The organism is Actinomadura luteofluorescens, assembly GCF_013409365.1.
Taxonomy (GTDB): Bacteria; Actinomycetota; Actinomycetes; order Streptosporangiales; family Streptosporangiaceae; genus Spirillospora; species Spirillospora luteofluorescens.
The window spans coordinates 2,385,345-2,441,716 of the sequence record NZ_JACCBA010000001.1; the positions used below are offsets into that span (position 1 = coordinate 2,385,345).

Genomic DNA, 56,372 nt, shown 5'->3' on the forward strand with positions numbered 1-56,372 from the left:
GCGGGCGCACAGCGCCTCGGTGTAGGCCGGGGTGAACAGGTCGGTCAGGCGGCGGCGGAGGGCGCGGTGGGCGCCGCCCTCCATGTTGAGCAGGACGGACGGCCCGAGCACGGGCGTCCACAGCTCGCCGGGCGAGCCGGGGCCGTCCTTGCGGAACGTCACGCCGTCCATGAGGATCTCGCGGGCCAGGGCGGCGTCGTTCACGACCACCCCGACCCCGGGCACGCGCACGATCGGCCCGCGCCGCGCGACCCCGCGCAGGAGCGGGTAGGCGACCGGGTGCGCGGCCAGGTAGAGCCGCCTCTCCCAGTTCATCGGATGTCCCCCGCGTTCATCGGATGTCCCCTGCGCTCATCGGATGTCCACGACGGCGGGGCGGTAGCGGTGGTCGGCGTACCAGCCGAGCGTCCTGACGAGGCCGAACGCGCGGAGCCTGCGCACGGACCCGTACACGACGACGTCCTCGCGCAGCGCGTAGGCGTCGGTCACGTAGCGGACGCGGTTGACCAGCGCGCGGTCCTCGTGGACGTCCTCGATGCGGGTGCGGGGGAAGCCGCCCGCCCGCTCGTACAGGTCGGCCGTGATCGCGAGGTTGCAGCCCGGCATCATCACGTACGGGCCGAGGTAGAGCGGGTCCTGGTTGCCGGGACGGAACCGCCCGAACAGGGCGGCGAGGTCGATGACGGCGGGCAGCAGGCGGCGCTCCCAGAGCCTCAGGGGGAACTCGTCGGTGCGCGGCAGCAGCGGCCCGGACACCATCTCCAGCCCCTCGCCGAACGCCCGCCGCACCGCCGCGACCCAGCCGCGGTGGGGCAGGCAGTCGGCGTCGGTGCGGGCGACGTGCGTGGCCCCCGCGCCGATCGCGTGCCGGACGCCGGTGTCGGCGGCGGCGCCGGTCCCCTTCTCCGGCTCGTGGACGATCCGGACGTCGAACGCCGCGGCGCCCGCGGCGAACTCCTTGACGGCGGTGGCGGTCCCGTCCGTGCTGCCGTTGTCGACCACGACGAGGGTGAAGCCGGTGTCGGTCTGCTCGGCGAGGCGGCGCAGCGTCGCGCCGATCGAGCGCTCCTCGTTGTAGGCGGGGACGACGATCCACAGGCTCATCGGGTCCGCGGGGTTCGCAGGCTTCGCAGGGTTCGCAGGGTTCATCGTCACAGCTCCGCGAACATGACGCCGAGGCTGACGCCGCCGGCGAGCCCGATCAGCGCGATCCGGTCGCCGGGCCCGCAGCGGCCCTCGGCGAGCGCGGTGGCGATCTGCAGCGGGAGGCTCGCGGACGCGACATTGCCGTGGTCGGGCAGCGTGACGACGAGCCGGTCGGGCGGGATGCCGAGGATCGCGCGCAGCGTCTCCAGGTAGGGCAGCGTCACCTGGTGGACGCCGACGACCGCGAAGTCGTCCCAGGTCAGCCCGGTCTTGGCGAGCGCGGTGGTGAAGATCTCAGGGCCGGTCGCCAGGAAGGCGTCCTTCAGCCGCCGGCCGTCCCCGCTGAAGTAGGTGAACTCGGGGTCGCGCGGGTGCATCGAACCGCCGCCCGGGAGCGTCCCGACCCGCCAGGCGCTGGAGACGGCGGCGAAGTCGCGGTAGAAGATCCCGCCGTCCGGGGCGGCCTCCACGAGCATCGCGGCGCCGCCGTCGGAGAGGGTGTAGCCGGCGAACGCGTCCACGAACTGGGCGCGGTCGCGCACCTTCCAGCGGACGGCGCGGGACGGGCTCTCGCCCGTGCAGACCAGGACGCGCTCGTGCTGCCCGGTGCGGATCAGCGCGTCCGCCATCTGGAGCCCGTTGAGGAAGCCGTTGCAGGCGTTCTTGACGTCGAAGACCGGGCAGGTCGCGCCGAGCTTGGCGGCGACGATGTGCGCGGTCGCGGGCTCCACGAGGTCCTGCGACGCCGACCCGAAGACCAGCATGTCCAGGCCGGCCGGCTCGACCGCGCGCTCGGCGAGGGCGCGGCGGGCCGCGGCGACGGCGAGGTCGGACGCCTGCTCGTCGTCGCGCATCACGTGCCGGGACCGGATGCCGGTCATCCGCTCGACGATCGTGGGGTGCGGGCGGTACCCGGGGCTCTCGGCCGCGACGCGGGCCTCGACCTCGGCGCTGCTGACCGTCCGGTCCGGCAGGTGCGCGGCGACGGCGGTGATGCGGGCTCTCATGGGCTCGGGTCCCCCGGTTCCTCGTGCTCGGTGTCCGGCAAGCCTCGTCGGCCGCGGGCGCTCCCGGTCAGGGGAACCCTACGCATCCCGAGCCGGGCGTTGTACCCGGTTCGGCCTGAGTACTGCCACTTAGCCCGGTTTGAGGGATACCACGTTTCCATCCGGATTCCGGAACCGCCAGAATCGGCGGGTGACCAGCACGAAGACCGACAGGGCGGCGCGGCACGAGGCCCGCCTGCTGTGGACGGCGAACCCGGGCCTGTTCGCCCTCCTGGAGGCGGCGCGCCACACCGGCCCCATCACCCGCGTCCCGAGGCTCGGGTGGGTGGTGACCGACCCCGTCCTCGCGCGGCAGGTCCTCAACGACCACGCCGCCTTCGGCATGAACGGCGAGGGCGGCGTCGGCCACCTCTGGACGCAGCTGTTCGGGGACGAGATGGGGCGGTTCTTCGGCGGTGCGACCCACGCCGAGGTCCGCACCCGCGCCCGCGACCTGTTCACCGAGGACGCCGCCCGGGTCCTGGTGGAGCGTTCCCAGGGCCGGACCCACGCCGCGCTCGCCGCCCGCCTCGCCGCCGGGACGGGCGTCGACGTCGCCGACGCGGCCCGCGTCATGGCCGGACGCATGGTCGCCGACCTGCTGGGCCTGCCCGCGGACCGGGCCGACGCCGACTACCGCGCGCTCTTCGCCGCCGGGGAACGGCTCGCCCGGCTGGCGCTCGGCACGACCGCGTCCACCGGCCTCGACCCGGCCGTCCTCGCGCGGGCCCGCGCCGTCGTGGACGAGATCACCGCCGGAGTCCCGCGCGCCTACCGGACGGCCGGAACCGGCACCCTGCTCGGCCGCTGCCGCGAGATGGGCCTCGGCCTGCCGCTCGCCCGCGGCCTGGCGACCCTGCTGGTGATCGCCGGAACGGAGACCGGGGTGTCCGGGACCGTCCGCACCGCGGCCCTGCTGCACGACACCGGAGGGCAGCGGGCCCTGCTGGACGATCCGTCCCTCATGGACAACGCGGTACGGGAGGGGCTGCGCGTCGCGGCCCCGGCGCCGGTGATCGGGCGGCACGTCGCCCGGGACGCGGCGGTCGGCGGGCGGCGGCTCCGCGCGGGCGACCGGGTCCTGCTGCTGACCTACCGGGCGACGGGCGCCGCCGGGCCGTTCGACGTCCGGCGCGCCTACGTCCCGGAGACGCGGCAGCTGTGGTTCGGCGGCGGGCGCCACCTGTGCCTCGGCGCCGCCGTCGCGCGCGTGCAGGTGGCCCGGATGCTGGAGACGCTGCTGTCCTCCGGCCGCCCGTACCGGGTGGTCTCCCGCCGCCCGGCCCGCCGCGTCCTCGTCCCGTCGTACGCCGAGCTCCGCGTCCGGCCCGCCCGGTACCCGTGACGGCGCCGGTGACGGCGGCCCGGGCCCGCTAGACCTCGGGGATCTCGGTCGGCGGGGCGTCCTTCTCCGGGGCCTCCTTATCCGGGGCCGTCGGGGTCGGGGCGGGCGCCGGGGAGTGCGTGATCGTCGGGCCGACCGGCCGCGCGGGGCGCTCGTCGCGGGGCGCCGAGTTCCACCACCAGAGCGCGAAGGAGATCGCGAGCAGCACCAGCACGCCGCCGGCCACCTGGAGCACCGCGGTCCGGTGGGTCGGCTCGCGGCGCGGGCGGCGGCCCCCGGCCCGCCGCGCGGCGCGGCGGGATCTGCGCCGCTCGCGCCGGGACGGGGGCCGGGCGCGCTCGCGCGCGGACGGCTCGGTGAAGACGGCGCTCCTGACGAAGTCCTCGTCGAACACGGGCTCGTCGAAATCTGCGGCCATGGGACTCTCCGGCGCGGGGGGATCGTCGTGCGCCCAGGCTAGTCGACGCGGCCGGCACCCCCGCGTGCCGCGGCCCGCGCGCGATCCCTCTCACCGGGACCGGCCTTCCCCCGCAAAGTTAGAACACGTTACAGTCAAAAGTGAATCGTGTTCTAGAAGGAGACCGCATGGGTACCCCGGTGATCGTCGAGGCGGTGCGCACGCCGCTCGGCAAGCGTGGCGGCTGGCTCGCGGGCCTGAAGCCGATGGCCGTCCTCGCGCACGCCCTGAACGCCGCCGTCGAGCGCTCCGGCATCGACGCCGCCGAGGTGGAGCAGGTCTTCGCCGGCTGCGTCACGCAGGCGGGAGAGCAGGGCGGGCACGTCGGCCGCTACTCCTGGCTGTACGCGGGGCTGCCGTGGCAGGCGGGCGTCACCACCATCGACGCCCAGTGCGGCTCCTCCCAGCAGGGCGTCCACCTGGCCGCGTCCCAGATCGCCGCCGGGGTCGTGGACGTCGCGATCGGCTGCGGCGTCGAGGTGATGAGCCGCGCCCCGCTCGGCAGCAACGTCATGCCCGCCGACCCGCGGCCCGACGACTGGTCGCTCGACATGCCGAACCAGTTCGAGGCCGCCGAGCGGATCGCCGCCCGCCGCGGCATCACCCGCGCCGACCTCGACGCGTTCGGCGCCCGCTCCCAGCAGCTCGCCGCCAAGGCGTGGGCGGACGGCCGCTTCGACCGCGAGATCGCCCCGATCACCGCGCCGGTCCTGGACGCCGAGGGCGAGGTCACCGGCGAGACCCGCGAGGTCACCCGCGACCAGGGCCTGCGCGAGACGACCGCCGACGGGCTCGCCGGGCTCAGGCCGGTGCTCGGCCCCGAGGGCCTGCACACGGCGGGCACCTCGTCCCAGATCTCCGACGGCGCCGCCGCCGTCCTGCTGATGTCGGAGGACAGGGCCCGGGCCCTCGGCCTGCGCCCGCGCGCACGCATCCGCACGCAGGCCCTCGTCGGCGGCGAGCCGTACTACCACCTGGACGGGCCCGTGCAGTCGACCGAGCGCGTCCTGCGGCGCTCCGGCATGGCCATGGGCGACATCGACATCACCGAGATCAACGAGGCCTTCGCGTCGATCGTGCTGTCCTGGGCGTCGGTCCACAAGCCGGACATGGACCGGGTCAACGTCAACGGCGGCGCCATCGCCCTCGGCCACCCCGTGGGGGCCACCGGCGCCCGCCTGATCACCACCGCGCTGCACGAACTGGAGCGCCGCGACGCCGGGACCGCGCTGGTCACGATGTGCGCGGGCGGTGCCCTCTCCACCGCCACGATCCTCGAACGGATCTGACGAGGCGGGCATCCTGGAGTACAGGACAGCGCACGACCACGGGTCCCGGTCCCAGCGGCCGGGGCCCTCGAACCATGACAGGCGCGAAAGGCGGTCTCGGTGCAGCCGGAACCTGAGGACCTCGGCGGCGGGCTGTGGAGCGTCCCCGTCCCCATCCCGGACAACCCCCTGTCGTACACGCTGGTGTACGCGGTGGAGAGCCCCCGGGGCCCCGTCCTGGTCGACGCGGGCTGGCAGCACGAGGACGCGTGGACGGCCCTGCGCGACGGGCTCGGCACGTTCGGGATCGACGTCGCCGACGTGTACGGCGTGGTCGTCACGCACTTCCACCCCGACCACGCGGGCCTCGCCGGGCGCGTCCGCGAGACGTCCGGCGCCTGGATCGCCATGCACCACTCCGACGCCGCGATCGTCCGGCTGTTCAACGAGGTCGGCCAGGGCGGCCGCCGCTCGTTCGAGCTGACCGCGCTGCGCCGCGCCGGCGCGGCCGAGTCGGACCTGACCGGGCCCACCCAGCAGACCCGGGTCTCGCCGCCCGCCGTCCCGGACCGCGAGCTGTCCGACGGCGACCTGGTGGACGTCCCCGGCCGCCGGCTCCAGGCCGTGTGGACCCCCGGGCACACGCCCGGCCACATCTGCCTGCACCTGGAGGACGGCGACCGCATCTTCACCGGCGACCACGTCCTGCCGCGCATCACCCCGCACATCGGCCTCTACCCCTACGACACCCCGGACGTGGACCCGCTGAGCGACTTCCTCGGCTCGCTCGACAAGGTGTCGGCCATGACGGTGGGCGAGGTCCTGCCCGCCCACCAGCACCGCTTCCGCGGCCTCGGGGACCGCGCCCGCGAGATCATCGGCCACCACGAGGAGCGCCTCGCGGAGGTGGCGGCGCTGCTGTCCCCGAGCCCCGTCACCCTCTGGGACCTCACCGCCGGCCTCACCTGGCGCCACCCGTGGCCCGAGATGGCCCAGCAGGCCCGGCGCATGGCCGCCGCCGAGGCCGCCGCGCACCTGCGCACCCTGGAGACCCGGGGCGTCGCCCGCCGCGACGGCGACGACGACCCCCTGCGCTACGTCCTGCGCTGACGTTCCCGATCCGCCGCCCGGTGTCGTCCGTGGACGTTAGTCTGCCCGCCGACGATCTCCGAAGGGATGGCGGATGCGGGACGTGCCCGGGCCGGAAGACGACGAGATGGACGGCGCGCTGGCGCTCGCCCCCGATGATCCGGAGGGGGCGCGCCAGCGCGTCCTGCGGACCGCGGGGCAGCGGCCGGCGGCCTCACTGCCGGACTTCTTCTCGGCCGCGGCGGGGGCGTTCGCGCGGGCGGGGCACGCCGAGCAGGCCGCGTTCTACCTGGGCAGGGCCGGCGAGTTCGAGGAGGCGAACGCGCGGCTGCTCGGCCTCGCGCCCGACACGGCCCGGGCGCAGCGGGTGCTGGTGGATCTGGTCCCCCTGGGCGCGATCACCGCGTCGGCGCTGCACGGGCACCTGAAGCGGCTCGCACGGCACGACGGCGCGGCCGCCGCCCATGCGTGGGCGCGGGAGGCGGTGTGCGCGTTCTTCGACGCGGGCACCGTCCCGTATCCGAACGTCGTCGCCGACCTGCTTCCGGTGGCGCGGTCGGCCGGGGTCGACGAGGCGGACGAGACCGGCTTCGTCGCCGAGCGGCTGCTGCGTGGAGGGCTGCTGCCCCGGGCGCCGCTGCCGCTGTGGCAGTCCGTGGACGCGGCGCTGCGGCGGCTCGCCCGGGATCCCGAGCTGCTGGACCTGCTGATCGCGGCGCGGCCCGACGGCGGGCTGTACGCCGATCCCGGTCCGCGCGCCGAGCACCACCGGCACTGGCTGCTGCTGCTCGGGCTGGTCGAGGCCGGGCGGCGGCTGCCGCCGGACTGGTTCGCCGCCGCCGGCCCGCAGCCCGCGAACGAGCTGATGCGCCTGGCCGCCGACGCGGGCGACCGCCTGTTCCCCGCGCCGGGCCGGTGGTTCGACCCCGCCGCCGACCCGGTCGTCGGGCGCTCGGCACCCGACCCCCTCGCCTTCACCCGCTCGAAGGTCCAGGCTCCGCACTGGAACGGCGAGGACGACGCCCTCCCCCGGTTCCTCGCGCAGCTCGGCGAAGGCGCCCCGAACGCGCGGGAGCGGCTGGACGCCTGCGTGCGGGGGCTCGGCCACTACGACAACGTCGACTATCCGTCCCTGCTGCGAGCGCTGTGGGCGCAGGGGACGGTCCGCCGCGCTCTCTCCGAGGACGTCGCGCGGTGGCGGGAGGAGTGCGCGGCGGGCGACCTGCTCGGCCTGGAGGTCGCGCTGCCCCGCCTGGCGCCGCTGGCGGAGTGGGCGGCCGCGACCCCGGCCGCCGCAGCCCTGGCCGGGCTGGAGATCACCGATCCGGTCGACGCGCTGTGGCGCACGCTGCGGGCCGGGCTCCCCGGGGAGCTGCGGTTCCCGGCCGTCGAGGGCTCGCACGCCACCGCCGTCCTGCACGACGATCTGCTCACGGTCGGCGTCGAGGGAAAGCGTGTCGAGGTCTTCGGCCCCGACGGGCCGGTCCACCGCGCCGACCTCCCCCACGCCACGGGCACCTACCCGTGGTACGACGGCGCCGACTGCTACGTTTCGCGGCTGAACGGGAACCGCGCGGAGACCTACCGCGCGCCCGCGCCCGGCGAGCTGGAGGTGCCCGCCGACGGGCGGTGGCGATGGCCGCGCAGCCCGGCGGCGGTCGCGCTGACGTTCCCGGGCGCGACCGCGCCGACGCAGCTCACGCTCGACCGGGGGCTCCTGCGCCTGGTCGACGGTGAGGGCCGGACGACCCTCAGGATCCGGTACTCCCCGTCCCAGCCCGGCGACGCGGTCATGCCCCCGCCGGGTTTCTGGCCCCATCTGCCGGCCGCGGACCCCGAGGGCTCGGCGGCGCTGCGCGGCCTCACCCGCGACGGCGCGGCCCGCCTGGTGGACGCGGCCCTCGTCCACCGGCGGGAGCTGGACGCCGAGCTCGGCCGCGTCCTCCCGGAGATCACCGACGCGCGGCTGCTGGAGGAGGTGGCGGCGCTGGCGCTCCGGGCCGCCGCGTGCCTGCTCGGCGTGCTCCGCCTGCGGGACGCGCTCCGCCTGGCCCCGCCGGAGGGCCTCCCGGAGCGGATCCGTCCCGGCGGCGGCCTGCGGGCCGGCCGGAACGTCGCGCGGGTGCCGGCCATCCGGTATCTCGCCGAGGTCCTCGTGGAGGCCGCCGAGACCGGGCCCGCCTACGACACCCCCCATCCGCTCGGCCGCATCGACCTGCCCACCGGCGCGCGGGCCGTGTACTTCGCGTTCGGCACGCTCGGTGGCGAGGCGCTGCTGGCCGCGCTGCCGTGGCGGGCCGCGTACCAACGGGCGAAGGCCGTGGACCTCCTGGGCGCTTGGGGCGGAACCCCTTGGGGGGACGGCAGCGGCCGGTGGCGGCGGCTGTGGTTCGGCGCGCAGGCCACGCAGGACCCCGAGGGCCAGCTCTGGCGGACGCCGAACGGCGCGATGGTGATCCTGTCCTGGCAGGCCCGTCCGCACAAGGAGTCCTTCGCCGTCGAGTACTCCCCGGACGGCGTCTTCCGCGACTTCACCTTCCCCGGCTGGCGCCACCGGTATCCGCCGCGGCCGCAGGGCTGGGGCGGGGCCGACCGCATCGCGCGGTACCTGCGCCTGCTGGACGAGCGGGGCCCCGCCCCCTACGACGTGGCGGCCGTGCGGAGGCTCGCCGAGGGCACGGGGCTGCCGGTCTCCTCGGCCGCGTCCGCCGCCTACGGGTACCCGTTCACGGTCGGGCGCGAGAAGGAGCGCGACCGGCTGCCCGCGGACGTCGCCGCGCTCTACACCGATCCCGAGACGGGCGAGCGCGCGAGGAACTGGTCGTGGCAGCTCGACGAGGCGCTGCGCGAGCCCCTGATGCCCGCCGACCCGGAGGACCTGTGGGTCACCGGCCTGGACGTCGACGGAGCCGTCGCGTGGTGGGAGGCGGAGGGGCGCGAACTGGGGCTGTGAACTTTCGGCCGGGGTGCGACGCAGATCACTCTCACGGGCGGGACTCTTGATGAGACTGGAGTCTCATGTTAGAACCTGTTCTAGGTAAATGCTGGTCTCCACCCCGGCACGAAGGATCATCCATGGCACTCGCGACGTCCCCCGTCTCCGCCGCCCGGGCCTTCCGGGCCCCCGAGATCGACATCATCGATCCGGGCGTCTACGAGCGCGGGGGGATCCCGCACCGCCAGTTCCAGTGGCTGCGCGACAACGACCCCGTCCACTGGCACCAGGACCCGAACGACGGGGTGCCGGGGTTCTGGGCCATCACGCGCCACGAGGACGTGGTGTCGGTGTCGCGGCGCGCCGACCCGTACTCCTCGCACGAGCGGACGTCGATGTTCGAGGAGTTCTCCAGCGACGACATCGCCATGTACGGGCAGATGATGCTCTTCCAGGACCCGCCGGACCACACCCGGCTGCGCTCCATGGTCAACAAGGGCTTCACCCCGCGGATGATCGGGCGGCTGGAGGAGCACATCCGCAAGATCTGCAACGAGCTGATCGACGAGGCGGCGCCGCTGGGCGAGTGCGACTTTGTCGAGCGGTTCGCCGCGCCGCTGCCGCTGTACACGATCTGCGAGCTGCTCGGCGCGCCGATGGAGGACCGGGAGAAGATCTTCCACTGGTCGAACAAGCTCGTCGCGTTCAACGACCCCGAGTTCATCGGGGGCCGCGAGGAGTCGACCCTGTGCGCCGCCGAGTTCGCCGAGTGGGGCGGACAGCTCGCCGCCGCGCGCGAGTCGACGCCGCGCGACGACATCGTGACCAAGCTGCTGACGCCCGACGCCGACGGGAACCGGATCACGCTGGAGGAGTTCCAGCTCTTCGTGATCATGCTGTCGATCGCCGGGAACGAGACCACCCGGACCGCCACCGCGGGCGGCATGATCGCCTTCTTCGAGCGGCCGGACCAGTGGGCCCGGCTGCGCGAGGACCGGAGCCTGCTGCCGAAGGCGGTCGAGGAGATCGTCCGCTGGGTCAGCCCGATCAACCAGTTCCGCCGGACGGCCCTGGTCGACACCGAGATCGGCGGCAAGCAGATCAAGGCCGGCGACAAGGTCGTGATGTTCTACGGCTCCGCCAACCGCGACGAGCGCGCCTTCGAGAACCCGTTCGCCTTCGACGTGGCGCGCGACCCGAACCCGCACATCGGCTTCGGCGGCGGCGGCCCGCACTACTGCCTCGGCACCCACCTCGCCCGCATGAACCTGCGGATCATCTTCGAGACGATCCTGGAGCGCATGCCCGACATCCGGCTAGCGGGCGAGCCGCGGCGCTTGCGGTCCAACTTCGTCAACGGCTACAAGGAGATCCCGGTGAGCTTCACGCCCTCGGCCCCCCTCGGAGGTTGACGGCGCCCATCACTCCGGACGAGGAGGTTCGAGGCGATGACCACCACCCCCGACATCGAACTGGTCGACCCGGGAGCGTACGAGCACAGCGGCGTCCCGCACGGGCAGCTGGCGTGGCTGCGCGAGCACGAGCCGGTGTACCGCCACCACGGCGACCCGCAACTGGACCACCCGCCGTTCTGGGCGGTCACCCGGCACGAGGACGTCGTGCACGTCTCGCGGCACCCGGAGCTCTTCTCGTCCTGGCAGCGGCTGGCGCTGTTCCACGAGTCGCCGGAGGACCAGATCGTCCTGCAGCGGATGATGATGCTGAACCAGGACCCGCCGGAGCACTCGCGCAAGCGGAGCATCGTCAACCGGGGCTTCACCCCGCGCGCGATCGGCGCCCTGGAGCAGCACATCCGGGACATCTGCCGGCGGCTCGTGGCCGAGACCGCCGAGCGGGGACCGGACGCCGACTTCGTCCGCGACCTGGCGGCGCCGCTGCCGCTGCATGTGATCTGCGAGCTGCTCGGCGCCCCGCCCGAGGACCGGGAGAAGATCTTCCACTGGTCGAACACGCTGATCGGCGGGGACGACCCGGACTTCCAGCGCACGCCGGAGGAGGGGCAGCAGGCGGCGACGGAGCTGTACGCCTACGCCAACGAGCTGGCCGCCGACCGGCGCGAGAACCCGCGCGAGGACATCGTCACCCGGCTGCTCCAGCCGGACGCCGGCGGCGAGGTCCTGACCGGGGACGAGTTCGAGCTCTTCGTGATGCTGCTGTCGGTCGCCGGGAACGAGACGACCCGCAACGCGGCGTCCGGCGGCATGCTCGCGCTGCTGGAGCACCCGGAGCAGTGGGAGCGGATGAAGGCCGACCCGTCCCTGGCCCGGACGGCGGCCGACGAGATCGTCCGCTGGGTCACCCCGGTCAACATGTTCCGGCGCACGGCCGTCCGGGACACCGAGATCGGCGGCACGGCCGTCGCCGAGGGCGACAAGGTCGTGGTGTTCTACTCCTCGGCCAACCGCGACGAGGCGGTGTTCGCCGACCCGTACCGCTTCGACGTGGGACGGGACCCGAACCCCCACCTGGGCTTCGGCGGCGGCGGTCCGCACTTCTGCCTGGGCTCCCATCTCGCCCGGCTTGAGCTGAGTGTGCTCTTCGAAACACTCTTGGACGCCATGCCCAATATTGAACTCAACGGTAACGTTCGCAGGCTAAGGTCTAGTTTCATCAACGGCGTAAAGGAGATGCCGGTACGGGTGCGTCCGGCGTCCCTCGACTGACGGGAGTGGTGCGTGGGCAGGGGATGGCGTGGGTGAGGCAGGCGAGGCGGGCGGTCCGTTGCGGGTGGCCCTGCTCTCGTACCGCAGCAAGCCGCACTGCGGCGGGCAGGGCGTCTACCTCCGGCACCTGACCCGGGAGCTGGCCGACCTCGGGCACGCCGTCGAGGTCATCTCCGGCCAGCCGTACCCGGAGCTCGACCGCGAGGAGATCACCCTCACCAAGCTCCCGAGCCTGGACCTGTACCGGGACGAGGACCCGTTCCGCACCCCGGCCCTCGGCGAGTTCCGCGACTGGCTGGACGTCCTGGAGTTCGCGCACATGAGGACCGGCGGCTTCCCCGAGCCGCTGACCTTCAGCCTGCGCGCGCTGCGGCTGCTGCGCGAGCGCCGCCGCGACTTCGACGTCGTGCACGACAACCAGGTCCTCGGCGTCGGCAACCTCGGCATCGCCCGGCTGGGCCTGCCGCTGGTGACGAGCATTCACCACCCGATCAGCGTCGACCGGCGGATCGAGATCGAGGCCGCCCGCGGCCTCAAGCAGAAGCTCGGCAAGCGCCGCTGGTACGGGTTCGTCGGGATGCAGTCGCAGGTGTCGCGGCGGATCGGGCCCGTGCTGACGGTGTCGGAGTCCTCCAAGGTCGACATCGTCAAGGACTTCAAGGTCGACCCGCGCGACATCGAGATCCTGCCGCTCGGCGTCGACACCCGGATCTTCCACCCGCGCGGCGAGCGCGTCCCCGGCCGGATCGTGGCGATGGCCAGCGCCGACGCGCCGATCAAGGGCGTGGACGTGCTGCTGCGCGCGGTCGCCAAGGTCGCCACCGAGCGCGACGTCCACGTGATCGTGGTGAGCCGGCCGCAGAAGGACGGCCCGACCGAGCGGCTCGTGCGCGAGCTCGCGCTCGGCGAGCGGGTGCGGTTCGTCAGCGGCATCAGCGACGGCGAGCTGGGCGAGCTGCTGGCGTCCGCGGAGACCGCCGTCGTCCCGTCGCGCTACGAGGGGTTCTCGCTGCCGGCCGTGGAGCACATGGCGTCCGGGACGCCGCTGGTGGCGAGCCGCGCCGGCGCCCTGCCCGAGGTCGTGGGCGACGCCGGGATCCTGGTCGCGCCGGGTGACGTGGAGGAACTGGCCGCGACCCTGCACCGCCTGCACGACTCCGCCGAGGAGCGTGCGCGGGTGGGAGCCGCGGGCCTCGCGCGCGTCCAGGAGCGGTTCGCCTGGCCCGCCGTGGCGCAGGCCACCGTGGAGCACTACCGGGCCGCCATCACCCAGCAGAAGTACCGGCGCCTAGCCGCGCGCAAGGGCAAGTGAGGGAGCGTCCTTGGACGCCCTCTGATCGGAAGGAGCACGACCCTGCTGACCGTGGATTTCCAGCGGTTCCGCGTCTCCCCAGGAGACCGCGTCCTCGACATGGGATGCGGCGCCGGACGGCACGCCTTCGAGCTGTACCGACGGGGTGCGCACGTCGTGGCCTTCGACCAGGACGCCGGGGAGCTGTCCGGCGTGGACAAGATGTTCGGGGCGATGCGCCTCGAAGGCCAGGTGCCCGAGGACGCGACCGCCGAGACCGTGCAGGGCGACGCGCTGGACCTGCCGTTCCCCGACGACCACTTCGACGCGATCGTCGCGTCGGAGGTGCTGGAGCACATCCCCGACGACATGCGGGCGATGCGCGAGCTGCTGCGCGTCCTCAAGCCGGGCGGCAAGCTCGCGGTGACGGTGCCGAGCTGGCTGCCCGAGCGGGTCTGCTGGGCCCTGTCCGAGGACTACCACACCGCCCCCGGCGGGCACGTGCGGATCTACACCCGCGCCGAGCTGGAGGCCAAGCTGAAGTCGATCGGCTTCCGGGTCGGCGGCCACCACCACGCGCACGGGCTGCATGCCCCCTACTGGTGGATCAAGTGCGCGGTGGGGGTGGACAACGACGGCAACCCGATCGCCAAGGCCTACCACCAGATCCTCGTCTGGGACATCATGAAGCGGCCGCTCGCCACCCGGATGGCCGAGCGCGTCATGAACCCGCTGATCGGCAAGAGCGTCGTCGTCTACTTCGCCAAGCCCGCGGCGCCGGACGCGCCGGCGGCCCCGGCCAGGGAGACGGCGGATGCGGTCTGAGACCGCCCCGCCCTCGGTCCCCGGAGTCCTGACCGCAGGCGACGTCGTCGCCACGGCGCGGAGCATCGCGGCGCAGCAGGAGCCGTCCGGCGCGATCCCGTGGTTCTCACCGACGCACGGCGTCCCCGGGCACGTGGACGCCTGGAACCACGTCGAGGCGGCGATGGCGCTGTCGGTCGCCGGGCTCGGCGCCGAGGCGCGGCGGGCCTACGAGTGGCTGCTCGGCGTCCAGCGCCCGGACGGGTCGTGGCCCGCGAAGTGGGTGCTGGGCGAGGTCACCGAGCCGGGCGGGGAGTCCAACCACGCCGCCTACGTCGCGGTGGGCGTCTGGCACGAGCTGCTGACGACCGGGGACGAGGACTTCGCCCGGCGCATGTGGCCGGCGGTCCGGCGCGCGATCGACTTCACGCTGGGGCTGCAGACCGGGCGCGGCGAGATCATCTGGATCCGGCACGAGGACGGCGCGCCGTCCGACCACGCGCTGCTGACCGGCTGCTCGTCGATCTACCAGTCGCTGCGCTGCGCGGTCGCGCTGGCCGAGCGGCTCGGCGAGCACCAGCCGGATTGGGAGCTCGCCGCCGACCAGCTCGGGCATGTGGTGGCGGCGCATCCGGAGGCGTTCGCCGACAAGAGCCGCTGGTCGATGGACTGGTACTACCCGGTGCTCGGCGGCCCCGTGCGGGGCGCGGACGCGGCGCGCCGCTTCGAGGAGTCCTGGGACACCTTCGTGGTGCCGGGCCTCGGCTGCCGCTGCGTCTCGGACCAGCCGTGGGTGACGGCGGCGGAGAGCTGCGAGCTGGTGCTGGCGCTGGACGCCGCGGGCGACCGCGACCGCGCGCTGGAGCTGTTCGGCACCATCCAGCACCTCCGGCACGAGGACGGCTCGTACTGGACGGGCTGGCAGTTCGAGAACGAGCGGCACTTCCCCGGGGACCGTTCCACCTACACGGCGGCGGCGGTGATCCTCGCGGCGGACGCCCTGGCGGACGCCTCCCCCGGCTCCCGGCTCTTCAAGGAGATCGCGGGACGGCCGCTCGGGCCGTCGGAGGCGTCCGATCCCCTGGCGTGCGGCTGCGCGCTCGTCGCGGCCGCCAACCGCGCCTGACCGGGCTCCCCCGGTCAGGCGCGCCGGCTCGGGCCGGTCAGGCGGGCGTGAGCGGGTCGGCGTCGCCGACGCGTTCCAGGACGCGCAGCGAGCCCTCCGCCCGGCGCTCCTCGAAGGCGCCGCTCGCCAGCGCCCGCAGGTAGACGTCGTAGGGCGGCCGTCCGCCGTCCCGGGGGTCGGGGAAGACGTCGTGGATCACCAGGGCCCCGCCGGCGGCGACGTGCGGCGCCCAGCCCTCGTAGTCGCCCTGCGCGTGCTCCTCGCCGTGGCCGCCGTCGATGAACAGCAGCGCCAGCGGCGTCCGCCAGAACGCCGAGACGGTGCGGGACTGCCCGACGACGGCGACGACCTCGTCCTCCAGCCCGGCGGCGGCGATCGTCGCGCGGAACTTGGGCAGGGTGTCCATCCGGCCGGTGCACGGGTCGACCAGGGACGGGTCGTGGTGCTCCCAGCCCGCCTGGTTCTCCTCCGAGCCGTGGTGGTGGTCGACGGTGACGAGGACCGTTCCCGCCTGCCTGGCGGCGGCCCCCAGGTACACGGCGGACTTGCCGCAGTAGGTGCCGACCTCCAGCATGGGCCCGGTCCCGGACAGGCGGCCGCCGTACTCCAGGCCCGCCTCGTACAGCGCGAGGCCCTCGCCGTCCGGCATGAAGCCCCTGGCGCCGCGCGCGGCGCGCAGCAGCTCGGGGGGCATCGGCGTTCCCGCCGACCGTGCGTCGTCGCTGGTCGTCCCCGGTCCGGTGGACGCCTTGGTGTGGGTCATCGCTCTCCTCCGTCGGGGCACCATATCCGACATCGGTGGGATGAGACCCGAGTCTCACGCGGAGTCTTGCCGGACCAGACTGGAACGTGTTCTACTTTCGGGGTGAGCCACCCGTTTCCGAACGATATTCGGTAGGTTGACGGGTGAGTCCCCCGAACGGAGCAGAGCGATGAGAGTACGAGTCGACCCTCTGGTATGCGAGGCGAACGCCGTGTGCGTCGGGCTCGCACCCGAGGTCTTCGACCTCGACGACGATGACGAGCTGCGGATCACGCGGCCGGACGTCCCGCCCGAGGAGCAGGACCGCGTCCGCCACGCGGTGCGGTCGTGCCCGAAGGCCGCGCTGACGCTGGAGGAGTAGCCCGGCGGCTGCCCCCGGTCCCGTTCACCCACCCCAGACCCCCGGCAACAGCTCAGGCACAGTGGAGGCAGCCATGGCACGCGCCGCGGTACTGCATGCGGTCGGCGACAAGGAACTCGATCTGCGCGACGACGTCTCGACGATCGATCCGGGTCCCGACCAGGTGAAGGTCGAGATCAAGGCGACCGGGGTCTGCCACTCGGACCTGTCCACCATGACCGGCGTGCTGCCGTCCGCGATGCCGACGGTCATCGGCCACGAGGGCGCCGGGGTCGTGGCCGAGGTCGGCGACCGGGTGACCGGCGTCCGGCCGGGCGACCACGTCGTCGTCAACTGGACGCCCGACTGCGGCGAGTGCGCCGAGTGCCTGCGCGGCGAGCCGTACCTGTGCATGACCCACCTCGCGCGGTCGTTCTCGGAGCCCGGCTTCACCCTCGGCGACGGCAGCCCCGCGTTCGGCATGGCGGGCACCGGCACCTGGGCCGAGGAGATCGTGCTCCCCCGGCGCGGCGTGATCAAGATCGCCGAGGACATCCCCTTCGAGTACGCCGCCCTGCTCGGCTGCGGCATCCCCACCGGCGTCGGCGCCGTCGTCAACACCGCGAAGGTCACGCCGGGCTCCAAGGTCGCGGTGGTCGGCGCGGGAGGCGTCGGGCTCTCCGTCATCCAGGGCGCCAGGATCGCGGGCGCCTCGACCATCCTCGCGATCGACCCGAACGAGGCCAAGCACCCGATCGCCGAGCAGTTCGGCGCGACCCACACCGCCACCCTGGACGACCTCGACGCGACCAAGGGGCTGCTCACCGGCGGCGCGGGCTTCGACTACACCTTCGAGGTCGTCGGCAAGTCCGCCGCGATCACCACGGCGTGGAACGCGACCCGCCGCGGCGGCGACGTCATCGTCGTGGGCGCCGGCGCCGCCGACGACGACTGGAGCCAGACGGCGTTCGCCCTGCTGTTCGACGGCAAGAGCCTGAAGCCGTCCCTGTACGGCGGCTGCGACCTCAAGCGCGACATCCCCCTGTTCGTCGACCTCTGGCGCGCCGGGAAACTCGACATCGAAAGCCTCATCACCCGCCGGATCGGCTTCGACGACCTCAACGACGCCGTCCGAGCCCTCACCGAAGGCGAAGTAATCCGCCAAGTAGTGGTGTTCGACTGACCCCCAAGACTGCGGCGTGCCGTCCCGTAACCGCGCCCATCCGGGACGGCGCGCCGCATGTTCCCGGACGCGTATCATCCTTGTCTGTTCGGGTCGGGCGGCGAGTCGTCATGGAGCGCGGTTGGTGCACGGTCTGCGGTGGCTCCCGGTCGCGGTCACGGCGGCGCTCTCGGTCGCCCTTCTTCCGGCCTCCGCGGCGCAGGCCGCGCCCCGGGTCGTCCGGATTCACCACATTCAGGGCGCGGCGCACATCTCGCCCCTGAACGGGGCCGCGGTCGCGCAGGTTCCCGGTGTCGTGACGGCGGTGAGCACCAACGGCTTCTGGATGCAGGACCCGCGTCCCGACAGGAGCCCCGCGACGTCCGAGGGCATCTACGTCTTCACCCGGAACCGGCCGCAGGCGGCGGTCGGCGACGCGGTCCGCGTGGACGGCAGGGTCAGCGAGTTCCGGCCGGACGGCGGCGCGGCCGGCGGGCTGAGCCGGACCGAGATCGACGCCACCGCGACCAAGGTCGACGCGCACGGGACGCGGCCGCCGCACGCCGTCGTGCTCGGCGCGGGCGGGCTCAGGCCGCCGGGCGTGATCGACCACGGGCTGGGGGACGTGGAGCGCGGCGGCGCGTTCGATCCCCGCCGCGACGCCCTGGACTTCTACGAGGCCCTCGAAGGCATGCGGATCGAGCTCCGCGACGCCGTCGCGGCCGGGCCCTCCCGCGACGGCGAGCTGCCGGTGCTGCCCTCCGGGGGCGCCGGCGCCAAGCCGCGGACGGCGCGCGGCGGCATCCTGCTGCGCGACGGCGACGCCAACCCCGAGCGCGTCATCCTCGACGACGCGCTCGCCGCGCTGCCCGGCATGGACGTCGGCGACCGGCTGCCCGGCGCGAACGCCGGGGTCCTCGACTACTCCTACGGCGACTACAAGCTGCTGCTGACCGCGACGCCGCGGCGCGCCCCCGGCGGGCTCGTCCGCGAGGCGACCCGGGCGCAGCGCCCCGGCGAGCTCGCCGTCGCCACCGCCGGGCTGGACGGCCTCAGCCCCGACGCCCCCGCCGCGCGGTTCGACGCCGCGGCGCGCGACATCGTGGACGGCCTGCGCTCCCCCGACCTCGTCGCGGTGAGCGGCCTCGGCGACAACAGCGGCGCCGACGACGACGGCACCGTCGCCGACGACCAGAGCGTCGCCCAGCTGATCACGGCGATCAGCGCGGCGGGCGGCCCCGCCTACGACTGGCGCTCGGTCGACCCGCGCGACAACGCCGACGGCGGGCGCAAGGGCTCCAACGACCGGGTCGGGTTCCTGTTCCGCACCGACCGCGGGCTCGCGTTCGTCGACCGCCCGTCGCTGGCCGACCCCGTCCCCGACGACCCGCCCGCGCGGCCCGACGCGGCCGTCACGCCGGTCAGGGCCGTCCCGCGCGGCGGCGCGGCGGGGCTCACGCTGAGCCCCGGCCGGATCGCGCCGGGCGACGCCGCGTGGGCCGGCGCCCGCAAGCCGCTCGCCGCGGAGCTGACCTGGCGGGGCCGCCGCATCATCGTCGTCGCGAACCAGTGGTTCCCGCGCACGGCCGACGACCAGCCGCTGTTCGGGCGCCGCCAGCCGCCGTCCCAGCCCACCCAGTGGCGCCGGGACGCGCAGGCCCGCGTGGTCGCGGGCTTCGTGAACTCCGTCCGGAAGGTGGACGGGCGGGCGCGCGTGATCGTGGCGGGCGACCTCGGCGACCGCGGGACCTCCGCCCCGGTCCGCACCCTCGCCCAGGGCGCGGGGCTCGCCGACCTGCCCGCCGAGCTGCCCCCGGGCGACCGCTACACGGCGGTGACCGCCGGCAACGCCGAGGACCTCGACCACATCCTGCTGAGCCCGTCGCTGCGCGGGAACCGGCACGAGTTCGACGTGGTGCACCGCAGCGCGGAGTTCGCCGACCGCGCGGGCGACCGCGACCCCACGATCGTCCGCATCGCGGTGACCGGCCGGTAGCGTACGGTGACGGCCGGGTGACGGCCGACAGGGTCCCCGGATTTGGGAGATGCCAAAAGTAGCGTCATGGTTAGGTCCGGAATACCTCCGGGGTTTTTCTCCTGACCGGTGGGGCAGCGTCCGATCGGCACAACCCCCCACCGGGAGGAGACGCCTTCCATGGCGACCCGATATCGGCCGCACATCAGCCTGCTCGGCCTCATCTACCTGATCGTCGGCGTGTTCATCGCCTGGGATCGCGGCTACATCACCGAGGGCCTGGTGGAGAAGATCGTCAGCGCGCTGCTGGCCGTCTTCCTCTGGATCCTCGTCCTGCTCGGTGTGGACTTCCACATCAACTTCTGAGCCCTCGCGTCCCCCGAACCGGGCACGGGCCGTCCCTCTCCCCCGCGGAGGGACGGCCCGTGTCCTCGCCGGGGCCCGTGTCCTCGCCGACAGGTGCACGTCGCCACTCGGTCATAGACCGCAAGTGCCGCAAAGGTTACTTTCCGCTCATGACGAAAAAGGACTGCAGTTGCGGACATGGCGGCGGATGCTCGTGCGCGAAGGGCTGCTCCTGCGGCTGCAACGGCTGACCGCCCGGCACCCCGCGCTCACCCGAGGGTGCGGGCGTGCCAGAGGATCGGAGCGTCGGCGTCGGTGCCGGTCGCCAGGATCGCCGGGCCCATGGCGGTCAGGGCGGTGAGGCGCTGGTCGCCCGGACCGGTGAGGCCGGGGACGGCGAGGCGCCGCCAGTTCACGCCGTCGGATGACGTCAGGACGGCCGCGTCGTCCTTCGCCGAGGCCGCCGCGACGAAGCCGCCGGGCGTCGCCGCGACGGCGGTGGCGGCCAGGCCCGGCCCGAGGTCGCGCCGCGTCCACGTCGCACCGGCGTCGGTGGACACCAGCGCGGCCGCGCCGCCGGTGATCGCGACGAGGGTGTCGCCCTTGGCGGCGACCTGGGTGAGCGGAGCGGTGAGGCCGGGCGGAAGCTTGGCGGCGGTCCACCTGAGGCCGTCCGGGGACGTCCAGGCCGCGGGCTCCTTGCCCCGTCCGCCGACCGCCGCGTAGGCCCTGCTCGTGGCGGCCACGTCGGCCGGGGCGCCGTCGAGGCCCGCGCGGCTCCAGGTGCTCAGGTCGGCCGAACGCCAGGCCACGCCCGTCCCGACCGCGACGTAGCCGGACGGGCCGGTGGCGGCGGCCACGGGCGGCGGGCCCGCCGGGAACCGGGGCCTCTGCCAGGTGAGCCCGTCCTGCGAGGTCAGCGCGAGAGGGCCGGGGGACGTGCCCGCCGCGCGGCCGACGGCCAGCCAGCCGCGCCCGCCGCGGACGGCATCGGACAGCAGGCCGGCCGTGGCGGGGAACCCGGCGCGCTTCCACGCGCGGCCGTCGGGGGCCGTCCAGATCGCGGCGTTGCCGTTGGTGCTTCCCACCGCGACGGAGACGCCCGGCCCCGCGGCCAGCGACCTGACCGAGCGCTCCGGATGGACGGCGCCCGGGACGGTGCGCAGGTCCACGCCGAACAGGTAGCCGTCGTCGCCCTGCCGCCCCGAGACGGCGATCTTTCCGTTGGCGACCGTCAGGCCGCTGCTCCGCACCGGCGCGGCGATCGTGCCTCCCGGCTGCCAGGTGCGGCCGTCCGCGCTCCGCAGGACGGTGCGCGCGCCCCGCTGGCCGGCCGCCGCACCTTGGACGATGACGGCGAGGCCGGAGGGGGTGCCGTCGAAGCGCTCGATCCCGGCGCCGCCGAACCGGCCCGCGGCCTGCCACCTGGCACCGTCCGCCGAGGTGAACAGGACGCCGAAGCGCGTCGTCCTGCGCTTCTTCTTGCGGCCGGTCGTCTGCCTGCCCTCGCGGACGGTCGCGAAGCCGCCGGGGCCGACCGCCAGGCCCTTCGTCGGCCCGTAGGAGCCCTGCGCCTGGGGGACGCCGACGAGCGCCCACGTCCGGCCGCCGTCGGTGGACCGCCAGAGACCGTCGGTCCGCACGGTCCGCGTGACCTTCTTCTTGCCCCGCTTCGTGGTGACCCTCTTGCCGTACGTCCCGTGCGCCACGACCGCGTTCCCGGACGCCGCGACGCGGTCGAGGGCGGTGATCCCCGCGATGCCGTCGACGCGCTGCCACGCGTGCCCGTCCGCCGAGGTCCAGGCCACCGCGCGGCCGCCGGAGGAGCCCACGGCGACGAAGCCCTGGCCGGTCCGGGCCAGGTCGTTCACCTGGTCGGACGGGGTGAAGCCCGCGGTGGGCGGGCGGCGCGTCCAGGTCGCGGCGTCCTCGCTCGTCCACGCCGTCACGCCGCCGGCGGAGGAGCGGCCGAGCGCGGCCCAGCGGCCCGCCCCGCCGTCGACCAGGCGCGGGGTTTCGCCGGGCGGGACGGCGGAGCCGTCCGCCGTGCGCAGCGCCGCGAGCGACCAGGCGTGCCCCGCGTCGGCGGAGACGAGGAAGCGGGCCCGCTCCCGGCCGGGGACGCCGTCGCCCTCGGTGCCCGCCGCGACGACGGTCGCGCCCGCGGAGGCGAGGGTCGTGAGGTCCTGGACGAGGCCGTCGCTCGTGGCGGCCGGATCGGGGGCGAACAGCCGGTCCGCGACGACCGGCCCGGGCAGGCCCTGCTCCGCCGGCCCGTCGTCGCCCCGCGACACCGCGTAGATCGCGCCGCCGGCGACCACGACGAGCCCGGCCGCGACCGCGGCCCGCGCGCGGAACCGCCGCGTCGGCCCGGACCGCATCGCCGGTCGCGGGCGCGCCGGCGGCCTGGGCGGGCCCGCGACCAGCACGTCATGCGGGTCGGGTCGCACCGGGCGCGGCAGCGCGGGCTTCCGCGGGGACTTCGCGCGGACGGCGTCGCGGCTCGCGGGCCGCGGCGCGGCCTCCCGGGGAGCGGAGCCGTGGCCCCAGTCCAGCCCGGCGGAGCGCCACGCCTCGAAGGCGCGCTGCCAGGGCGACCGCGCGGCCGGCATGTCGGCGAGGTCCCCCGCGACGCCGAACGTGAGGCGCCGCCGCACGTGCCGGGAGTCCGCCGGGCCCTCCTCGGCCGTCCGCCGGGCCTCGTGCTGCTCCGGGGTCCTCGCGGTCACACGCGCTCCTTCACGGTCCCTGTCGAGTCACCATCAAATCGCGCCACGGGGGGCCTTGTACTGACATCCGCGTGAACGCCGGCCGATGGGGGCCGCGGGAGCGTTCTATCACCTCACGCCCGAGATATCCGATCTTTCGCTTCGATCGCTCCCTTGTAGGCGTAGCCCTTGACGCGCAGGACCGGCGCCCCCGGCCGAAGGGCGCCGCAGACCTCGGTGGACACGCCCACGCCGTCGGCCTCCACGCGGACTCCCGGCGGCACGACGATCTGGACGGTGGACTTGTAGGCGAGCACCCACAGGGTCGTGACCTCCCCGTCGAGGTCGGCCTCGCGGAGGTCGAGCAGGCCCGTCCCCTTGTAGACCACGGTCGTGAACCGTTCGGGCAGCCGCCAGCGCCCGGCCTTCGCCACCGATCCCTTGTAGGCGACCTGGAACCGGCCGGCGGGCGCGTTCCCGGTCTCCTCCCGGGCGGCCCGCCCGGCCGGCAGGTCGGCGACCAGCGCGCCCAGGTCGTCGTAGGTGCGCGCGGCCAAGGCCAGGTCGATGCGCTCGTCCAGCTCGGCTTCGCTCAGCCGCCCCTCGGCGAAGGCCGTGTGGAGCCGGACGAGCATCTCGTCGCGGTCGCGGTCCGAGGCGCGCACGGCGGGCGCGGCCCGGTCTTGCTCGACGCTCATCGCATCTCTCCTTCGGGCGTCTCCGCCTCGACAGCCTGGCCCCTCCAGCGGCTGGAGGGTCAAGACGCGATGTATCTTAACTCGCCGCCGCTCGGCTTTCGAGACATTCGTCCGCATCCCGACGCGCGATCATGGCTGCGCTCTTTCCGGACGCCCGTCCACTAGATTCGGATCAGCCCGTTCATCGAGGTGAGGGGGGGACGATCCATGGGCGGGACGGTCGGCCGTGCCCACGGTCCGTACACGCTGTACGACCTGGACGCCCTCCCCGAGGAGGGCCGCCGCTACGAACTCGCCGACGGCTGGCTCAACGAGCTGCCCGGCGACCTCTGGCACGACCACGCGGCCGAACAGCTCAAGACGGTCCTCAAAGAGGCCGCCCGGCAGGCGGACGCCGACGTGCACGTCGCCGGCACCCCGCAGGACGTCACGACCCCGGCGGGCATCCGCAAGCCGGACGTCTTCGTCGTCGCCCGCGACGTGGCCCGCGCCGCCCTCGAACGCCAGACCCGCACCTACTACGGCCCCGACCTCATCCTGGTCGCCGAGGTCGTCACGCCGCGCACGGTCAACGAGCAGATCGACCGCGTCCGCAAGGTCGACGAGTACGCCGCGACCGGCATCCCCCACTACTGGCTCGTCGACCTGGAGCCCCGCCCCGCCGTCACCCTCATGGAGCTGCACGACGGCCGCTACGAGCTGACCGGCAAAGCGCGCTCCGGCGAAACCGTCACCCTGGACCGCCCCTACCCGATCGCCTTCGACCCGGCCCGCCTCTCCGAGATGGACTAGCGGTGTTCATGGCGTCTTTCTCCTCCTTCGGGCCTTGAAGGCCCTCCATCGTCGAAAAACGCGGGCGATCGCCGGCATCGCTTCGACTCGCTGTGTTTATTGCAGCGCTCTCCTCCTTCGGGCCTGGGGGCCCTCCATCGTCGAGCACCGCAGCGATCGCTGGCATCGCTTCGACTCGCCTTGCGGCTCGCTGCGCGATCAGATTCTTGCTTCGCTCGAATCTGCCTTCGGACGCGATCGCGACCATTGAGGTTGTCGCGTGGTTGCGGCGATGGTCGTTGCGGCTGCGACACGCCGTTCGAGGTCGTGCTGACGGTCTAGGCTCGGGGGGTGCTGCTGCTCATGACGCTCGACGGCTGGCTGGCCCAGCCCGGTCCCCGGTTCGTCCTGGAGGAGGCCGGGGCCGTGTGGGCGCCCGACGACGGGCCCGGGCTACTCTCCCTCGCCGACCAGGAGTTCCCCGGCGGCCAGCTCGTCGCCGTCGCTCTGGACCCCCCACCCGGCGCCGTGCCGGCGCGCGGCGTGGTCGACCGCACGACCGCGTCCCGCGTCCGCTACTTGCGGCGCGGCCCCGACGGCCGGCACGTCGCGGCCCTGGACCGGCCGGCGACCGCCGAGGCGCTGGACCTGCTCCCGCACCCCGAGGGCGGCTGGTACCGCGAGACATGGCGGTCGGACGCGGAGTTCACGCCGGACGGCTACCCGGGCGCGCGAGCCTCCGCGACCGCCATCTACTTCCTCCTACCGCCCGGCGAGGAGTCGATCTGGCACGCCGTCCGGTCGGCGGAACTGTGGCTGTGGCACTCAGGCGGCCCGCTGACGCTGCTCCTCGGCGGTGACGGTGACCACCCGTCACCGGAGCCCGAGCGGATCACACTAGGCGCGGATCTATCCCACGGCCAGGTGCCTCAGGCTCTCGTTCCGCCCGGCGCCTGGCAGGCAGCCCGCCCGGCCGGGGACGAGGAGGTCCTGGTCAGCTGCGTCGTCTCCCCCGGCTTCGACTTCGCCGACTTCCGCGCCCTCCCTTGACCGGGCCCCTCACCGCTTGCGGCGCGGGCGCACCGCCTGTTCCGCCCAGAACGGCTCCATGACCTGGCCGATCGCCCGGACCACGGTGCCCAGCTCACCGTCCGGCAGCCGGCCGAAGACGTCGTCGCCGACCGCGTCGGCCAGGGCGCGGGCCCGGCGGTGCAGCGCGCGGCCGTCCTCGGTGGCGCGGACGCGGTAGCGCCGCCGGTCGCGCGGGTCACGGGCACGCTCGCAGAATCCGCGCGCCTCCAGATCGTCCACGAGCCCGACCATCAGCGTGGGGTCGAGGAGCAGGTAGTCGGCCATCTCCTGCTGCGAGAGGGACTCGGACGTGCTGAGCATCGCCAGCACCAGGAAGTGCCGTACCCGGATCCCGAGCGGTTCCAGTTCCTCCTCCAGCCGCTGCTCCAGCCACCACCCGCATTTGGCCAGCTGGAAGCCCGCCAGGGACGCGAGCCCCTCCGGCAGCCCACCGCGCGCCGAACCCTCGGTCATGAGAGCAGGGTATATCCGCTGGATCATCGGTTGACTCGATCGTAGAAAAGTTCGATTATCTATGGATGCCACCGACTCTCGGGCTCTTCGCCGTCAACCTGCACGCCTGCGCCGATCCGCACGTCGCCGCCCGGATCGCCGCGCTGGCCGAGGACCTCGGTTACGACTCCGTCTGGGCCGGCGACCATGTCGTGCTGCCGCGCCCGCGCGTCGCGCCGTCCCCCTCCGAGCCGGACGCGCCGTTCCTGGACCCGCTGGTCGCCCTCGCCCACCTAGCCGGACGCACCGAGCGGATCGCGCTCGGCACCGGGGTCGTCGTCCTGCCGCAGCGCAACCCGCTGGTCCTCGCCAAGCAGCTCGCCAGCCTCGACGTGCTCAGCGGCGGCAGGCTCGTCTTCGGCATGGCCGCCGGATACCTGGAACCGGAGATGCGCGCGGTCGGCGTTCCGCCGGAGGGGCGCGGGGCCCGCGCCGACGAGTACCTCGCGGCGATGCGGTCCCTTTGGTACGACGACGAGCCGGTTTTCCATGGTCGCCACGTCGACTTCGCGGGCGTGGACGCCCATCCCCGGCCCGTGCAGCGGCCGATCCCCGTCGTGGTGGGCGGCCACAGCCCCGCGGCCCTCCGCCGGGCCGCCCGGCACGCGGACGGCTGGTACGGCTGGATGCTCGGCCGCCGTGCCGCCGCCGAGACGATCACCCGGCTGCGCACCCTCACCGCCGAGGCGGGCCGCGATCCCCTCCACATCTCGATCAGCCCGCCCCGCCCCCCGGACGCCGAGTACGTCCGGGACTACGGGGAGCTGGGCGTGGACCGGCTCATAGTCGTCCCGCCCATGGGCGTCACGGCCTCCGAACTGGAACGCTTCGTGACAGACCACGCCCCACCCAACCTCGGCGCCCGCCTCGCCCCCTGACCCAGAAGCAGCACCATCGCCGCAACCACCCAACAACCTCAATGGCCGCGATCGCGTCCGAAGGCAGATTCGAGCGAAGCAAGAATCTGATCGCGCAGCGAGCCGCCAGGCGAGCCGGAGCGATGCCAGCGATCGCCCGCGTTTCTCGACGATGGAGGGCCCTCTTGGCCCGAAGGAGGAGAGAAATGCTATGTAAACGCCGAATCGAATGAAGTTTTGGGCGGTTCCATGGTGTTGAGGGCGCGGACGAATTCGAGGGCTTCGGGGGCGCCTTGGAGGCGGTCCATTCCGGCGTCCTCCCATTCCACGGAGATCGGGCCGGTGTAGCCGATCGTGTTGAGGGCGCGGAAGACGTCCTCCCAGGGGACGTCGCCGCGGCCGGTGGAGATGAAGTCCCAGCCGCGTCGCAGGTCGGCCCAGGGCAGGTGGGACGAGAGGCGGCCGCGGCGGCCGTCGCCCGTGCGGACCTTGGTGTCCTTGCAGTCGACGTGGTAGATCCGGTCGCGGAAGTCGAGGAGGAAGCCGACCGGGTCGAGTTCCTGCCACACGAAGTGGGACGGGTCGAAGTTCAGCCCGAACGCGGGGCGGTGCCCGATGGCCTCCAGCGTCCGGACGGTCGTCCAGTAGTCGTAGGCGATCTCGCTCGGGTGCACTTCGTGGGCGAACCGCACGCCGACCTCGTCGAACACGTCCAGGATGGGGTTCCAGCGCTCGGCGAAGTCGGCGTAACCGCGCTCGACCATCGCCTCGGGGGTGGGCGGGAACATCGCGACGGTGTGCCAGATCGAGGAGCCGGTGAATCCGACGACCGTGTCGACGCCGAGCCGCGCGGCGGCGCGGGCGGTGTCCATGATCTCGGCGGCGGCGCGCCGGCGGACGCCCTCGGGTTCGCCGTCGCCCCAGATGCGCTCGGGCAGGATCGCCCGGTGCCGCTCGTCGGGGTTGTCGCAGACGGCCTGGCCGACGAGGTGGTTGGAGATCGCCCACACCTTGAGGCCGTGCTCGGCGAGCGTCTCCAGTTTGCGGGGGACGTAGCCGTCGTCGGCGAGGGCCTTGTCGACCTCGAAGTGGTCGCCCCAGCAGGCGATCTCCAGGCCCTCGTAGCCCCAGCCGGACGCGAGCCGGCAGACCTCCTCGAACGGCAGGTCGGCCCACTGGCCGGTGAACAGGGTGACGGGTCGTGTCATGATGCGCTCCCTTCGACGTCGACCCAGCTTCGGGACTGCGCGCTCGCGGCGACGGCGGCGAGGACGCGCTGCACCTGGAGGCCGTCGGCGAACGACGGGCGCGGGTCGGTGCCGTCCGCGATCGCGGTGAGCAGGTCGGCGGCCTGGTGGGTGAAGGTGTGCTCGTAGCCGAGGAGGTGGCCGGGCGGCCACCACCGGTCGGCGTACGGGTGGACGGGCTCGGTGACGACGATCCTGCGGAATCCGGCGGTCGCGTCGTCCTCGTCCCGGTCGTAGAACCACAGTTCGTTCAGCGACTCCAGGTCGAACGCCAGGGCGCCGGAGGAGCCGCTGACCTCGATCCGGAGGGCGTTCTTTCGGCCGGTGGCGAACCGGGTGGCCTCGAACGAGGCGAGCGCGCCGCCGTCGGTGCGCCCGACGAACAGGGCCGCGTCGTCCACGGTGACCTGCGCCGTGCCGCCGCCCGGGACCGGGCGTTCCGGGACGAACGTGTCCAGCAGCGCCGACACCCCGACGAGGTCGTGCCCGGTGATGAACTGCGCGGTGTCGATGATGTGCGCGCCGATGTCGCCGAGCGCGCCCGTCCCGGCCCGGTCGCGGTCCATCCGCCAGGTGAACGGCGCCTCCGGGTCGGCGAGCCAGTCCTGGAGGTACTGGGCGCGGACGTGCCGGACGGCGCCGATGCGGCCCTCGTCGACCAGCCTGCGGGCCAGGGTGACGGCGGGGACGCGCCGGTAGTTGAACCCGACCATCGACCGGACGCCGCGCTCGCGCGCCCGCTCGGCGGCGGCGGCCATCGCCTCGGCCTCCGCGACGGAGTTGGCGAGCGGCTTCTCGCACAGCACGTGCTTGCCCGCGTCGAGCGCGGCGACCGCGATCTCGGCGTGGCTGTCGCCCGGCGTGCAGATGTCGACGAGCTGGACGTCGTCGCGGCGGAGCAGCTCCTTCCAGTCGGTCTCCACCGACGCCCAGCCGAGCGCGTCGGCGGCGGCGCGGGCGCGCTCGGCCGAGCGTCCCGCCAGGGCGGTCATGACGGGCGTCAGCCGCGGCCCGAAGAACGGCCCCACGCTGCGCCACGCCTGGGAGTGGGCGCGTCCCATGAACGCGTGCCCGACCATCCCGACTCCGACGGTCGTCATGTTCAGCTCACCTCTCTGTGTCGTCTTCCGGGGGCAGGCCCCGGCCCCCGGGCCGGCGCTCCGGCCCGGGGGCGGGCGGGAGCGCCGGCGCCCCCGTCGCTCAGGACTCGAAGCCGAGCGGCATGTAGGTGTCGACGTTGTCCTTGAACACCGTCTCGGAGGCCAGCGTGATCGACTGGGGCACCTGGAGCTCGACCAGGTCGGCCATGCCCTTGCCCTGCGCGATGAGCCGGCCCAGCTTGATCGCGGACGCGGCCATCGTCGGCGGGTAGGTGACGGTGGCCTCCAGCACGCCGCCGCCGGTCTTGATCTCGCGCATGGCGTTGGCCGAGCCCGCGCCGCCGACCATGAAGAACTCCTTGCGGCCGGACTGCTTGATCGCGGCGAGCACGCCGACGCCCTGGTCGTCGTCGTGGTTCCACAGCGCGTCGATCTTCTTGTGGGCCTGGAGCAGGTTGGAGGCGACCTGGTTGCCGGACTCCACGGTGAACTTGGCGTCCTGCTTCGCGGTGACGGTGTAGCCGTAGGACTTCAGCGCGTCCGCGAAGCCCTTGCTGCGGTCCTGCGTCAGCGGCAGCGTCGCGATCCCCTGGATCTCCACGATCACGGGGTTCGAGGCGCCCTTGCCCTTCAGCTTCTTGCCGATGTAGTGGCCGGCGGAGACGCCCATGCCGTAGTTGTCGCCGCCGACCCACGTCCGGTATGACAGCTTGTCGGGGAAGACGCGGTCGAGGTTGACGACCGGGATGCCGGCGTCCATCGCCTTGCGGGCGACCTGGTTCAACTGCTCCCCGTCGTTGGGCAGGATCACCAGCACGTCGACCTTCGCGCGGATCAGCGACTCGACGGCGGAGATCTGCTGGTTGATGTCGTTGGTCGGCTCGACCGGCTTGAACGTCACGTCCTTGTACTTCTTGGCCTGACCCTCGGCGTTCTTGGCGATCGCCGCGATCCAGCCGTGGTCCGCGGCGGGCGCGGAGAACCCGATGGTGACCTGCTTGCCCGGCTTGTCGTTGTCGCCGCCGAGCGACCCGGCCTGCGCCGCCGGGCTCGGGTCGTCCTTCGCGCTGTTGCTGGTGCAGGCCGCGGCGAGGCTGCCCGCCGCGACGACGGCGCCGCCGAACAGGACGCCTCTGCGGGTGGGACGGGGGCTCTGATCACGCATGACGTGCTCCTGATCAAGGGATGGGGCGTCCCCCGCCGCGCGTTCCCCGGGACGCGCGGCGCCGGACGAGGGGTGGGTGTCGGGCGGTGTCCTCAGGTGGGCGAGCGGAGCCCGCGGCGCTGCAGCAGCACGGCGATCACGATGATCGCGCCCTTGGCGATCAGCTGGTCGCTGGTCTGCAGGCCGTTCAGGATGAACAGGTTGGTGATGAGGGTGAACACCAGCACGCCGAGGATCGACCCGGCGATGGTGCCGCGCCCGCCGGTGAGCAGCGTCCCGCCGATGATGACGGCGGCGATCGCGTCCAGCTCGTACAGGTCGCCGTGGGTGCTGGAGCCGGTGGTGGTGCGGGCCATGATGATGAGCGCGGCGACGCCGCAGCAGAATCCGGACAGCGCGTACAGCGTCAGGGTGTGCCGGCGGACGTCGATTCCGGCCAGGCGCGCCGCCTCGGGGTTGCCGCCGACCGCGAACGTCCGGCGGCCGAACGTGGTGCGGTTGAGCAGCAGCCATCCGGCGGCGGCGACGGCCGCGAAGATGTACACGACGAGCGGCAGCCCGAGCAGCTTGGTGGTGGACAGTGCCTCGATCGCGTCGTTCTCCGGCCGGACGAGCTGGGTCCTGCGGTCCGACATCCGCTGCGCCAGCCCGCGCGCCGCGACGAGCATCGCGAGGGTGGCGATGAACGGCACGAGCCGGCCGTAGGAGATCAGCAGTCCGGTGACGACGCCGGCGCCGGTGCCGACGAGGACCGCGCACAGCGCCATCACCGCCGGGCCGTAGGACTGCGTCGCCACGGTCGTCGCCCACACCGACGCCAGCGCCATCACCGACCCGACGGACAGGTCGATCCCGCCGCCGATGATGACGAACGTCTGCCCGACGGTGATCACGCCGATGGTGGCGGCGAGCGCGAGGATGCCGACGACGTTGCCCGACGTCGCGAAGTTGCCGGGCTCGGTCACCAGGCCGACGGCCGACAGCAGCACCAGCGCGGCGACGAGCCCGAGGTGGTGGATCTCGCGGCCGCCCGCGCCGCCGCCCCGCGCGAACGGCCGTCCGCGCCCGCCGGTCGGGCGGGCGGGCGGCCCGCCGCGCTCGCCCGCGGTCTTCTCGGTCCGGGGGGCCGACCCTCCGGAGTGAAAGGTGCCGGTCACAGGGCACTCCCCTCCATGATCATGTTGAGCACGGCGCCTTCGTCGAGGTCGCGGGCGTCGCCGGTGTGCACGACGCGCCCCTCCCGGACGACGAGGACGCGGTCGGCGAGCCCGAGCACCTCGGGTACCTCGCTGGACACCAGCAGCACCCCGATCCCCCGCCCGGCCAGTTCGCGGATCACCGCGTACAGCTCGGCGCGCGCGCCGACGTCCACGCCGCGGGTGGGCTCGTCGAGGATAAGCAGCCGCAGCCCGGCCGAGCCGAGCAGCCAGCGGGCCAGCACGACCTTCTGCTGGTTGCCGCCCGACAGCGTCACGACCGGGCGCCGCGGGTCGGGCGGACGGATGTCGAGCGACTCGATCTGGCGCCGCACGTCGGCGAGCTCGCGGCGGCGGCTGAGCCAGCCGAACGAGGCGTAGCGCGGCAGCGAGGCGACGCTGACGTTCGCGGCGACGGTCTCGTTCAGCAGCAGCGCCTGGCTCTTGCGCTCCTCCGGCGCCATGCCCATGCCGCGCCGCACCGCCGCGCCCGTGTCGCCGGGACGGACCGGGCGGCCGTCCACGAGCACCCGTCCCCGCGCGGGGCGCCGGGCGCCGTAGACGGTCTCCAGGATCTCCGAGCGCCCGGACCCGACCAGCCCGGCGAGCCCGACGATCTCGCCCGCGCGGACGGTGAGCGAGACGTCCTCGAACGCGCCGGGCAGCGTGAGGTCCTCGACCCGCAGCACCTCGGGGCTCGCGTCCTGCGGCTCGGGCCGCGGCGGGAACACGTACTCCACGTCGCGCCCGGTCATCAGCGACACGATCTCGTCGGTGGAGGTGCCCCGCGCGGGCAGCCCGCCCGCGACCGACCGGCCGTCCTTGAGGACGGTGACCCGGTCGCCGATCTCGCGGATCTCCTCCAGCCGGTGCGAGATGTACACCACGGCGACGCCGGCGGCGGTCAGCTCCCGGATGATGCGGAACAGGTTGGCGACCTCGTCGTGGGCGAGCGCGGCGGACGGCTCGTCCATCACGATGAGGCGGGCGTCGTGCGACAGGGCGCGGGCCATGCTGACGACCTGCTTGCCGGCCGCGGGCAGCCGCCCGACCTCGCGGCGCGGCGGGATCTCCCCGTGCCCGAGCCGCCCGAGCAGCTCCCGCGCCGCCCGCTCGGCCTCGCCACGGCGGGTGAAGCCGAGGCGGGCCCTCTCGTGGCCGAGGAAGATGTTGTCGGCGACCGACAGGCCGTCCACCAGGTCGAGTTCCTGGTAGATGGTGGCGATCCCGGCGCGCATGGCGGCGGTGGGCCCGGCGAGCCGCGCCGGCGCTCCGCCGAACATGATCTCGCCCTGGTCGGGCTGGTGCGCGCCGGCGAGCACCTTGATGAGCGTGGACTTGCCGGCGCCGTTCTGGCCGAGCAGGCAGTGCACCTCGCCGGGGCGGACGTCGAGGTCGACGCCGTCCAGGGCGCGGACGCCGGGGAACTGCTTGACGATGCCGCGCATCCGCAGCAGCGGTTCGGGTTCGGGCGAGCCCATCGGGCCTCCTCGGGGGCCGGAGAGGGGGTCAGGACGCGGAGAAGACGTGGTCGCTGATGAGCCGGGCGCCGCCGACCACGCCGGCGGCGCCGGCGAGCTCGGACAGCACGATCGGGAGGTTGCCGGTCGCGAGCGGCGCGGACCGCCGGTACACGACGCTGCGGATCTCGGCGAGCAGCGCGTGGCCGAGGCCCGCGACGCCGCCCGCGATGATGACGAGGCCGGGGTTGAAGAAGCTGACGAGCCCGGCGAGGACCTGGCCGACGTGCCGGCCGCCCTCCCGGATGATCTGCACCGCGCTCGGGTCGCCGGCCGCGGCGGCCTCGCCGACGTGCTCGGCCCCCAGCTCCCCGTGGGTCTCCAGCAGGGCGGCGAGCGCGGGCGAGCGGCCGGAGCGCGCGGCCGCCTCCGCGTCCCGCGCGAGCGCCGCGCCGCCGAAGAACGCCTCCAGGCATCCGGCGTTGCCGCAGGCGCAGGTCGGGCCGTCGTCGTCGACCCGGATGTGGCCGATGTCCCCGGCGCTGCCGGACACGCCGCGGTAGATGGCGCCGTCCACGACGATGCCGCAGCCGATCCCGGTGCCGATCTTGACGAGCAGGAAGTCGTCCACGGACCGGGCGAGCCCGGCGTGCAGCTCGCCGAGGGCCATCAGGTTCACGTCGTTGTCGACGAGCACCGGGCAGCCGAGCTCCTGGCCGATCGCGTCCCGCACCGGGAACCGGTCCCAGCCCGGCATGATCGGCGGGACGACCGGCATGCCGTCGCGGAAGCTGACCGGCCCGGGCACCCCGATGCCCGTCCCGTGCACCTGGGGGATCAGGCCCTCGTCGCGCAGCTTGCCGAGCAGGTCCAGCGCCCGCTCCAGCACCACGGTCGCGCCCTGCCGGACGTCGCACCGCTCGCTCACGTGCCCGAGGACCTCCAGCTCGCCGTCGGTCACCGCCACGTCGATCGAGGTGGCCCCGATGTCGAAGGCGACGAACCGCAACCGCGGCGACAGCCGGACGATCCCGGACCGCCGCCCGCCCCGCGAGGCCGCCAGCCCGGCGCCCTCCACGAGGCCGAGCTCGACGAGCCGGTCCAGTTCGACGGCCAGCTTGGACCGCGACAGCCGGACGACGTCGCCCAGCTCGGCGCGCGAGCGCGGCCCCTCGTCACGCAGCAGCCGCAGCAGGCGTGCCTGGTGCACGTTCTGCGGACGAGCCGACATGCGCATCACGCCGTCCCCTCGGGATCAGGCCCCGGCATCCTGTGACGCCGGTCTCATGCCCGAGACCGTAACCCCCTTTCGCCGCCATGAGAAGACCTTTCCCCCAGAAACCTCAAACTTTCCCCACTCAGAGGACAAAGCTAGCCACAAGCAACGGCCCCGCCCAGTGCAGCGCACCGGACGGGGCCCCAAAGACCACCTAAACGCCTACCTCAGCCCCCACCGCAGCGAGCCGCAAGGCGAGCCATACACGCCCCCCGCACCCACCACTGCGACAACCTCAACCCCCCACCGCAACCCCGCAACGACCCCAACACCCGCGATCGCGTCCGAAGGCAGGTTCGAGCGAAGCAAGAACCTGATCGCGCAGCGAGCCGCAAGGCGAGCCGGAGCGATGCCAGCGATCGCCTAGTTTTTCGACGATGGAGGGCCCTCCGGGCCCGAAGGAGGAGAAAAACTAATAAGCAAGCTGCCTGCCAGTGCTCATGGTTCGCATGATGTGTTCGACGAGGCTGATGAGGACGCGTTTGGCGTCTTCGCGGTCGCGGACGTCGCAGGAGATCACGGGGATCTCCGGGGCGAGGTCGAGGGCGTCGCGGACCTGGTCGGCCGAGTGCTGACCGGCGCCGTCGAAGCGGTTGACCCCGATGATGAAGGGGACGCCTCGGCGTTCGAAGTAGTCGACCGAGGCGAAGCAGTCGGCGAGGCGGCGGGTGTCGACGAGGACGACCGCCCCGAGCGCACCCTTGGCCAGTTCGTCCCACATGAACCAGAACCGGTCCTGGCCGGGGGTGCCGAAGACGAAGAGCACCAGGCCGTTGGGCAGGGTGATGCGCCCGAAGTCCATCGCCACGGTGGTGGTGGTCTTGGACGCGACGGCGGTGGTGTCGTCGATCCCGATGCTCTTCTCGGTCAGCGCCTCCTCGGTGCGCAGCGGGCGGATCTCGCTGACCGCGCTGACCAGGGTGGTCTTGCCGACGCCGAAGCCGCCGGCGACGAGGATCTTTACCGTCAGCGCCGAGTCGCCCTGGTGGGCGGCCGCGTCAGAGCGCACGGATTCCATCGATCACTTCCTTGAGTACGCGCTCGCTGGGGAACTGCGCCACCGGCGCGGGGCGCCGGACCTGTATCAGCGAGTGGTCGAGCAGGTCGCCGAGCAGGACACGGACGACCCCGAGGGGAAGTTCCAGATCCGACGCTATCTCGGCGACCGACAACGGGGTGCGGCAAAGCTCGAGGATCATGTCATGTTCCGGTTCCGGCGCCCATGGGGTCGCCGGAAGTGCGTGGGCGTCCTCCGCGGGCTCGGGCGGGTCGGCCGCGACGATCAGCGCGACCAGGTCGAACTCGACGCCGTCGTAGTGCGTCCGGCCCCGGGTGAGCGCGTACGGACGCACGACGGGGCCCGCCGCGTCGTCGTACCAGGCCGTGCCGCTCATCTCACGCGCCGCCGTGCTCGGCCGCGGCGACGCGCGGGTTGGCCGACAGGTGCTGGCCGACCCGGGTGACGAGCATCGCCATCTCGTAGGCGATGATCCCGAGGTCGGCCTCGGCGTCGGCGAGGACGGCCAGGCAGGCGCCTCGTCCGGCGGCGGTGACGAAGAGGAACGACGATTCCATCTCCACGATCGTCTGCCGGACGGCTCCGCCGCCGAAGGACTCTCCGGCTCCGCGCGCGAGGCTCTGGAAGCTGGCGGCCACGGCGGACAGGTGGTCGGACTCCTCGCGGGCCAGCCCGCTGGAGGCGGCCATCCGCAGCCCGTCGCTGGACAGCACCACGGCGTTCTGCACGGGGGCGACCCGCTGGACGAGGCTGTCCAGGAGCCAGTTGAGTTCACCTCCGGCTCCGCCCGGGACCTCCGTGCCGGAGTGCTGGGGCTGTGTCATGGGGCGTCGTCCTCCTGGTCGCCTTCGTTGCCCGCGGCCTCCGCGTCGGCCGCGTCCTGCCTGCCTCGCTGCCAGCCGAGTTGCATGGCCGACATCATCGAGCGCATCGACTCGGGCGAGCGGGCGGCGCCGTCGTCCGGGTCCTCGTCCGTGGGAACGGTCCCGGCCGTGTCGCGGCCGGTCCCGTCCGCGGGAGCGTCCATAGCGTCCATGGGGACGGGCGCGGCGAGCGGTACCGCCGGCTCCGGCGCGGGCGCCGCCGGGGGCGCGGCCGGTTCCGCAGCGGGCGGCGGGGCCTGGCCCTGCGCGGCGAGGTGCGCGTCCACCCGTTCCTTGAGCTGGGGAGCCAGGTGCTGCTGGCGCCTGCGTTTGGGCAGCTCACCCTCCCGCAGGGGCGGGGCGGGCTCCGGCGGCGGCTCGGCCCGGGCGGGCGCGGGCGGCGTCTCGGCCCGCCGCGGCGCCGCGGGCTCGGGCTCTTCGGCCGGGGCCGCCGGCCTGGGCGCGAGCGGGCCCGGTTCGGGCCGGTACGGCTCGGCCTCCGCGACGAGGCGGACGACCCCGGCGGACTCGCCGCGTCCGGGGGCGGCCGCCGGGCGGGCGGCGGCGGGGAGCGCCGCGGCGGGGCTCGGCAGTTTCTGCATGGGTCCGGTGGCGCGGCGCACGGCGGACGGTTCCGGTTCGGCGCTCTCCACGATGAGCGAGCTCGGGATCAGCGCGATCGCCGTCGTCCCCCCGTACGGGGACGGGCGCAGCGTGACGGTGATGTCCTGCCGCTCGGCCAGCCGGGCGACGACGAACAGCCCGAGCTGGGCGCTGTCGGACGGGTCGAACTCGGGCGGGTGGGCGAGCCGCTCGTTGGCGCGGCGCAGCGCCTCCTCGGTCATCCCGAGGCCGCGGTCCTCGACCTCGATCGCGAAGCCGCTGGCGACGGCCTGGCCGCTGACCCGCACGGGCGACTGCGGCGGCGAGAACGTGGTGGCGTTCTCCACCACCTCGGCGAGCAGGTGGATGACGTCGGCGACGGCGGAGCCGAGCAGCGAGACGCGCGGCAGCGGCTGCACCCGCACGCGCGGGTAGTCCTCGACCTCGGCGACGGCGCCGCGCACCACGTCCACCAGCGGGACGGGACGGCGCCAGCCGCGTCCGGCGGTCTTGCCGGCCAGGATGACCAGGCCTTCGGCGTGCCGGCGCATGCGCGTCGCGAGGTGGTCGAGGCGGAACAGGTCCGACAGCTCCGAGGGGTCCTCGGTGCGGCGCTCCATGGTGTCGAGCAGGCTGAGCTGGCGGTGCAGCAGCGCCTGGTTGCGGCGCGCGAGGTTGACGAACACCTCGCTGATGCCGCGGCGGGCCGCGACCTCGCCCTCGGCGGCGACGAGCACGGCCTCGCGGGCGCGGTCGAACGACTCGGCGATCTGCCGGATCTCGGTGATGCGGTAGTCGAGCTCGGGGGCGGCCTCGGGTTCGACGGGGGCGCCGGCGCGGATCTGCTCGGCCAGCAGCGGCAGCCGCGTGCGGGTGAAGTCGACGACGCCGGAGGCGAGCGTGCGGCACTCCTCCAGCAGCCGCCGCGACACCCGGACCGCGAGCAGCGCCGACAGGACGATCGCGATGAGGCCGACGCCGCCGGCGAGGCCGAGGCGGGTGAAGGCGCCGATCGCGATGTGCTGCCCGTGGTCGGCGACGTCGTCGAGGACCTTGTTCTCCAGCTGGAACAGCCGGCCGTTGGCGGTGTCGGCGAGGGACCGCCAGATGGCGGGGTCGATGACCGGCGCGTGCGGGGCGTGCGCGGCGGGCTGCCCGTTGCGGGCGCCCGCGGCGGGCTGGGCACCGGCCTCGCGGGTCTTGCGCACCGCGGTGCGGGGCGGTTCGGCGCCGCGGATGACCTGGTCCTCCAGCGTCCGCAGCTGGACGAACGGCGGCGACGCCGCGAGCCGCTCGTAGCGTCCGTGGTCGTCGTGCGGCAGGTTGGGCGCGTTGTCGGCGTACAGCATCCGCTGGGCGCCGACGAGCTGCGCGAACTCCCCGCGCTCGGCGGAGGTGATGTGCCCGGCGGCCAGGGCGCCGGTGAGCAGGGCGTCCTCGCGCGACATGAACTCGCGGGCGCGGCCGAAGGAGGCGAGCGTGCGGGCGTGCGCGGTGATGGACCCGTCCCCGGGCGTGGTCGCGTTGTAGACGGCGAAGCCCGCGTCGATGATGCCGCTGTACTCGCGCAGCACGCGCTCGCGGTCGGCGACCCGCTGGTCCACGCTCTGCCGGACGCCGCGCAGCGTGTCGATCCGCTCCACGAACGCGTCCAGCCGCTCGACGACCAGGGGCAGGATCGAGCCCCGCAGGCCGCCGTCGCGCGCGCCCTCGCGGACCTTGTCGCTCGCCTCGTCGGTCGCCTGCCGCTGCGTCCGCATCACGCCGGCGTCCGTGCGGGCGCCGCCGAGTTCGGCCATCGTCAGCCGCCGCTCCTTCTGCAGCGCGTCGATGAGGTGCTGCGTGGGCAGCACGGTCTTCTCCTGGAAGTCGCGGCTCTGCAGCAGCTGGTTCGCGTCGCCGTAGGTGAAGCCCGTGAGGAACACCCAGAGCGAGGCGAGCGCCAGCAGCGGCACGAGGACCAGCAGGCTGATCCTCGCCCGGATGGAGGAGAAACGGGGGCCCATCACGGCTGGCGGACCCTGCTCACGTGTGTCGCGGTCGGCATTGGGGGGCGGGACATGCGGGGGAAACCTCCCGATGCGTGGAGTACGGGGGTGTGCGGGAGCCTACTACGTCGCGGGTTCACGATGATCGGCCTTCCGGCCGCCGGGTGCCTCGTCCTCGTCGTCCGGCCAGCTCAGCACGTGCTCCATCAGCGTGACGAGGACCTCCTTGGACGACTCGCGGCGGCGCGCGTCGCACAGCACCACCGGGACGCCGGGGTCCAGGTCGAGCGCGATGGCGATGTCGCTCGGCCGGTGCGTCCGCTCGCCGTCGAAGCAGTTCACGGCCACGACGAACGGGACGCCGCGGCGCTCGAAGTAGTCGATCGCGGGGAAGCTGCCGGTCAGCCGGCGCGTGTCGGCGAGCACGACCGCGCCGATCGCGCCCGCCGCCAGCTCGTCCCACATGAACCAGAACCGCTCCTGGCCGGGGGTGCCGAACAGGTAGAGCAGCAGCTGGTCCGACAGCGTGATCCGGCCGAAGTCCATGGCGACGGTCGTGGTCGCCTTCGCGTCGACGCCGGACACGTCGTCGACCCCGGTGCCGCGGTCGCTGAGGGGTTCCTCGGTGTGCAGCGGCCGGATCTCGCTGACCGAGCCGACCAGGGTGGTCTTGCCCGCGCCGAACCCGCCCGCGATGAGGATCTTGGTGGTGACGAGCGGCCGGGCCGCGAGGCCCGGCCGCGCGGGCGGCCGGTCAGAGCGCGCGGAGTCCATTGAGCACCTCCCTCAGCACCCCGGTCGGGGGCCGCCGGCCCTCGGCCGGGCGCGCCTCGTCCACCACCGCGACCAGGCCCTTGTCCCGCAGGTCGCCGAGCAGCACCCGCACGACGCCGATGGGCAGGCCGAGGTCGGCCGCGAGGTCGACCACCGTGACCGGCCGCGCGCAGCCCCGCAGCACCCGCGCGTGGTCGGGGCTGTAGCGCAGCCGGTCGCCCGGCGGGACGCCGGTGGCCGCGACCACCGCGATCAGCTCGAAGCCCGCGCCCTCGGGACGGGTCCGTCCCCGGGTCATCGCGTAGGGGCGTACGAGCGGCCCGGCCTCGCGGTCCAGCCAGCGCTCTCCCGGCGGGGTCATCGGTCAGAAGCCCCGCGGCGCGGACCCCCCGGCGCCTCCGAACCCCTGACCGCCCGTGTCCGTCCCGAACCTCGGGCTCGCCTGCAGGTGCTGGCCGACGCGCTTGACCAGCACCGCCATCTCGTAGGCGACCAGTCCGGCGTCGGCCTCCGCCTCCGCGAGCACGGCCAGGCAGGTGCCGTCGCCGGCCGCCGTGACGAACAGCAGCAGCGCGTCCATCTCGATGATGGTCTGCCGGACGTTGCCGCCCGCGAAGTGCCGGCCGGCGCCGCGGGCGAGGCTCTGCACGCCGGACGCCAGCGCCGACAGGTGCTCGGCGTCCTCCCGGGCGAGCTCGTTGGAGGCGGCGACGGCGAGCCCGTCACGCGACAGGATCACCGCCTGCCGCACCGTCGTGACCCGCTGGGCGAAGTCGTTGAGCAGCCAGTTCAGCTCACCGGTCACGGTGTTGTGCATCATCGGGTCCCTTCATCCCCCATGTCGGACGCGCGTCCGCGCCGCCATCCCTGCTGTATCGATGCCATCAGCGAGCGTGCCTCCTCGGGCGAGCGTGCGACTGCCCCGTTCGCGGTTCCGCCGGGCGGCGGTGGCGACGGGGGATTCTTGCGCAGTTGCGGGGCCAGGTTCCTCTGCCTGACGCGGCGGGGCAAACCGGCGTGCGTTCCGGCGGGCTGCCAGTCCTCGCCGGCGGCCTCGGCGGTGTCCTCGTCGGCGGCGCCGCCGGGGCCCTCGGCCTCCGGCGTGTGGGCGTCGTCCGACCAGGGGTTCGGGGCGGGACGCGGCGGTGCGGGCGGCATCGGCCGGGCCGGGACGCCCCACGGCGTCGCGGGCGCCGGGTCCGAGGCGGGCGCCTGGGGTCCGGTGAGCGCGGGCAGCGCGGGCGGCGCCTCCAGGTGGCCGCCGGCGCCCTCCAGGTGCCCTGGAGCGTTCCGCTGCCCGTGCCGCGGGTCGTCCGCGGGACGGGCGAGCTCGGCGGGGTCGCGGAGCGGAACGACCCCTTCGGGGACGGGCGCGGCCATGAGCATCGCCTCCCGCTCCGGTCCCCCGTCGACGGCGGTCCCCGTCAGGGCCGCGGGCGCGTCCTCGGGCCCGTGCGCGGGCGGCGGCACCCCGGCGGCCATCTCCTCGGCCGACACCACCAGCTCGTGCGGGAACAGGACGATCGCGGTCACGCCGCCGTACGGGGACCGGTGGAGCGTGACGGTGATGTCGTGGCGGGCGGCCAGCCGCGCGACGACGAACAACCCGAGCTGGTCGGTGTCGACCAGGTCGTACTCGGGCGGCTCGGCGAGCCGCCGGTTGGCCTCGGCGAGCTGCTCCGGCTTCACGCCGAGGCCCCGGTCCTCGACCTCGACCGCGTACCCGGTGCCGACCCGCTCGGCCATCACCCGCACCTCGGTGTTGGGCGGCGAGAACGCCGCCGCGTTCTCGATCAGCTCGGCCAGCAGGTGCACGACGTCGGTGACGGCCGCGCCGACCAGCCCGTCCTCGGAGTCGGTGAGCACGGTCGCGCGGGTGTAGTCCTCGATCTCCGAGACGGCGGCGCGCAGCACGTCGGCGAAGCGCACCGGCCGCCGCCAGCCGCGCCCCGGCGTCGCGCCGGACAGGATGATGAGGCTCTCGGCGTGCCGCCGCATGCGGGTGGTGAGGTGGTCGATGCGGAACAGGTCTTCCAGGTCGTCGGCTTCGGCGCGGCTCTCCAGGCCGTCCAGCAGCGTCAGCTGGCGGTGCAGGAGCGACTGGTTGCGGCGGGCGATGTTGAGGAAGATGCGGCTGACGCCCGCGCGCAGCTCGGCCTGCCCGACGGCGGCGTCGACGGCGGTCCGCTGCACCTTGGCGAACGCCTCGGCGAGCCGGGCGACCTCGGCGGTGCGGCCGGCGTCCAGGGGCGGGGCCTCCGCGGCGACGTCCACGGTCTCGTTGCGGCCGAGCCGCTCGACGATGCCGGGCAGCCGCTGCTCGGCCAGTTCCTCGGCCGATCCGCGCAGCCCGACGAGCTCGCGGACGAAGCCCCGCGCGAACCGCAGCGACAGCAGCACCGACAGCAGGATCGCCAGCAGGCCGAGGCCGCCGACGGCGGCGAGCCTCAGGTAGGCCTCGCGGCCGAGGTCGTCGGCGTGCTCCCCGGCGCGCCTGGAGTTGCCGAGCACCATCGCGTTGACCGACAGCACGAGCGGCTGCGCCGTGCGCTGCCATTCGCCGGGCTGGACGGGGATCGGCCGGCGCGGGTCGGCGTCGGCGATCCGGTCCTCCATCGCCTTGAACGTCTGGTACCGCGGGGACGCGAACACCTGCGCGGTGCCGGTCCGGTAGACGACCGGGTCGAGCAGCGAGCGCTGCTTGGTCCACTGCCAGCGCTGCTCGCCGACCATCTCCACGAACATGCGGTGCTCGGCCGCCGTCATCCGGCCCTTGGTGATGAACGCGCCCGCGACCAGCGCGTTCTCCCGCTGGAGCAGCTCCATGCCGCGGCCCGCGTGCCGGGTGGACTGCGTCCAGTCGTAGAGCGCCGAGTCGTCGATGGCCACGAGGCTGTCGTAGAGCCGGTGCATGTTGTCGACCATCGTGCCGTACCCGTTGACCGCGGCCAACCGGTCGACGGACCGGGCGTCGACCGCGGCGCGCAGCCCGCCGAGCCCGCCGAGCGCCCGCAGGACCGCGGAGACGCGCGACTCCATCTCGGCGTTCGTGGCGCTGCGCGCGGCGTCGGAGGTGGCCTTGCGGCGGAAGTTCTCGACGGCGTCGTCGAGGCGCGAGCGCTGCGACACCAGGGCGGCGGGGATGCCGCCCGCGGCCTGGCGCGGGGTGCTGAGGAACACGGCCGAGGCCAGCCGCTCCTTGCCGAGCTCGACCAGGACGCCCTGCCCGCTCGGCGCGAACTCGCGGTCGAGCGTGTGGTAGCGGCGCTGGGCGAGCGCGTCGCGGCCGGTGATGATCGCGGCGTATCCCCAGAGCGCGACGAGCGAGAGCAGCGGCACCAGCAGCAGCGCGGTGACCTTCGAGCGGATCGACCGCCTACGGGGGGATTTCATGTGACCTCGAACGTCCGGCACGGAGGGCCCCTGGATCATAAAGGCCGCCCGCGACGCCCCCGCAACCCCTTTGACGGCATTCGGCCGCATTGCCGCAATTCCTTGCCACCTGCGGCGATGTGCGGAGGCAAGACGATCTTGTCGAACCTGAGACAAGAGGATAGCGGCAAATCCGGACAATTTGCTTCATTTCCCCCTGTCGCTCCGCGACAATGCGCCATACTCTGCTTCTTCACCACCGCTCGCGCCGCGACCGGTCCGGGAAGGAGATCCACGATTCCTACAGGCAACGACGACGGCCGGGCCGGGAGGACGGCTCCCGGGCCGGAGGGCGTTACGATGCCCGCCGTGAGTCCCGAAAGCCAGGCATCCGAGGCATTGCCGTCGCGACGGCGCCGCACACCCCGCGGCGGCCGTCACCGCGGCGACGAATCCTTCCTGCTGCCCCCCGGATCCCCCACGCTCGTCCTCGCCGTCCCCGGACCCGCCCGGCGGGCCGGAACCGACATCGCCGCCGAGCTCGCCCACCTCGTCGAACTGGAGCACACCGGGCAACCGGCCTACGTCGGCCACCTGGAGGGCGACGAGGCGAGCCTGCAAGCCGCGCTCGCCGGGATCCGGCCGCAGGGCGACGAGCTCGCGGCCGTGGTGGTGCCGCTGTCCACCGGGCCCGACCCGGCGCTCGACGCCGCCGTGCGCGCCGCCGTGGCGGCCGCGCCCGTGCGCACCGTCGCCGCCGAGCCGCTCGGCCCGCACCCGCTCATCGCCGAGGCGCTGCACGACCGGCTCGCCGACGCGGGGCTCGCCCGCGCCGACCGGATCAGGTTGATGACGATGGTGACGGCCGCGTCCGGTGTGATCGTCGCCACCCCGGGCGGCGCGACCGCCGTCCGGCAGGCCGAGGTCACCGGCGTGCTCCTGGCCTCCCGCCTCGCGGCCCCCGTCTTCACCGCCTCGCTGAACGACGAGGCGTCGGTGAAGGCCGCCTACGAGCAGCTGCGCGCGGCCGGCGCGGCGTCCATCGCCGTCGCCCCGCACCTGATCGGGTCCGAGCCGGAGACCGCGCTGATCACAGCGGCCGCCGCCACGGTGGGCTCCGCCCACTCCGCGCCCCTCGGCGCCCATCCGGCCCTGGCCCGCCTGGCCGCCCTCCGCTACGTCGAAGCGCTCTCCACCGCGCTCGCCGACTAGGTCGTGTTTCAGAGTCCCGGCCCACTGCGCTCGCCGGGCGGCTCGCTACGTGACCTGGCCTTGGCGAACGCGGCATCGCTTCGCGATCTGCCCGGTGTCGCTCGCCTCCGGCGTCGCGACACCGGGCAGTTCACGCGTTCGCGCGCGTGGCCGGGACCGCTTCGAGACCGGCCCTTGCCCAAGGGGGTCACCCCCCTTGGGCCGGCCTCGGCATCCCTTTGAGGGCCGCTAGCGGTTCTTGAAATCCGGTCGGCGTTTCTCCATGGTCGCCGCCATTCCCTCGGCGAGGTCCTCGCTGAAGAAGGCCAGGGTCTGCACGGCCGTCTCCGCCATGAGCTGCCGGCGCAGGCCGGGGACGTCCAGGGACGCGTTCAGCAGCTCCTTCGTGCGGCTCAGGCCGTAGGGGGACCTGCCGAGCAGCTCGCCGGCGAGGGCCTGGGCGGCGTCCAGGTCCCCGCCCTCGGGGGCGATCTCGGTGACGAGGCCGAGGGCGTCGGCGCGCGCCGCGTCCAGGCGCTGCGCCCGGTAGCAGATCTCCGCGGCCTTCGCCGGCCCGACCAGGCGCGGCAGCAGCCACGACAGGCCGCAGTCGCCGGCCGACAGCCCGAGGTCGACGAACGGCACGACGAAGCGGGTCGTCGGGTCGGCCACCCGCAGGTCGCAGGCCAGCGCCCAGGACACGCCCATGCCCGCGACGGGGCCGTGCAGCGCCGCGATCACCGGCTGCGGGATCTCCCGCAGCCGCGCGGTGACCTCGCCGCCCCGGGCGATGCCCCGGTAGAGCCGCTGGACGCGGCCCTCACCGCTCGCGCCGCCCGGGTCGCCGCCCTGCAGGTCCATGCCCGAGCAGAACCCGCGGCCCGCGCCGGTCAGCACGACCACCCGGATGGACGGGTCGCGCATCAGCCCGTTGAGGACGTCCAGCATCTCCTCGGTCAGCGCGCCGTCGACCGCGTTCAACCGCTCCGGGCGGGACAGGGTGATCGTGAGCACCCCGTCCCGCCGGTCGAGCTCGATCCCGGTCAACGGCTCAGGACGTGAGCTGCTGGATCAGCGGGCCCATCTGCTCGCCCACGTTGCCGAACACGGTCAGCGGCTCGGCCGCGCCGATGGCCGCCCAGTTGTCCCGGACGTCCTCGACCGACAGCGTCTCCTTCTGCCCGTAGCCGGGGCCCTCCGCCACGAAGATCTTCGCGATCCGGCCGCCGCCGACCGTGTAGACCTGGCCGGAGTCCTCGATGGAGTCGTGCACGAGGTAGGCGACGAGCGGGGTCACCTGGTCGACGCCGAGCTTGTCGGCGAAGTCGGCGGGCAGCAGGTCCTCGGTCATCCGGGTCCAGGCGACCGGGGCGATCGCGTTGGCCTTGATGTTGTACTTGGCGCCCTCCTGGGCGAGGGTCTTGGTGAACCCGACCAGCCCCATCTTGGCCGTGGAGTAGTTGGCCTGGCCGAAGTTGCCGAACAGGCCCGCGGGCGAGGAGGTGTTCACGATCCGGCCGTAGCCCTGCTCGCGCAGGTGCGGCCAGGCGGCGCTGGAGACCAGGAACGAGCCGCGCAGGTGGACGGCGATGACCGAGTCGAACTCCTCGACCGACATGTTCTTGAACGACTTGTCGCGCAGGATGCCCGCGTTGTTGACGACGATGTCGACCTTGCCGAACGCGTCCAGCGCGGCCCGCACGATCGCCTGCGCGCCCTCGGGGGTGGCGACGTTGTCGGGGTTCGCGACGGCCTCGCCGCCGTTCTTCTTGATCTCGTCCACGACCTCCTGGGCGGGGCCGGCGGAGGCGCCCGACCCGGTCCGGTCACCGCCGAGGTCGTTGACGACGACCTTGGCGCCGCGCGCGGCGAGCTCCAGCGCGTGCTGCCGGCCGAGGCCGTGGCCAGCCCCGGTCACGACCGCCACGCGGCCGTCGTAGCGCAGTTCCGACATCTCGTGTCTCCTCACATCGCACCGACTACGCCCCCAGGTAATCATCAAGGGGTTACCCAGTGGTACCACTAAACCGAATCCCGCTCGGCCGCGACCCCCCGGGTCCCTTCCCGGCTGGACGCCGGGGCCGTCCTGCGTACGATGGGACGAGGGAGGAAGTTGCGCCAATTGCTGCAATTCCCCCCGTGCCCACCGCGTAGTCTCCTCACCCGTCGATGCCACGAGGAGCAACGGAGGTCCCGTGCGATGAGCCTCGCCACCCCGTCCGCGTCCCGCCGCCGCTACCGCGTGGTGCAGTGGGCGACGGGCGCGCTCGGGCGCAGCGCGATCCGGGGCGTCCTGGAGCGCGACGACATGGAGCTCGCCGGCGCGTGGGTGCACGACCCGGCCAAGGCGGGCGCCGACGCCGGGACGCTCGCGGGACGCGGCCCGGCCGGCGTCGCCGCGACCGGCGACCTCGGCGAGATCCTCGACCTGGAGGCCGACTGCGTCCTGTACGCCGCGAGCCCCCGTCCCGACCGGTTCGCCGAGCTGGAGACGATCTGCGCGCTGCTGGCGTCCGGCAAGAACCTGATCTCCCTCACCGGGCTGGTCTACCCGCGGGCCCACGGCCCGCTCTTCGTCAACGAGCTGGAGCAGGCCTGCAAGCGGGGCGGCGCGTCGGTGCACGGAAGCGGCGTCAGCCACGGCTTCATGGCCGACGTGATGCCGCTCGTGCTGTCGCGGCTGTCGCGCCGGATCACCCACGTCTACGCCCGCGAGTGCACCGACTTCGCCCGGCACCCGTCCCGGCGGCTCGTCCACGACCTGCTCGGGTTCGGCAAGGACGAGGAGACGTACCTGCGCGCGCTGCGCCGGAGCCGCGCCACGATGCGGGCGCTGTTCTCCGAGAGCCTGCACCTGGTCGCCGCCGGGCTCGGCGTCGACCTCGACGAGATCGACGTGGACGCCGACCACCGGCTGGCCGGCGCCGACCTCACCACCGCCGCCGGCCCGATCCCGCGCGGCACGGTCGCCGCGGACCGCTGGACCTTCAACGGCATCGCCGCCGGCCGCCCGGTGATCACCGTCGAGATCGTGCACAAGGCCGACGCCGCGCGGATGCCCGACGAGTGGGGGCGGCCCGGGTACTCGCTGCGCGTGGACGGCAGGCCGCCGCTCACGCTGTCGGCCGGCGAGGAGTGGGTCTGCGACGCGATCTCCGCGGCGTCCGCGCACGCGCTGAACTCCGTCCCGGCGGTGTGCGGCGCCGCCCCCGGCATCCGCACCTACCTGGACCTGCCGATGATCAGCGGCCGGATGCACCTCTAGGCGCCCCGGGCGTCAGGACGAGGGCAGCGTCGGTGCCGACTCGCCCTCCTCCTCGTCCTCGGAGACGTCCTCGGCGGCCTGGGCCTCGGCCTCCTCGCGGGCCTCGCGGCGATGCCTGCGGACGCTCCACACCACCAGCGCCACGACGGCCGCGGCCGCCAGGCCGATCGCCAGGCCGCGGCCCGCGAGCTTGGCCGCGTGCTCGAACGCCGTGCCCGCGAAGAAGCCGCCGAGCGTGAACGTCACCACCCAGGTGACGCCGCCGATGACGTTGAAGAGCAGGAACTTCGGATACGGCAGCCGCGAACTGCCCGCCAGCGCCGGCATGAGCGCCCGCAGCAGCGCCGTGAACCGCCCGATGAACACCGCGAACGCGCCGCGGCGGCGGATCATGTCCTGCGCCGCCGCGACCTTCGCCCGGTGTCTTCGCATCATCTGGACGTCCAGCAGCCGCGGCCCGTACTTGCGGCCTATCTCGTAGCCGACCGAGTCGCCGGCCACCGCCGCGACCACCGCGATCACCAGCAGCAGCGGCAGCGACAGCACGTGCTGGCTGGCGAGGACGCCGCCGACCACGATCGCGGTCTCGCCCGGGAACACGAAGCCGACGAAAAGCGCGGCCTCCGCGAACACCAGCGCCGCGATGATCAGGTAGATCATCGCCGGTGGCAGGCCGTCCACCAGGGCGTTGAACTGTTCGAGCATGGACCCCCGCCACCTCGTCGATCCGCCGGCCGGCCGTCGCGGCCGTTTCACACTGGATACCGACGGTTATGGTAGCCGCGAGGTTCCCGGATCCGGATCGCTCTCAGGTGCCGGCCTCGGGGCCGTCCTCACCTACTTCAGAGGGAGACGGGCATGAGCGTGCAGGAGGTCGAGGGAGGCCGCTTCGTCCGCCAGGCGAACCGGTTCACCGAGCGGATCACGGCGGACGGGTCGAGCGGCCTGCCCGCCGAGCCCGGCCGGTACCGGCTGTTCGTCTCCTACGCGTGCCCGTGGGCGCACCGCACCCTGATCGTGCGGCGGCTCCTCGGCCTGGAGGACGCGATCGGCGTCGGGGTCGTCGACCCCATCCGGGACGAGCGGGGCTGGCGGTTCCCCGACCGCGACCCGGTGACCGGCGCCGTCTTCCTCTCCGAGCTGTACCTGTCCACCGACCCGTCGTTCCAGGGCCGCTACACCGTGCCGTGCGTCTGGGACACCGAGACCGAGCGCCTGGTCACCAACGACTTCCCGAACATCACCACGATGTTCGAGACGGAGTTCACCGCCCACCACCGCCCCGGCGCCCCCGACCTGTACCCCGAGGCGCTGCGGCCCGAGATCGACGAGCTGAACGACCTCGTCTACCACACCGTCAACAACGGGGTGTACAAGGCCGGGTTCGCCACCTCGCAGGGCGCCTACGAGGAGGCCTTCGACGCCCTCTTCGACACCCTCGGCCGGCTGGAGGAGCGCCTGTCCACCCGCCGCTACCTGTTCGGCGACGAGATCACCGAGGCCGACGTGCGGCTCTACCCGACGCTCGCCCGCTTCGACGCCGTCTACCACGGCCACTTCAAGTGCAACCTGCGGCGCCTCGCCGACTACGAGAACCTCTGGGGCTACGCCCGCGACCTGTACTCGAACCCCGCGTTCGGCGAGACCACGAACCTCGACCACATCAAGCGGCACTACTACGTGACCCAGCGGAACATCAACCCGTCCGGCGTCGTCCCCAAGGGCCCGCTCGTGGACTGGACGGCACCACACGACCGGGGACGTTGACCGCGTCTCCCTCGTTATGCTGGCGCACCTCCAGTAATCCGCACGAGAGGCACGACCCCACCATGCGCAGCCAGTTCTTCGGCAACCTCGAACAGGGACAGCAGCTCCCCGGCCACTTCGCCCTCCAGAACTCCAAGATGCTCCGGATCCACCTGAACGGCGACGTCCTCGCCCGCCAGGGCTCCATGGTCGCCTTCCAGGGCCAGATGGAGTTCGACTACGAGGGCGCGGGCGGCATCGGCAAGTTCATGAAGAAGGCCCTGACCGGTGAGGGCGTCCCCCTCATGCGCGTCAAGGGCCAGGGCCTGCTGTTCGCCGCGAACGACGCCGACGACATCCACCTGTTCTACCTGGAGAACGAGGGCATCACCGTCAACGGCAAGAACATCCTCGCCTACGACTCGCACCTCCAGTCCGACATCCAGCGCGTCCAGGGCGCCGGAATCGCCGCGGGCGGCCTGTTCAACACCACCCTCCACGGCACCGGCTGGGTGGCGCTCACCACACATGGCACCCCGGTGATGCTCGACTGCGGCCGCGCCCCCACGTTCGCCGACGGCCAGTCCGCCGTCGCGTGGAGCACGAGCCTCCAGGTCGGCGTCAACCGCACCTTCAAGGCCAGCGCCCTCATCGGCCGCGGCAGCGGCGAAGCGATGCAGCTCGCCTACCAGGGCCAAGGCTTCGTCCTCATCCAGGCCTCCGAGGGCCCAACGGTTGCCCCGCACACCCACTAGCGTTTTTCTCCTCCTTCGGGCCTGGCGGCCCTCCATCGTCGATAAACGCGGGCGATCGCTGGCATCGCTCCGGCTCGCCTTGCGGCTCGCTGCGCGATCAGGTTCTCGCTTCGCTTGAACCTGCCTTCGGACGCGATCGCAACCATCGAGGTCGTCGCCGGTTGCTGTGATGGCTGAGGTAGTTGCGGTAGTGGGTTCTGGTGGCGGGCACGGCTCGCTGCCTTTGGACGTGATCGCAAACGGCCAGGTCATCGCGTGGTTTCGGCGATGGCCGAGGAGGGGTGAGGACGTTGGTAGATCTTGCCAGAGGCACGGCCCTGCCTTTGGCCGGTTCAGCCAACGGCGGGGGCGGTGTGGGCGGGGATGCGACACGCTGGCGTGGTGCGGGGGCAAGTGCGAGTAGCCTTGTTGCGTCTCAGAACTTACCTGCGAGCTGCGGAAGAGGGCGATCTCCGCCGTGTCGACAGAGTCGTCGCATACTAGTGCCGACCCGATGCTGACCGATTTCGGCGCCAACGAGTGGCTGGTCGACGAGCTGTACCAGAAGTACCTCGACGACCCCAACTCCGTTGACGAAGCCTGGTGGAACTTCTTCGCGGACTACCAGCCGGGCAGCCGGCCCGTGTCCGCCACCCCCCAGGCCGACGGCGCGGCCCCGAAGGCCGCCAACGGCACGGCGGCCGCTCCGCCGACACCGCAGCCGCCGAAGGCTCCGGCCAGGCCGGCCGCCAAGGCGCCCGCCCCGAAGGCGGACAGGCCGGCGCCCCCACCGGTGCCGGCGGGGGCCGAGGAGGTCCGGCTGCGCGGCGTCGCCGCCCGGACGGCCACCAACATGGAGGCCAGCCTCGGCGTGCCGACGGCGACGAGCGTGCGCGCCGTCCCGGCCAAGCTGCTGATCGACAACCGCATCGTCATCAACAACCACCTCAAGCGCGGGCGCGGCGGCAAGGTCTCCTTCACGCACCTGATCGGGTACGCGATCGTCAGGGCGCTGACCGCGATGCCCGAGATGAACGCCGCGTTCACCGAGGTGGACGGCAAGCCGGTGCTGATCAGGCCCGAGCACGTCAACTTCGGGCTGGCCATCGACCTGCAGAAGGGCGACGGCTCGCGCCAGCTCGTGGTGCCGAGCATCAAGGCCGCCGAGACGCTGGACTTCCGCCAGTTCTGGGCCGGCTACGAGGAGATCGTCCGCAAGGCCCGCGGCGGCAAGCTCACCCTGGAGGACTTCCAGGGCACCACGATCAGCCTGACCAACCCGGGCACGATCGGCACCGTCCACTCGGTGCCGCGGCTGATGCCCGGCCAGGGCACGATCATCGGCGTCGGCGCGATGGAGTACCCGGCCGAGTTCGCGGGCGCCTCCAGCGACACCCTGTCGCGCATGGGGATCAGCAAGGTGATGACGCTGACCTCCACCTACGACCACCGGATCATCCAGGGCGCGCAGTCCGGCGACTTCCTGCGCCGCATCCACCAGCTGCTGCTCGGCGAGGACGGCTTCTACGACGAGATCTTCGAGGCCCTGCGCATCCCGTACGAGCCGGTGCGCTGGGTCAAGGACATCTCCGCCACCCACGAGGACGACGTCGCCAAGGTCGCCCGCGTCCACGAGCTGATCCACGCCTACCGGGTCCGCGGCCACCTCATGGCCGACACCGACCCGCTGGAGTACAAGCAGCGCCGCCACCCCGACCTCGACATCCTCAAGCACGGCCTCACCCTGTGGGACCTGGAGCGCGAGTTCGCGACCGGCGGGTTCGGCGGCAAGCCGACGATGAAGCTGCGCGACATCCTCGGCGTGCTGCGGATGGCGTACTGCCGGACGGTCGGCATCGAGTACATGCACATCCAGGACCCCGAGGAGCGCGCCTGGATCCAGGAGCGCGTCGAGGTCCCGCACGACAAGCCCTCCCGCGAGGAGCAGCTGCACGTGCTGCGGCGGCTGAACAGCGCCGAGGCGTTCGAGACGTTCCTGCAGACGAAGTTCGTCGGGCAGAAGCGGTTCTCCCTCGAAGGCGGCGAGTCGGTCATCCCGCTGCTCGACTCGGTGATCTCGGCGGCGGCCAAGGCCAGCCTGGACGAGGTCGTGATCGGCATGGCGCACCGCGGCCGGCTGAACGTCCTCGCCAACATCGTCGGCAAGTCCTACGGGCAGATCTTCGGCGAGTTCGAGGGCAACCTCGACCCGCGCAGCGCGCAGGGCTCGGGCGACGTGAAGTACCACCTCGGGGCGTCCGGCGACTTCGTCGCCGACGACGGCTCCAAGATCCACACCGAGCTGGTCGCGAACCCCTCCCACCTGGAGACGGTCGACCCGGTGCTGGAGGGCGTCGTCCGCGCCAAGCAGGACCTGCTGGACGTCGGCGAGGCCGGCTTCACCGTGCTGCCGATCCTGATCCACGGCGACGCCGCGTTCGCCGGGCAGGGCGTGGTGGCCGAGACGCTGAACCTGTCGCAGCTGCGCGGCTACCGCACCGGCGGCAGCGTGCACGTGATCATCAACAACCAGGTGGGCTTCACCACGGCGCCGGAGTACTCGCGCTCCAGCGTCTACGCCACCGACGTCGCGCGGATGATCCAGGCGCCGATCTTCCACGTGAACGGCGACGACCCGGAGATGTGCGCGCGGGTGGCGCGGCTGGCGTTCGAGTACCGGCAGACGTTCAAGAAGGACGTCGTCATCGACATGGTCTGCTACCGGCGGCGCGGCCACAACGAGGGCGAGAACCCCTCGTTCACGCAGCCGCTGATGTACGACCTGATCGACGCCAAGCGGTCCGTGCGCAAGCTCTACACCGAGGCCCTGATCGGCCGCGGCGACATCACGGTGGAGGAGGCCGAGCAGGCGCTCCGCGACTACCAGGAGCAGCTGGAGCGGGCCTTCACCGAGACCCGCGAGGCCGTGAAGAAGCCCCTCGAACCGGGCTCGGTCGTGAAGCCCGACGTCGAGGAGCGCATCCCGATCGACCACGGCAGCGCCGGTTCGGCGATCCCGCTGGAGACCGTGAAGCGGATCATCGACACCCAGGTCAGCCTGCCGGAGGGCTTCACGCCGCACCCGCGGCTCCAGCCGATCCTGCAGCGCCGCGCCCAGATGATCGAGGACGACGCGATCGACTGGGCGACCGGCGAGCTGCTGGCGATGGGCTCGCTGCTGATCGACGGCCACCCGGTGCGGCTCGTCGGGCAGGACACCCGGCGCGGCACGTTCGGCCAGCGGCACGCGGTGCTCGTCGACCGCAAGACCGGTGAGGAGTACACGCCGCTCAAGCAGTTCGGGCAGGGGGTGTCGAAGTTCTACGCGCACGACTCGCTGCTCAGCGAGTACGCCGCGATGGGCTTCGAGTACGGCTACTCGATGACCCGCCCCGACGCGCTCGTGTGCTGGGAGGCCCAGTTCGGCGACTTCGCCAACGGCGCCCAGTCGATCGTGGACGAGTACATCTCCTCCGGCGAGCAGAAGTGGGGCCAGCACTCGGGCGTCGTGCTGCTGCTGCCGCACGGCTACGAGGGCCAGGGGCCCGACCACTCGTCCGCGCGGATCGAGCGGTACCTGCAGCTGTGCGCGCAGGACAACATGACCGTCGCCTACCCGACCACTTCGGCGAACTACTTCCACCTGCTGCGCTGGCAGGTGCTGTCGAACCGGCACAAGCCGCTGGTCGTGTTCACGCCGAAGGTGCTGCTGCGGCTGAAGGCGGCCGCCTCCCCGGTCGAGGAGATCACCGGTGGCGTGTTCCAGCCGGTGATCCCGGAGAGCGACCCGGCGATCGACCCGGCGGGCGTGCGGCGGGTGCTGCTCACCACCGGCAAGATCTACTACGAGGTCGTGAAGGCCCGGCAGGCGACCGGTGCGAACGACACCGCGGTCGTGCGGGTCGAGCGGCTCTACCCGCCGCCGGTCGACGAGATCAAGGCGGAGCTGGCCAAGTACCCGGATGACGTCGAGGTCGTCTGGGTGCAGGACGAGCCCGCCAACATGGGCGCCTGGCCGTTCATGGCGCTGAAGCTGCCGCGCCACATCGACGGGCTGAAGATGTCGCGGGTGTCGCGCCCGGCGTCCTCGTCCCCCGCGGTGGGGTCGAACAAGCTCCACCAGGCGGAGCAGGAGGCGCTGCTCGCGCGCCTGTTCGGCGAGCAGGAGTAGAGCGGTACCGATCGATCCGAGGGCTCCGGTGCACCGCGCCGGGGCCCTCGGCGTCCATGGGGAGGGACGCGATGTACTTCACCGACCGCGGCATCGAGGAGCTGGCGGACCGGCGCGGCGCGGAGGAGGTCAGCCTGGAGTGGCTGGCGGGCCGGCTGCGCGAGTTCGTCGACCTGAACCCGGAGTTCGAGACCCCCGTCGAGCGCCTCGCCACCTGGCTCGCGCGCCTCGACGAGGAGGACGACTGACCGGGGACCGGAGCGGAGCGCCAGCGGAGCGGAGGGCACCGGTCAGTCCCTCGGGGGGTCCGGGGGTCCGCCCCCGAAGGTGAACGCGATATGTCTTGACTTCGAGGGGACGCGACATATCGTGTTAACTGACGGCAGGCCTCTCGGACGAAGGGCACATCGTGATGTCGCGCTGGACGATCGACGAACCGACCACTCTCGACTTCGACGGCGTGGTCGCGCTGCGGGTCACGCTGATCGCGGGCAGCGTGTCGGTGCTGGCCTCCGACGAGCGCCCCTCCGTCATGGTCGGCGGCGTCGAGGGGCCGCCGCTGGTGGTCACGCACGAGGCGGGGATGCTGACCGTCACCCACGAGAAGCTCTGGGAGGGCGTGCTCGGCTGGCTGCGCAACCAGAAGGTCCGCGCGGCCATCACGGTGACCGTCCCGCGCGACTGCCCGGTCAGCCTCAACCTGGTGTCGGCGGACGCGGTGGTCACCGGCACGACGGCCCGCACGTCGATCAAGAGCGCCTCGGGCGAGGTGACGCTCGACGGGGTGGCGGGCGCGATCGACGCCAACACGGTCTCCGGCGCGATCGAGGCGCAGGGCCTGGACGGGACGGTGTCGTTCACCTCCGTGTCCGGGGACCTGACGCTGGCCGGCGCGACCGTCGAGCGGCTGGCGGCCCGGACGGTCAGCGGCCGCATCGCCGCCGACGTCGACCTGTCCGGGAGCGGCGGCGTCGAGGTGAACACGGTCTCGGGCGAGGTGGCGCTGCGCGTCCCGGCGTCCACGGGCGCGCAGGTGACGTTGAACTCGGCGGCAGGGCGGATCGAGACGTCCTTCCCGTTCGACCGCCAGGAACGCGCCGTCTCGCGCTCGGTCAGCGGGAAGATGGGGGACGGCTCGGGGCGGGTCGCGGTCAACACGGTGTCCGGCACGATCGCCCTCCTCGGCCGCGACGACGACGCCCCCGAGATCACCACACCCCGAATGGAGAAGTGACGACGTGAGCCCCGTCTTCGGCCACGGTCGCCTGCGGCTGTACCTGCTCAAGCTGCTGGAGGAGAGCCCGCGGCACGGCTACGAGGTGATCCGGCTCCTGCAGGACCGGTTCCTCGGGGTGTACTCGCCCTCCCCCGGCACGATCTATCCGCGGCTGGCCCGGCTGGAGGCCGAGGGCCTGGTCACCCACGAGGTGGTCAAGGGCAAGAAGGTCTACTCGCTGACCGACGAGGGGCGCGAGGAACTGGAGCGCCGGATGGACGAGCTGGCCGAGCTGGAGGAGGAGATCTCCGCCTCGGCGCAGGAGTTCGCGCGCGGCGTGCAGGAGGACGTCCGCCAGACCGTCCGGACGCTGCGCGAGGAGCTGACGCAGGCCGCCCGGACGATGCGCGACCAGGGCAAGGCCACGTCCAAGGACGCGTGGAAGGAGAACACCGAGCGCCAGAAGGACGAGTGGCGCCGGCAGAAGGAGCACTGGCGGGAGCAGAAGCAGGCGTGGAAGGAGGAGTGGCGGCAGAACTGGGACGACGCCTGGAAGACGGCGACCGGGACCCGCGACGACGTCGCCCGCCTCAAGCTGGAGCGCCTGCTGCGCCGGTTCGTCGAGGACGTCCGCGAGTCCGCGAAGGAGGCCCGGCTGGACGACGACGGTCTCGCCGCCGCGCAGGCCCTCCTCGACGAGGCCCGCGAGCGGCTGCGCGACGAGGTCTTCCGCCGGGAGCCGTGACCGGGCGCCCCGGTCACGGTCTCCCGCACGGCGTCACGGGGTAAAGACGATCTTGCCGAAGAGGTCGCCCTCCGCCATGGCGGCGAAGCCCTCCTCCGCCCGGCTCAGCGGCAGGATCCGGTCGATCTGCGGCCGCACGCCGGTCTTGACCAGGAAGCGCGCGAGCCGCTCCAGCTGGTCGCGGGTCCCCATGGTGGAGCCGACGATCTGGAGCTGGAGGAAGAACACGCGGTTCAGCTCGGCGGGCGGCACCTGGCCGCTCGTCGCGCCCGACACCACGACGCGCCCGCCGGGGCGCAGCGACTTCAGCGAGTGCGACCAGGTCGCCTGGCCGACGGTCTCGATCACGGCGTCGACCCGCTCGGGCAGCCGCGCGCCCGTCTCGAAGGCGGCGTCGGCCCCGATCTCCTCGGCCCGCTTGCGCTTGGCCTCGCTGCGGCTGGTCGCGTAGACGCGGTAGCCGGCGGCGGCGGCCAGCGCGATCGCCGCGGTCGCGACGCCGCCGCCCGCGCCCTGCACCAGCACGGACCCGCCGGGCTGGAGCCCGGCCTTGCCGAACAGCATCCGGTAGGCGGTGAGCCACGCGGTCGGCAGGCAGGCCGCCTCCTCGAACGACAGCCCGGCGGGCTTGGGGACGAGGTTGCGGCGCGGCACCGCGACCTTCTCCGCGAGCGTCCCGGGGTGGACCTCCGACAGCAGCGACCGCTTCGGGTCGAGGGTCTCGTCGCCGCCGCCCCGGTCCGGGTCGCCGATCACCGAGTGGACGATGACCTCGTTGCCGTCCTCGTCGACCCCGGCCGCGTCGCCGCCGAGGATCATGGGGAGCCGTTCGGCGGGCAGGCCGACGC

50 protein-coding genes (2 of these 50 cut by a window edge) are annotated in these 56,372 nt (G+C 73.3%); 24 read left to right on the top strand and 26 right to left on the bottom strand.

Features of this window, described 5'->3' with window-relative positions:
- The 3 genes in view from BJY14_RS10925 to BJY14_RS10935 are tightly spaced (at most 36 nt apart) and all read right to left on the bottom strand, a layout consistent with a single transcriptional unit that may run on beyond the window.
- Window positions 1-315, bottom strand: the 5' portion of a protein-coding gene (locus BJY14_RS10925) for a cytochrome P450 (protein ID WP_179843508.1). It extends 855 nt beyond the left edge of the window; only the first 315 of its 1,170 coding nucleotides appear in the window; the start codon lies at window positions 313-315; the stop codon falls past the left edge of the window.
- 36 nt (window positions 316-351) lie between these two features.
- Window positions 352-1,149, bottom strand: coding sequence for a glycosyltransferase family 2 protein (locus tag BJY14_RS10930; RefSeq protein ID WP_246395867.1), 798 nt, complete (start codon window positions 1,147-1,149; stop codon window positions 352-354).
- A 2-nt stretch (window positions 1,150-1,151) separates the two neighbouring features.
- Window positions 1,152-2,153 carry a 3-oxoacyl-ACP synthase III family protein gene (locus BJY14_RS10935; protein ID WP_179843510.1) on the bottom strand — a complete coding sequence of 334 codons (1,002 nt, stop codon included), beginning with the start codon at window positions 2,151-2,153 and terminating at the stop codon, window positions 1,152-1,154.
- A gap of 190 nt (window positions 2,154-2,343) precedes the next feature.
- Here BJY14_RS10935 and BJY14_RS10940 point away from each other — a divergent pair, with 190 nt between their 5' ends.
- On the top strand, window positions 2,344-3,537 hold the full coding sequence (locus BJY14_RS10940) for a cytochrome P450 (RefSeq protein WP_312879137.1): 1,194 nt from the start codon (window positions 2,344-2,346) through the stop codon (window positions 3,535-3,537).
- Between the two features lie 28 nt (window positions 3,538-3,565).
- On the opposite strand, the gene BJY14_RS10945 is transcribed toward BJY14_RS10940, so the two are convergent.
- Window positions 3,566-3,955, bottom strand: coding sequence for an SCO2583/SCO2584 N-terminal domain-containing protein (locus BJY14_RS10945; RefSeq protein ID WP_179843511.1), 390 nt, complete (start codon window positions 3,953-3,955; stop codon window positions 3,566-3,568).
- A gap of 167 nt (window positions 3,956-4,122) precedes the next feature.
- Here BJY14_RS10945 and BJY14_RS10950 point away from each other — a divergent pair, with 167 nt between their 5' ends.
- The 8 genes from BJY14_RS10950 (at window position 4,123) to BJY14_RS10985 (ending at window position 15,191) form a co-directional block, all read left to right on the top strand.
- Complete coding sequence (locus tag BJY14_RS10950) at window positions 4,123-5,283, top strand: steroid 3-ketoacyl-CoA thiolase (protein ID WP_179843512.1); 1,161 nt, start codon at window positions 4,123-4,125, stop codon at window positions 5,281-5,283.
- A 99-nt stretch (window positions 5,284-5,382) separates the two neighbouring features.
- The gene (locus BJY14_RS10955; protein ID WP_179843513.1) at window positions 5,383-6,372 is read left to right on the top strand and encodes an MBL fold metallo-hydrolase; all 990 of its coding nucleotides are present in this window, start codon (window positions 5,383-5,385) and stop codon (window positions 6,370-6,372) included.
- A gap of 73 nt (window positions 6,373-6,445) precedes the next feature.
- Complete coding sequence (locus tag BJY14_RS10960) at window positions 6,446-9,304, top strand: hypothetical protein (protein WP_179843514.1); 2,859 nt, start codon at window positions 6,446-6,448, stop codon at window positions 9,302-9,304.
- Between the two features lie 122 nt (window positions 9,305-9,426).
- On the top strand, window positions 9,427-10,698 hold the full coding sequence (locus tag BJY14_RS10965; protein ID WP_179843515.1) for a cytochrome P450: 1,272 nt from the start codon (window positions 9,427-9,429) through the stop codon (window positions 10,696-10,698).
- 36 nt (window positions 10,699-10,734) lie between these two features.
- Window positions 10,735-11,970 carry a cytochrome P450 gene (locus BJY14_RS10970; protein WP_179843516.1) on the top strand — a complete coding sequence of 412 codons (1,236 nt, stop codon included), beginning with the start codon at window positions 10,735-10,737 and terminating at the stop codon, window positions 11,968-11,970.
- 28 nt (window positions 11,971-11,998) lie between these two features.
- On the top strand, window positions 11,999-13,282 hold the full coding sequence (locus tag BJY14_RS10975; RefSeq protein ID WP_179843517.1) for a glycosyltransferase family 4 protein: 1,284 nt from the start codon (window positions 11,999-12,001) through the stop codon (window positions 13,280-13,282).
- Between the two features lie 42 nt (window positions 13,283-13,324).
- Window positions 13,325-14,086, top strand: coding sequence for a class I SAM-dependent methyltransferase (locus BJY14_RS10980; protein ID WP_179849293.1), 762 nt, complete (start codon window positions 13,325-13,327; stop codon window positions 14,084-14,086).
- The gene (locus tag BJY14_RS10985) at window positions 14,076-15,191 is read left to right on the top strand and encodes a glycoside hydrolase family 15 protein (protein ID WP_179843518.1); all 1,116 of its coding nucleotides are present in this window, start codon (window positions 14,076-14,078) and stop codon (window positions 15,189-15,191) included. The genes BJY14_RS10980 and BJY14_RS10985 overlap by 11 nt, the downstream gene beginning before the upstream one ends.
- A 37-nt stretch (window positions 15,192-15,228) precedes the next feature.
- On the opposite strand, the gene BJY14_RS10990 is transcribed toward BJY14_RS10985, so the two are convergent.
- On the bottom strand, window positions 15,229-15,885 hold the full coding sequence (locus tag BJY14_RS10990) for a class I SAM-dependent methyltransferase (RefSeq protein ID WP_179849294.1): 657 nt from the start codon (window positions 15,883-15,885) through the stop codon (window positions 15,229-15,231).
- A 238-nt stretch (window positions 15,886-16,123) separates the two neighbouring features.
- On the opposite strand from BJY14_RS10990, the gene BJY14_RS10995 reads away from it, so the two are divergent.
- The 4 genes from BJY14_RS10995 (at window position 16,124) to BJY14_RS11010 (ending at window position 19,797) form a co-directional block, all read left to right on the top strand.
- On the top strand, window positions 16,124-16,315 hold the full coding sequence (locus tag BJY14_RS10995) for a ferredoxin (RefSeq protein ID WP_179843519.1): 192 nt from the start codon (window positions 16,124-16,126) through the stop codon (window positions 16,313-16,315).
- Window positions 16,316-16,388: 73 nt separating this feature from the next.
- Window positions 16,389-17,477, top strand: coding sequence for a Zn-dependent alcohol dehydrogenase (locus BJY14_RS11000; protein ID WP_179843520.1), 1,089 nt, complete (start codon window positions 16,389-16,391; stop codon window positions 17,475-17,477).
- 124 nt (window positions 17,478-17,601) lie between these two features.
- A complete protein-coding gene (locus tag BJY14_RS11005; RefSeq protein ID WP_312879138.1) occupies window positions 17,602-19,452 on the top strand; it encodes a DUF8508 domain-containing protein in 1,851 nt (616 codons plus the stop codon).
- 159 nt (window positions 19,453-19,611) lie between these two features.
- The gene (locus BJY14_RS11010; protein WP_179843521.1) at window positions 19,612-19,797 is read left to right on the top strand and encodes a hypothetical protein; all 186 of its coding nucleotides are present in this window, start codon (window positions 19,612-19,614) and stop codon (window positions 19,795-19,797) included.
- Window positions 19,798-20,045: 248 nt separating this feature from the next.
- On the opposite strand, the gene BJY14_RS11015 is transcribed toward BJY14_RS11010, so the two are convergent.
- Together BJY14_RS11015 and BJY14_RS11020 are read right to left on the bottom strand one after the other, a co-directional pair.
- Window positions 20,046-22,505, bottom strand: a complete 2,460-nt coding sequence (locus BJY14_RS11015) for a hypothetical protein (protein ID WP_179843522.1) — start codon at window positions 22,503-22,505, stop codon at window positions 20,046-20,048.
- Between the two features lie 113 nt (window positions 22,506-22,618).
- Window positions 22,619-23,182 (bottom strand): DUF1707 SHOCT-like domain-containing protein, encoded by a 564-nt coding sequence (locus BJY14_RS11020; RefSeq protein WP_179843523.1) that lies wholly within the window; start codon window positions 23,180-23,182, stop codon window positions 22,619-22,621.
- A gap of 207 nt (window positions 23,183-23,389) precedes the next feature.
- Here BJY14_RS11020 and BJY14_RS11025 point away from each other — a divergent pair, with 207 nt between their 5' ends.
- Together BJY14_RS11025 and BJY14_RS11030 are read left to right on the top strand one after the other, a co-directional pair.
- Window positions 23,390-23,974 carry a Uma2 family endonuclease gene (locus tag BJY14_RS11025; protein ID WP_179843524.1) on the top strand — a complete coding sequence of 195 codons (585 nt, stop codon included), beginning with the start codon at window positions 23,390-23,392 and terminating at the stop codon, window positions 23,972-23,974.
- A gap of 330 nt (window positions 23,975-24,304) precedes the next feature.
- A complete protein-coding gene (locus BJY14_RS11030) occupies window positions 24,305-25,003 on the top strand; it encodes a cupin domain-containing protein (protein WP_312879139.1) in 699 nt (232 codons plus the stop codon).
- A 9-nt stretch (window positions 25,004-25,012) separates the two neighbouring features.
- Here BJY14_RS11030 and BJY14_RS11035 read toward each other — a convergent pair whose 3' ends face one another.
- Window positions 25,013-25,498: a MarR family winged helix-turn-helix transcriptional regulator gene (locus tag BJY14_RS11035; RefSeq protein WP_179843525.1), complete on the bottom strand. Its 486-nt coding sequence runs from the start codon at window positions 25,496-25,498 to the stop codon at window positions 25,013-25,015.
- A 65-nt stretch (window positions 25,499-25,563) separates the two neighbouring features.
- On the opposite strand from BJY14_RS11035, the gene BJY14_RS11040 reads away from it, so the two are divergent.
- Window positions 25,564-26,415, top strand: coding sequence for an LLM class F420-dependent oxidoreductase (locus BJY14_RS11040; RefSeq protein WP_179843526.1), 852 nt, complete (start codon window positions 25,564-25,566; stop codon window positions 26,413-26,415).
- Between the two features lie 188 nt (window positions 26,416-26,603).
- Here the strand turns inward: BJY14_RS11040 and BJY14_RS11045 are convergent, their stop codons facing one another.
- The 14 genes from BJY14_RS11045 to BJY14_RS11110 form a co-directional block, all read right to left on the bottom strand.
- The gene (locus tag BJY14_RS11045) at window positions 26,604-27,602 is read right to left on the bottom strand and encodes a sugar phosphate isomerase/epimerase family protein (RefSeq protein WP_179843527.1); all 999 of its coding nucleotides are present in this window, start codon (window positions 27,600-27,602) and stop codon (window positions 26,604-26,606) included.
- Window positions 27,599-28,741 (bottom strand): Gfo/Idh/MocA family protein, encoded by a 1,143-nt coding sequence (locus tag BJY14_RS11050; RefSeq protein ID WP_179843528.1) that lies wholly within the window; start codon window positions 28,739-28,741, stop codon window positions 27,599-27,601. The genes BJY14_RS11045 and BJY14_RS11050 overlap by 4 nt, the downstream gene beginning before the upstream one ends.
- A gap of 100 nt (window positions 28,742-28,841) precedes the next feature.
- Window positions 28,842-29,906: an ABC transporter substrate-binding protein gene (locus BJY14_RS11055; protein WP_179843529.1), complete on the bottom strand. Its 1,065-nt coding sequence runs from the start codon at window positions 29,904-29,906 to the stop codon at window positions 28,842-28,844.
- Window positions 29,907-29,998: 92 nt separating this feature from the next.
- Window positions 29,999-31,063: an ABC transporter permease gene (locus tag BJY14_RS11060; RefSeq protein WP_179843530.1), complete on the bottom strand. Its 1,065-nt coding sequence runs from the start codon at window positions 31,061-31,063 to the stop codon at window positions 29,999-30,001.
- The gene (locus BJY14_RS11065; protein ID WP_179843531.1) at window positions 31,060-32,583 is read right to left on the bottom strand and encodes a sugar ABC transporter ATP-binding protein; all 1,524 of its coding nucleotides are present in this window, start codon (window positions 32,581-32,583) and stop codon (window positions 31,060-31,062) included. Before BJY14_RS11065 ends, BJY14_RS11060 begins: the two co-directional genes overlap by 4 nt.
- A 28-nt stretch (window positions 32,584-32,611) precedes the next feature.
- Entirely contained in the window at window positions 32,612-33,799 is a 1,188-nt protein-coding gene (locus tag BJY14_RS11070) for an ROK family transcriptional regulator (RefSeq protein ID WP_218905273.1), read from the bottom strand.
- 451 nt (window positions 33,800-34,250) lie between these two features.
- Window positions 34,251-34,856: a GTP-binding protein gene (locus BJY14_RS11075; RefSeq protein WP_179843532.1), complete on the bottom strand. Its 606-nt coding sequence runs from the start codon at window positions 34,854-34,856 to the stop codon at window positions 34,251-34,253.
- The gene (locus BJY14_RS11080; protein ID WP_179843533.1) at window positions 34,837-35,232 is read right to left on the bottom strand and encodes a DUF742 domain-containing protein; all 396 of its coding nucleotides are present in this window, start codon (window positions 35,230-35,232) and stop codon (window positions 34,837-34,839) included. The genes BJY14_RS11075 and BJY14_RS11080 overlap by 20 nt, the downstream gene beginning before the upstream one ends.
- A gap of 1 nt (window position 35,233) precedes the next feature.
- Entirely contained in the window at window positions 35,234-35,680 is a 447-nt protein-coding gene (locus tag BJY14_RS11085) for a roadblock/LC7 domain-containing protein (protein WP_179843534.1), read from the bottom strand.
- Window positions 35,677-38,328 carry a sensor histidine kinase gene (locus BJY14_RS11090; RefSeq protein ID WP_179849298.1) on the bottom strand — a complete coding sequence of 884 codons (2,652 nt, stop codon included), beginning with the start codon at window positions 38,326-38,328 and terminating at the stop codon, window positions 35,677-35,679. Before BJY14_RS11090 ends, BJY14_RS11085 begins: the two co-directional genes overlap by 4 nt.
- Before the next feature lie 105 nt (window positions 38,329-38,433).
- Window positions 38,434-39,084, bottom strand: a complete 651-nt coding sequence (locus tag BJY14_RS11095; protein WP_179843535.1) for a GTP-binding protein — start codon at window positions 39,082-39,084, stop codon at window positions 38,434-38,436.
- Window positions 39,065-39,445: a DUF742 domain-containing protein gene (locus BJY14_RS11100; RefSeq protein WP_179843536.1), complete on the bottom strand. Its 381-nt coding sequence runs from the start codon at window positions 39,443-39,445 to the stop codon at window positions 39,065-39,067. Before BJY14_RS11100 ends, BJY14_RS11095 begins: the two co-directional genes overlap by 20 nt.
- Before the next feature lie 3 nt (window positions 39,446-39,448).
- The gene (locus tag BJY14_RS11105; protein ID WP_372505413.1) at window positions 39,449-39,904 is read right to left on the bottom strand and encodes a roadblock/LC7 domain-containing protein; all 456 of its coding nucleotides are present in this window, start codon (window positions 39,902-39,904) and stop codon (window positions 39,449-39,451) included.
- Window positions 39,901-42,477, bottom strand: a complete 2,577-nt coding sequence (locus BJY14_RS11110; protein WP_179843537.1) for a sensor histidine kinase — start codon at window positions 42,475-42,477, stop codon at window positions 39,901-39,903. Before BJY14_RS11110 ends, BJY14_RS11105 begins: the two co-directional genes overlap by 4 nt.
- A gap of 348 nt (window positions 42,478-42,825) precedes the next feature.
- Between BJY14_RS11110 and BJY14_RS11115 the strand changes: the two genes are divergently transcribed.
- Entirely contained in the window at window positions 42,826-43,668 is an 843-nt protein-coding gene (locus tag BJY14_RS11115; RefSeq protein ID WP_179843538.1) for a sirohydrochlorin chelatase, read from the top strand.
- 228 nt (window positions 43,669-43,896) lie between these two features.
- Here BJY14_RS11115 and BJY14_RS11120 read toward each other — a convergent pair whose 3' ends face one another.
- Both BJY14_RS11120 and BJY14_RS11125 read right to left on the bottom strand, forming a co-directional pair.
- Window positions 43,897-44,694 carry an enoyl-CoA hydratase/isomerase family protein gene (locus BJY14_RS11120; protein ID WP_179843539.1) on the bottom strand — a complete coding sequence of 266 codons (798 nt, stop codon included), beginning with the start codon at window positions 44,692-44,694 and terminating at the stop codon, window positions 43,897-43,899.
- A 4-nt stretch (window positions 44,695-44,698) separates the two neighbouring features.
- Window positions 44,699-45,601, bottom strand: a complete 903-nt coding sequence (locus tag BJY14_RS11125; protein ID WP_179843540.1) for an SDR family oxidoreductase — start codon at window positions 45,599-45,601, stop codon at window positions 44,699-44,701.
- 246 nt (window positions 45,602-45,847) lie between these two features.
- On the opposite strand from BJY14_RS11125, the gene BJY14_RS11130 reads away from it, so the two are divergent.
- Window positions 45,848-46,912 (top strand): NAD(P)H-dependent amine dehydrogenase family protein, encoded by a 1,065-nt coding sequence (locus tag BJY14_RS11130; RefSeq protein ID WP_179843541.1) that lies wholly within the window; start codon window positions 45,848-45,850, stop codon window positions 46,910-46,912.
- A gap of 12 nt (window positions 46,913-46,924) precedes the next feature.
- On the opposite strand, the gene BJY14_RS11135 is transcribed toward BJY14_RS11130, so the two are convergent.
- Window positions 46,925-47,617 (bottom strand): DedA family protein, encoded by a 693-nt coding sequence (locus BJY14_RS11135; RefSeq protein WP_179843542.1) that lies wholly within the window; start codon window positions 47,615-47,617, stop codon window positions 46,925-46,927.
- Between the two features lie 153 nt (window positions 47,618-47,770).
- Here BJY14_RS11135 and BJY14_RS11140 point away from each other — a divergent pair, with 153 nt between their 5' ends.
- From BJY14_RS11140 to BJY14_RS11165, 6 genes are all read left to right on the top strand, one after another.
- Entirely contained in the window at window positions 47,771-48,679 is a 909-nt protein-coding gene (locus BJY14_RS11140; protein WP_179843543.1) for a glutathione S-transferase family protein, read from the top strand.
- A gap of 62 nt (window positions 48,680-48,741) precedes the next feature.
- Entirely contained in the window at window positions 48,742-49,413 is a 672-nt protein-coding gene (locus tag BJY14_RS11145) for an AIM24 family protein (protein WP_179843544.1), read from the top strand.
- Between the two features lie 493 nt (window positions 49,414-49,906).
- Window positions 49,907-53,563, top strand: a complete 3,657-nt coding sequence (locus BJY14_RS11150) for a multifunctional oxoglutarate decarboxylase/oxoglutarate dehydrogenase thiamine pyrophosphate-binding subunit/dihydrolipoyllysine-residue succinyltransferase subunit (RefSeq protein ID WP_179843545.1) — start codon at window positions 49,907-49,909, stop codon at window positions 53,561-53,563.
- Between the two features lie 71 nt (window positions 53,564-53,634).
- A complete protein-coding gene (locus BJY14_RS11155) occupies window positions 53,635-53,811 on the top strand; it encodes a DUF6104 family protein (protein ID WP_179843546.1) in 177 nt (58 codons plus the stop codon).
- A 164-nt stretch (window positions 53,812-53,975) separates the two neighbouring features.
- Complete coding sequence (locus BJY14_RS11160) at window positions 53,976-54,797, top strand: DUF4097 family beta strand repeat-containing protein (protein WP_179843547.1); 822 nt, start codon at window positions 53,976-53,978, stop codon at window positions 54,795-54,797.
- A 4-nt stretch (window positions 54,798-54,801) separates the two neighbouring features.
- Complete coding sequence (locus tag BJY14_RS11165) at window positions 54,802-55,524, top strand: PadR family transcriptional regulator (RefSeq protein ID WP_179843548.1); 723 nt, start codon at window positions 54,802-54,804, stop codon at window positions 55,522-55,524.
- 33 nt (window positions 55,525-55,557) lie between these two features.
- Here BJY14_RS11165 and BJY14_RS11170 read toward each other — a convergent pair whose 3' ends face one another.
- Window positions 55,558-56,372, bottom strand: partial view of a zinc-binding dehydrogenase gene (locus tag BJY14_RS11170; RefSeq protein WP_179843549.1) — the 3' portion only. 154 nt of this gene lie beyond the right edge of the window; the window shows 815 of its 969 coding nt (coding positions 155-969); the start codon falls outside the window, past its right edge; the stop codon is at window positions 55,558-55,560.

What these genes read in the sequence shown, in the direction of transcription:
- BJY14_RS10985 (WP_179843518.1), top strand. Translation starts at nt 14,076, where the DNA reads ATGCGGTCTGAGACCGCCCCGCCCTCGGTCCCCGGAGTCCTGACCGCA.
- BJY14_RS11010 (WP_179843521.1), top strand. Translation starts at nt 19,612, where the DNA reads ATGGCGACCCGATATCGGCCGCACATCAGCCTGCTCGGCCTCATCTAC.
- BJY14_RS11000 (WP_179843520.1), top strand. Translation starts at nt 16,389, where the DNA reads ATGGCACGCGCCGCGGTACTGCATGCGGTCGGCGACAAGGAACTCGAT.
- BJY14_RS11160 (WP_179843547.1), top strand. Translation starts at nt 53,976, where the DNA reads ATGTCGCGCTGGACGATCGACGAACCGACCACTCTCGACTTCGACGGC.
- BJY14_RS11065 (WP_179843531.1), bottom strand. Translation starts at nt 32,583, where the DNA reads ATGGGCTCGCCCGAACCCGAACCGCTGCTGCGGATGCGCGGCATCGTC.
- BJY14_RS11040 (WP_179843526.1), top strand. Translation starts at nt 25,564, where the DNA reads ATGCCACCGACTCTCGGGCTCTTCGCCGTCAACCTGCACGCCTGCGCC.
- BJY14_RS11130 (WP_179843541.1), top strand. Translation starts at nt 45,848, where the DNA reads ATGAGCCTCGCCACCCCGTCCGCGTCCCGCCGCCGCTACCGCGTGGTG.
- BJY14_RS11075 (WP_179843532.1), bottom strand. Translation starts at nt 34,856, where the DNA reads ATGGAATCCGTGCGCTCTGACGCGGCCGCCCACCAGGGCGACTCGGCG.
- BJY14_RS11150 (WP_179843545.1), top strand. Translation starts at nt 49,907, where the DNA reads ATGCTGACCGATTTCGGCGCCAACGAGTGGCTGGTCGACGAGCTGTAC.
- BJY14_RS11125 (WP_179843540.1), bottom strand. Translation starts at nt 45,601, where the DNA reads ATGTCGGAACTGCGCTACGACGGCCGCGTGGCGGTCGTGACCGGGGCT.
- BJY14_RS11135 (WP_179843542.1), bottom strand. Translation starts at nt 47,617, where the DNA reads ATGCTCGAACAGTTCAACGCCCTGGTGGACGGCCTGCCACCGGCGATG.
- BJY14_RS11020 (WP_179843523.1), bottom strand. Translation starts at nt 23,182, where the DNA reads ATGAGCGTCGAGCAAGACCGGGCCGCGCCCGCCGTGCGCGCCTCGGAC.
- BJY14_RS11105 (WP_372505413.1), bottom strand. Translation starts at nt 39,904, where the DNA reads ATGATGCACAACACCGTGACCGGTGAGCTGAACTGGCTGCTCAACGAC.
- BJY14_RS11095 (WP_179843535.1), bottom strand. Translation starts at nt 39,084, where the DNA reads ATGGACTCCGCGCGCTCTGACCGGCCGCCCGCGCGGCCGGGCCTCGCG.
- BJY14_RS11045 (WP_179843527.1), bottom strand. Translation starts at nt 27,602, where the DNA reads ATGACACGACCCGTCACCCTGTTCACCGGCCAGTGGGCCGACCTGCCG.
- BJY14_RS11155 (WP_179843546.1), top strand. Translation starts at nt 53,635, where the DNA reads ATGTACTTCACCGACCGCGGCATCGAGGAGCTGGCGGACCGGCGCGGC.
- BJY14_RS10990 (WP_179849294.1), bottom strand. Translation starts at nt 15,885, where the DNA reads ATGCCCCCCGAGCTGCTGCGCGCCGCGCGCGGCGCCAGGGGCTTCATG.
- BJY14_RS11100 (WP_179843536.1), bottom strand. Translation starts at nt 39,445, where the DNA reads ATGACCCCGCCGGGAGAGCGCTGGCTGGACCGCGAGGCCGGGCCGCTC.
- BJY14_RS10950 (WP_179843512.1), top strand. Translation starts at nt 4,123, where the DNA reads ATGGGTACCCCGGTGATCGTCGAGGCGGTGCGCACGCCGCTCGGCAAG.
- BJY14_RS11025 (WP_179843524.1), top strand. Translation starts at nt 23,390, where the DNA reads ATGGGCGGGACGGTCGGCCGTGCCCACGGTCCGTACACGCTGTACGAC.
- BJY14_RS11090 (WP_179849298.1), bottom strand. Translation starts at nt 38,328, where the DNA reads ATGGGCCCCCGTTTCTCCTCCATCCGGGCGAGGATCAGCCTGCTGGTC.
- BJY14_RS11110 (WP_179843537.1), bottom strand. Translation starts at nt 42,477, where the DNA reads ATGAAATCCCCCCGTAGGCGGTCGATCCGCTCGAAGGTCACCGCGCTG.
- BJY14_RS11035 (WP_179843525.1), bottom strand. Translation starts at nt 25,498, where the DNA reads ATGACCGAGGGTTCGGCGCGCGGTGGGCTGCCGGAGGGGCTCGCGTCC.
- BJY14_RS10960 (WP_179843514.1), top strand. Translation starts at nt 6,446, where the DNA reads ATGCGGGACGTGCCCGGGCCGGAAGACGACGAGATGGACGGCGCGCTG.
- BJY14_RS10945 (WP_179843511.1), bottom strand. Translation starts at nt 3,955, where the DNA reads ATGGCCGCAGATTTCGACGAGCCCGTGTTCGACGAGGACTTCGTCAGG.
- BJY14_RS10965 (WP_179843515.1), top strand. Translation starts at nt 9,427, where the DNA reads ATGGCACTCGCGACGTCCCCCGTCTCCGCCGCCCGGGCCTTCCGGGCC.
- BJY14_RS11140 (WP_179843543.1), top strand. Translation starts at nt 47,771, where the DNA reads ATGAGCGTGCAGGAGGTCGAGGGAGGCCGCTTCGTCCGCCAGGCGAAC.
- BJY14_RS11070 (WP_218905273.1), bottom strand. Translation starts at nt 33,799, where the DNA reads ATGCGCATGTCGGCTCGTCCGCAGAACGTGCACCAGGCACGCCTGCTG.
- BJY14_RS10995 (WP_179843519.1), top strand. Translation starts at nt 16,124, where the DNA reads ATGAGAGTACGAGTCGACCCTCTGGTATGCGAGGCGAACGCCGTGTGC.
- BJY14_RS10930 (WP_246395867.1), bottom strand. Translation starts at nt 1,149, where the DNA reads ATGAACCCTGCGAACCCTGCGAAGCCTGCGAACCCCGCGGACCCGATG.
- BJY14_RS11085 (WP_179843534.1), bottom strand. Translation starts at nt 35,680, where the DNA reads ATGACACAGCCCCAGCACTCCGGCACGGAGGTCCCGGGCGGAGCCGGA.
- BJY14_RS10970 (WP_179843516.1), top strand. Translation starts at nt 10,735, where the DNA reads ATGACCACCACCCCCGACATCGAACTGGTCGACCCGGGAGCGTACGAG.
- BJY14_RS11055 (WP_179843529.1), bottom strand. Translation starts at nt 29,906, where the DNA reads ATGCGTGATCAGAGCCCCCGTCCCACCCGCAGAGGCGTCCTGTTCGGC.
- BJY14_RS10935 (WP_179843510.1), bottom strand. Translation starts at nt 2,153, where the DNA reads ATGAGAGCCCGCATCACCGCCGTCGCCGCGCACCTGCCGGACCGGACG.
- BJY14_RS11050 (WP_179843528.1), bottom strand. Translation starts at nt 28,741, where the DNA reads ATGACGACCGTCGGAGTCGGGATGGTCGGGCACGCGTTCATGGGACGC.
- BJY14_RS11145 (WP_179843544.1), top strand. Translation starts at nt 48,742, where the DNA reads ATGCGCAGCCAGTTCTTCGGCAACCTCGAACAGGGACAGCAGCTCCCC.
- BJY14_RS11080 (WP_179843533.1), bottom strand. Translation starts at nt 35,232, where the DNA reads ATGAGCGGCACGGCCTGGTACGACGACGCGGCGGGCCCCGTCGTGCGT.